General features: G+C 66.5%; 38 protein-coding genes and 1 pseudogene. 10 read left to right on the plus strand and 29 right to left on the minus strand.

The genetic code is table 11. The features are described 5' to 3' along the window. Positions 1–174: 174 nt before the first annotated feature. Complete coding sequence (rodA, locus tag AB4Y98_RS19660; protein ID WP_312787094.1) at positions 175–1251, minus strand: rod shape-determining protein RodA; 1077 nt, start codon at positions 1249–1251, stop codon at positions 175–177. Between the two features lie 424 nt (positions 1252–1675). Here rodA (AB4Y98_RS19660) and AB4Y98_RS19665 point away from each other — a divergent pair, with 424 nt between their 5' ends. Next, a complete protein-coding gene (locus tag AB4Y98_RS19665; RefSeq protein WP_442244991.1) occupies positions 1676–2086 on the plus strand; it encodes a hypothetical protein in 411 nt (136 codons plus the stop codon). A gap of 310 nt (positions 2087–2396) precedes the next feature. Here the strand turns inward: AB4Y98_RS19665 and rodA (AB4Y98_RS19670) are convergent, their stop codons facing one another. The 5 genes from rodA (AB4Y98_RS19670) to AB4Y98_RS19690 form a co-directional block, all read right to left on the minus strand. Then, positions 2397–3509, minus strand: coding sequence for a rod shape-determining protein RodA (gene rodA, locus AB4Y98_RS19670; RefSeq protein ID WP_312109885.1), 1113 nt, complete (start codon positions 3507–3509; stop codon positions 2397–2399). Beyond that, on the minus strand, positions 3506–5584 hold the full coding sequence (mrdA, locus tag AB4Y98_RS19675) for a penicillin-binding protein 2 (protein ID WP_312109883.1): 2079 nt from the start codon (positions 5582–5584) through the stop codon (positions 3506–3508). Before mrdA ends, rodA (AB4Y98_RS19670) begins: the two co-directional genes overlap by 4 nt. A gap of 3 nt (positions 5585–5587) precedes the next feature. Next, the gene (gene mreD, locus AB4Y98_RS19680) at positions 5588–6073 is read right to left on the minus strand and encodes a rod shape-determining protein MreD (RefSeq protein ID WP_089236951.1); all 486 of its coding nucleotides are present in this window, start codon (positions 6071–6073) and stop codon (positions 5588–5590) included. Next, positions 6070–7230 (minus strand): rod shape-determining protein MreC, encoded by a 1161-nt coding sequence (gene mreC / locus AB4Y98_RS19685; RefSeq protein WP_442244992.1) that lies wholly within the window; start codon positions 7228–7230, stop codon positions 6070–6072. Before mreC ends, mreD begins: the two co-directional genes overlap by 4 nt. Before the next feature lie 121 nt (positions 7231–7351). After that, complete coding sequence (locus AB4Y98_RS19690) at positions 7352–8398, minus strand: rod shape-determining protein (protein WP_025877255.1); 1047 nt, start codon at positions 8396–8398, stop codon at positions 7352–7354. Positions 8399–8680: 282 nt separating this feature from the next. On the opposite strand from AB4Y98_RS19690, the gene AB4Y98_RS19695 reads away from it, so the two are divergent. Then, positions 8681–9619 carry a carbohydrate kinase family protein gene (locus AB4Y98_RS19695; RefSeq protein ID WP_442244993.1) on the plus strand — a complete coding sequence of 313 codons (939 nt, stop codon included), beginning with the start codon at positions 8681–8683 and terminating at the stop codon, positions 9617–9619. A gap of 184 nt (positions 9620–9803) precedes the next feature. On the opposite strand, the gene AB4Y98_RS19700 is transcribed toward AB4Y98_RS19695, so the two are convergent. From AB4Y98_RS19700 to ubiE, 5 genes are all read right to left on the minus strand, one after another. After that, entirely contained in the window at positions 9804–11777 is a 1974-nt protein-coding gene (locus tag AB4Y98_RS19700) for an LTA synthase family protein (protein WP_442244994.1), read from the minus strand. Between the two features lie 310 nt (positions 11778–12087). Further along, entirely contained in the window at positions 12088–12717 is a 630-nt protein-coding gene (locus tag AB4Y98_RS19705) for an HAD family hydrolase (protein ID WP_363731551.1), read from the minus strand. Further along, positions 12705–13436, minus strand: a complete 732-nt coding sequence (locus AB4Y98_RS19710) for a hypothetical protein (protein ID WP_223496608.1) — start codon at positions 13434–13436, stop codon at positions 12705–12707. The genes AB4Y98_RS19705 and AB4Y98_RS19710 overlap by 13 nt, the downstream gene beginning before the upstream one ends. A 127-nt stretch (positions 13437–13563) precedes the next feature. Further along, a complete protein-coding gene (locus AB4Y98_RS19715) occupies positions 13564–15492 on the minus strand; it encodes a M1 family metallopeptidase (RefSeq protein ID WP_049463858.1) in 1929 nt (642 codons plus the stop codon). Between the two features lie 315 nt (positions 15493–15807). After that, positions 15808–16569, minus strand: a complete 762-nt coding sequence (ubiE, locus tag AB4Y98_RS19720) for a bifunctional demethylmenaquinone methyltransferase/2-methoxy-6-polyprenyl-1,4-benzoquinol methylase UbiE (RefSeq protein WP_025877269.1) — start codon at positions 16567–16569, stop codon at positions 15808–15810. A gap of 80 nt (positions 16570–16649) precedes the next feature. Here ubiE and AB4Y98_RS19725 point away from each other — a divergent pair, with 80 nt between their 5' ends. The 4 genes from AB4Y98_RS19725 to AB4Y98_RS19740 all read left to right on the plus strand — a co-directional run bounded on the left by AB4Y98_RS19725 (position 16650) and on the right by AB4Y98_RS19740 (position 18461). After that, positions 16650–17102 carry a nucleoside deaminase gene (locus AB4Y98_RS19725; RefSeq protein WP_442244995.1) on the plus strand — a complete coding sequence of 151 codons (453 nt, stop codon included), beginning with the start codon at positions 16650–16652 and terminating at the stop codon, positions 17100–17102. A 200-nt stretch (positions 17103–17302) separates the two neighbouring features. Next, positions 17303–17563, plus strand: a complete 261-nt coding sequence (locus tag AB4Y98_RS19730; protein WP_025877271.1) for a hypothetical protein — start codon at positions 17303–17305, stop codon at positions 17561–17563. Between the two features lie 74 nt (positions 17564–17637). After that, positions 17638–17964, plus strand: coding sequence for a hypothetical protein (locus AB4Y98_RS19735; RefSeq protein WP_025877273.1), 327 nt, complete (start codon positions 17638–17640; stop codon positions 17962–17964). Positions 17965–18038: 74 nt separating this feature from the next. Beyond that, on the plus strand, positions 18039–18461 hold the full coding sequence (locus tag AB4Y98_RS19740) for a low affinity iron permease family protein (RefSeq protein ID WP_363731542.1): 423 nt from the start codon (positions 18039–18041) through the stop codon (positions 18459–18461). A gap of 103 nt (positions 18462–18564) precedes the next feature. Here the strand turns inward: AB4Y98_RS19740 and smeF are convergent, their stop codons facing one another. From smeF to smeD, 3 genes are all read right to left on the minus strand, one after another. Then, a complete protein-coding gene (gene smeF / locus AB4Y98_RS19745; RefSeq protein WP_442244996.1) occupies positions 18565–19965 on the minus strand; it encodes a multidrug efflux RND transporter outer membrane subunit SmeF in 1401 nt (466 codons plus the stop codon). 110 nt (positions 19966–20075) lie between these two features. Then, entirely contained in the window at positions 20076–23201 is a 3126-nt protein-coding gene (smeE, locus tag AB4Y98_RS19750) for a multidrug efflux RND transporter permease subunit SmeE (RefSeq protein WP_080149814.1), read from the minus strand. Positions 23202–23213: 12 nt separating this feature from the next. Further along, positions 23214–24395, minus strand: a complete 1182-nt coding sequence (gene smeD, locus AB4Y98_RS19755; RefSeq protein WP_089236968.1) for a multidrug efflux RND transporter periplasmic adaptor subunit SmeD — start codon at positions 24393–24395, stop codon at positions 23214–23216. A 226-nt stretch (positions 24396–24621) separates the two neighbouring features. On the opposite strand from smeD, the gene smeT reads away from it, so the two are divergent. After that, complete coding sequence (smeT, locus tag AB4Y98_RS19760; RefSeq protein WP_312108198.1) at positions 24622–25281, plus strand: efflux transporter SmeDEF transcriptional repressor SmeT; 660 nt, start codon at positions 24622–24624, stop codon at positions 25279–25281. Positions 25282–25412: 131 nt separating this feature from the next. Here the strand turns inward: smeT and hslU are convergent, their stop codons facing one another. From hslU to AB4Y98_RS19805, 9 genes are all read right to left on the minus strand, one after another. Then, positions 25413–26789, minus strand: coding sequence for an ATP-dependent protease ATPase subunit HslU (gene hslU, locus AB4Y98_RS19765; RefSeq protein WP_025877282.1), 1377 nt, complete (start codon positions 26787–26789; stop codon positions 25413–25415). A 103-nt stretch (positions 26790–26892) separates the two neighbouring features. Further along, the gene (gene hslV / locus AB4Y98_RS19770; protein ID WP_025877284.1) at positions 26893–27444 is read right to left on the minus strand and encodes an ATP-dependent protease subunit HslV; all 552 of its coding nucleotides are present in this window, start codon (positions 27442–27444) and stop codon (positions 26893–26895) included. A 74-nt stretch (positions 27445–27518) separates the two neighbouring features. Continuing rightward, complete coding sequence (locus AB4Y98_RS19775; protein WP_025877286.1) at positions 27519–27719, minus strand: DUF3079 domain-containing protein; 201 nt, start codon at positions 27717–27719, stop codon at positions 27519–27521. A 77-nt stretch (positions 27720–27796) separates the two neighbouring features. Continuing rightward, positions 27797–28690, minus strand: a complete 894-nt coding sequence (gene xerC, locus AB4Y98_RS19780; RefSeq protein WP_442244997.1) for a tyrosine recombinase XerC — start codon at positions 28688–28690, stop codon at positions 27797–27799. Between the two features lie 16 nt (positions 28691–28706). Continuing rightward, a complete protein-coding gene (locus AB4Y98_RS19785; RefSeq protein WP_100462415.1) occupies positions 28707–29381 on the minus strand; it encodes a DUF484 family protein in 675 nt (224 codons plus the stop codon). Further along, on the minus strand, positions 29378–30229 hold the full coding sequence (gene dapF / locus AB4Y98_RS19790) for a diaminopimelate epimerase (protein WP_223496618.1): 852 nt from the start codon (positions 30227–30229) through the stop codon (positions 29378–29380). The genes AB4Y98_RS19785 and dapF overlap by 4 nt, the downstream gene beginning before the upstream one ends. Beyond that, positions 30222–30461, minus strand: coding sequence for an LPS translocon maturation chaperone LptM (gene lptM, locus AB4Y98_RS19795; RefSeq protein WP_442244998.1), 240 nt, complete (start codon positions 30459–30461; stop codon positions 30222–30224). Before lptM ends, dapF begins: the two co-directional genes overlap by 8 nt. Before the next feature lie 129 nt (positions 30462–30590). Continuing rightward, positions 30591–31013 (minus strand): YbaN family protein, encoded by a 423-nt coding sequence (locus AB4Y98_RS19800; RefSeq protein WP_165378132.1) that lies wholly within the window; start codon positions 31011–31013, stop codon positions 30591–30593. A gap of 56 nt (positions 31014–31069) precedes the next feature. Continuing rightward, positions 31070–33202: a S9 family peptidase gene (locus tag AB4Y98_RS19805; protein WP_442244999.1), complete on the minus strand. Its 2133-nt coding sequence runs from the start codon at positions 33200–33202 to the stop codon at positions 31070–31072. A gap of 151 nt (positions 33203–33353) precedes the next feature. Here AB4Y98_RS19805 and AB4Y98_RS19810 point away from each other — a divergent pair. After that, a pseudogene (locus tag AB4Y98_RS19810) lies at positions 33354–34475 on the plus strand (pyridoxal phosphate-dependent aminotransferase); the annotation flags it as partial. A gap of 117 nt (positions 34476–34592) precedes the next feature. Here the strand turns inward: AB4Y98_RS19810 and AB4Y98_RS19815 are convergent. Then, positions 34593–36689, minus strand: coding sequence for a prolyl oligopeptidase family serine peptidase (locus AB4Y98_RS19815; protein WP_223496624.1), 2097 nt, complete (start codon positions 36687–36689; stop codon positions 34593–34595). 69 nt (positions 36690–36758) lie between these two features. Further along, positions 36759–37076 (minus strand): hypothetical protein, encoded by a 318-nt coding sequence (locus AB4Y98_RS19820; RefSeq protein WP_032976554.1) that lies wholly within the window; start codon positions 37074–37076, stop codon positions 36759–36761. Between the two features lie 126 nt (positions 37077–37202). Between AB4Y98_RS19820 and AB4Y98_RS19825 the strand changes: the two genes are divergently transcribed. Further along, positions 37203–37802 carry a lipocalin family protein gene (locus AB4Y98_RS19825; protein WP_025877305.1) on the plus strand — a complete coding sequence of 200 codons (600 nt, stop codon included), beginning with the start codon at positions 37203–37205 and terminating at the stop codon, positions 37800–37802. On the opposite strand, the gene AB4Y98_RS19830 is transcribed toward AB4Y98_RS19825, so the two are convergent. The 3 genes from AB4Y98_RS19830 to AB4Y98_RS19840 form a co-directional block, all read right to left on the minus strand. Further along, on the minus strand, positions 37735–38526 hold the full coding sequence (locus AB4Y98_RS19830) for a methionine ABC transporter permease (protein WP_442245000.1): 792 nt from the start codon (positions 38524–38526) through the stop codon (positions 37735–37737). The two genes, AB4Y98_RS19825 and AB4Y98_RS19830, sit on opposite strands and share 68 nt — an antisense overlap. Further along, on the minus strand, positions 38523–39530 hold the full coding sequence (locus AB4Y98_RS19835; protein WP_230112552.1) for a methionine ABC transporter ATP-binding protein: 1008 nt from the start codon (positions 39528–39530) through the stop codon (positions 38523–38525). Before AB4Y98_RS19835 ends, AB4Y98_RS19830 begins: the two co-directional genes overlap by 4 nt. Positions 39531–39709: 179 nt before the next feature. Beyond that, complete coding sequence (locus AB4Y98_RS19840) at positions 39710–40606, minus strand: DMT family transporter (RefSeq protein WP_025877311.1); 897 nt, start codon at positions 40604–40606, stop codon at positions 39710–39712. 83 nt (positions 40607–40689) lie between these two features. Here AB4Y98_RS19840 and AB4Y98_RS19845 point away from each other — a divergent pair, with 83 nt between their 5' ends. Further along, positions 40690–41172, plus strand: coding sequence for a YajQ family cyclic di-GMP-binding protein (locus AB4Y98_RS19845; RefSeq protein ID WP_025877313.1), 483 nt, complete (start codon positions 40690–40692; stop codon positions 41170–41172). 38 nt (positions 41173–41210) lie between these two features. On the opposite strand, the gene AB4Y98_RS19850 is transcribed toward AB4Y98_RS19845, so the two are convergent. Then, positions 41211–42305, minus strand: coding sequence for a helix-turn-helix domain-containing protein (locus AB4Y98_RS19850; RefSeq protein ID WP_442245001.1), 1095 nt, complete (start codon positions 42303–42305; stop codon positions 41211–41213). Positions 42306–42568: the final 263 nt, after the last annotated feature.

A 42568-nucleotide genomic window follows, 5' to 3' on the forward strand; every position in this document is an offset into this window, starting at 1 on the left:
GCGGGTGCGGGTGGGTAGTGCGGGGTGTCCGCGGCATGGATGCCGCGGCCAAGCCCCCAGGGATGGGTTCACGGCGTCCCCGCACTATCCACCCGCCCGGCCAGCCCTCAGCAATCCAGCTTTCCACGACCCACCCGCCCCCACCCACGAGGGGCTGCGCCGTTGGCTGGAAACCTACGCGTGTACCGGCCGATGACCGCGCACCGCCATCACCAGCCCGATCCCCGCCAGCAACGACACCGCCGAGGTGCCGCCATAACTGATCAACGGCATCGGAATGCCCACCACCGGCAGCAAGCCGGAAATCATTCCACCGTTGACCAGCACGTATACGAAGAACGCCAAGCCGAGGCTGCCGGCCAGCAACCGCGCGTGCGTGTCGCGCGCCTGCACCGCGATCGACAGGCAACGCCCGACCACGAACAGATACAGCGCGAACACCGTCACCACGCCGATCCAGCCGAATTCCTCGGCCAATACCGAGAACGCGAAATCGGTGGTGTACTCGGGCAGGAAATCCAACGTGGCCTGCGTGCCATGGCCCCAGCCGCGCCCCTGCATGCCACCCGAGCCGATGGCGATGCGCGACTGCAGGATGTTCCAGCCGGTGCCCAACGGATCGGCAGCCGGATCCAGGAAGGTCAGCACGCGATTCTTCTGGTATTGCCGCAGCAGCCCGAACCACGCCAGTGGCGCAGCCACCGATACCGCACTCAACCCGGCCACCACCCAGCGCCACTGCAGTCCAGCCAGCAGCAACGCAAACACGCCACTGGCCGTCACCAGCGTGGCGGTACCGAGGTTGGGCTGCATCAGGATCAGCAGCGCTGGCACCCCGATCAGTACTGCGGCGGTCAGCACCGTGCGCGGCGATGGCGGCAGCGGCTGACGGTGCAGATACCAGGCCATCATCAACGGCAGGCTGAGCTTGAGCAGTTCCGAGGGCTGCAGATAGAACACGCCCAGATTGAGCCAGCGTTGCCCGTATTTACCGGTGCCGATTACATACACCGCCATCAATGGCAGCATCGACAGCGCATAGATGGCAGGCGTCCACGCGCGCAGGCGCAGCAGCGAGACCCGCGACAACAGCCACATCGCTACCAGACCCATCGCAAAGCGCATCGCCTGCCCCGCCACCGGGCCGTTCACGCTGTGCAGCACCGCCAGGCCCGCGCCCATCAGGATAAACAACGCGACCAGTAACGGCAGATCGATCGTGCGCACCGCCTCGAGGCAGCCGCCAAACATTCGTTTCCATTTCACCCGTGGCACGGTAGCAACCGGCGCTTTCGTGAAGCTGTCAGCGCTGTTTGTCGCTATCGACACCTCGCGTGATGAGTGCCTTTGGCATCTGCATTCTCCGGGTTTCAAACAATTCTGATTGGAGCAGCGGGGGCTCCCATGCACATCATGTAGTGCCATCGACAACGGGTGGCACGGGACTCCAATCCCGTTGACCCAAGTGTTGTTTACGCTTGCCAGCCGGCGTCGCTTTCTCCTTGTTGAGCGGCGTCGGCTGGCAATCCGTCCGTGCGTCTTTGGCGGGCGGTGCGTGGAGGGCCTCGTGCCCGCCGGCGCTTTCACACTTGGTCACCGGTATTGGAGCCACGCATCGTCCGCCACCCTCGCATGCACGCGGGGTGGCCCTTGCCTACCGCACAAGGATGCCGCCATGTCCGCTTCCACCTACTCGTACCTGTTCGCCACGCTGGGCGAGGCTGCTCACGAGCTGCCGCATGACATCGCCCGCGCGCTGGAAACCACGCTCACTGCAACGCAGGCCGCCAACGCGCCCGGCGGCCCTACCCTGCTGGACTGCCTGCAGCGCATCCGCCAGGTGGAAGCGGCAGATGGCCAGCCGTGGCCGAGCAAAGGGCGAACGCAGGCGCAGTGCATGGCGATGGCGCGCATCGACCGCGCCAATGCCGGGCTGACCTTCCTGCTGGAACTGCTGCACGCCAGCGAACGCGTGCGCGTGGACGGCGACGACACGCAGCACCTGCCCGACGACGCCCGCGAAGGACTGCTGCTGGCCTGCCGAGGGCTGTCGGAATACGTGGATGTGCAGTTGCAGGCCGCGTAATGCGCACGTCGCTGTGCCCTCGCCTGCCTCTCGTACAGCGCATGCCGGCCCTGAGCCGAGCATGGCTCGGCACTACAAAGAGCGAAGCGACCCGCTTCTGCTCTGCTTTATTCTCTTTGCGTGGGTGGCCACCGCAGGAAACTGTCAGAGGCCGGGCGGGGTGGGTTCGCGGAGGTGTCCGCGGCATGGATGCCGCGGCCAAGCCCCCAGGGATGGGTTCACGGCGTCCCCCGCGAATCCACCCCGCCCCGCCAACCACGGCTGTTGCTTTAAGTGCCCACCCACGAGGGGCTGCGCCGATGGCTGGAAACTACCCGTAACCGCCATGCACCGGATTGTGACGACGCACCGCCATCACCAACCCGAACCCGGCCAGCAGCGACACCGCCGACGTACCGCCGTAACTGATCAACGGCATCGGCACACCCACCACCGGCAGCAGGCCGGAAATCATCCCGCCGTTCACCAGCACATAGACGAAGAACGCCAGACCCGTGGCACCGGCCAGCAGGCGCGAGTACGAATCGCGCGACTGGCTGGCAATCCACAGGCAGCGCCCGATCACCACCAGGTACAGCGTCAGCACCAGCGCCACGCCGATCCAGCCGAACTCCTCGCTCAGCACCGAGAAGGCGAAGTCCGTGGTCTGTTCGGGAATGAAATTCAGGTGCGACTGCGAGCCTTCGCCCCAGCCCTTGCCATCGAAACCACCGGAACCAATGGCGATCTTCGACTGGATGATGTTCCAGCCTGCGCCCAGCGCGTCCATTTCCGGGTCGAGGAACATCATGATGCGGTCCTTCTGGTACGGCCGCAGCAACCAGAACCAGGCGACGGGCGCCACCGCTGCCACACCGCCCACGCCCAGCCCCACCCACCACCACGGCAGGCCGGCCAGCAGCAGCACGAACACGCCACTGGCGGCGATCAGCACGCCGGTACCGAAGTCCGGCTGCAGCATCACCAGCCCGGTCGGCACGCCGATGATCACCATCGCCACCAGCACCGTGTTGAAGCGCGGCGGCAGCGGCATCTTGTGCAGGTACCAGGCCACCATCATCGGCAGGCTGACCTTCAGCAGTTCGGCCGGCTGCAGGTAGAAGAACTTAAGGTCCAGCCACTGCCGGCCGTACTTGCCCGTGCCCAGCGCGAACACCGCCAGCAGCGGAATCATCGAGATCGCGTAGATCAGTGGCGTGGCCGAGCGGATGCGCAGGATCGGCGCCCGAGAAATGCCCCACATCGCAGCCAGGCCCACGGCAAAGCGCACGCCCTGCGCCATCACCAGGCCATCGCCACCAGCACTCTTCAACGTCGCCAGGCCGATCACCATCAGCGCCCCCAGCGCCAGGCACAGCACCCAGTCCAGGCTGCTGAAGAACCGCTGCAGCATTTCGCCGGCCCAACGCAGGAACTCCTTCATCGCGCAGCCTCCGCTACGGGGGTCGGGCGCGTGCCGGCCGGCACGGTTGCCGCAGAAGGCGCACCTGGCGCAGGTACCGGCAGAGGCTCCGGCGCAGGAACACCGATCAGCACCGGATGCTCGACCAACTGTGCGGCAGCGATATCGCCGGCCTGGCGTGCGCCCACGTCTTCGTTGTCGAAGGCAGTGGCGCCGATCGCAGTGGTACCACGCTCGCTGTCCAGCGGCTGCATGCCTTCAGGCATCTTGCCCAACAACCAAGCATCGAAAATCTTGCGCGCGATCGGTGCAGCCGCCGCACCGCCGTAACCGCCGCCTTCCACGGCGATGGCCAGCGCAATCACCGGCTGCTCGGCCGGCGCGAAGCCGACGAACAGCGCACGGTGGCGCAGGTGCATCGGCAGGCTTCTGGGATTGACCGCGGCCGTGCCCTTGCGGCTGACGACCTGCGCCGTGCCGGTCTTGCCCGCCATCGTGTACGGCGCACCGGCTGCCATGCGTGCTGCGCTGCCGCCGGGAAGCATGGTCGCCATCATGCCTTCGCGCACAGCCTGCAGGTTGTTCGGGTTGGGACTGACCGGCTTGCTCTGGCCGGGCTCCGTCGCCACCCAGTCGCTGTCGAAACCAGCACGCTGCTGCATCACCAGATGCGGCGTGCGCAGCTGGCCATTGGCCAGGCCGCTGACACCACGGGCCAGCTGCAGCGGGGTGACCTTCCAGTCGCCTTGGCCGATGCTGATGTTCACCGTATCGCCGGGATACCAGGCTTCCTTGCGGCTCTTCCGCTTGTAGGCTGGCGACGGCAGGATGCCGGAGATCTCACCGGTCAGATCGATGCCGGTCGGCTGGCCGAAGCCGTAGTACTCCATGTAATGGTCGAACCGCTCGATGCCCAGGTCCAATGCCAGCCGGTAGTAATACGTATTGACCGACTGCGCGATGGACTTGCGCAGATCGGTCCAGCCGTGACCGCCACGGTGAGAGTCGCCCCAGCCACGCGAGGTGCCGGGCAGGTAGAACATGCCGGTCGACAGCACTTTGTCCTCGGGACGGCGAACGCCCGAATCGAGGCCGGCCAGGCCGATCAGCGGCTTCAGGGTCGAACCGGGGGCAACGCCGCCGAGTACCAGGCGATTGAACTGCGGGCGCGACGGGTTGTCGTTCAGCGCCTTGAAATCGGCATGCGAGATGCCGTTGACGAACAGGTTCGGGTCGTAGGACGGCAGGCTGACCATCGCCAGCACTTCACCGGTACGCGGGTCCATCGCCACGGCCGAACCTTCCTGATCACCGAAGGCAGCCACCATCGCCCGCTGCAGGTCGGCGTCGATCGACAGCCGCAGGTCGGCGCCGGATTGCGCAGCGACACGGCCGATGGTGCGGATCGCGCGGCCCTGCACGTTGGTCTCGACCTGCTCGTAGCCGACCTTGCCGCGCAGTTCCTGCTCGTAATAGCGCTCCAGGCCGGACTTGCCGATGTGGGTCAATGCGGCGTTGCCCTCGCCGAGGATCTCCAGATCCTTGTCGTCGACCCGGCCAACGTAGCCGATGATGTGCGCGAACAGGTCGCCATAGGGATAGCGACGGGTCAGGTACGGTTCCAGCTCGACGCCGGGAAAGCGCCAGCGGTCCACCGCGAAGCGCGCCATTTCCTCATCGCTCATGCGCAGCTTCAGCGTGACCGGCAGGAACTTGCGGCGCGCCTTGCGCGACTTGTTGAACGCTTCCAGTTCTTCCGGGCTGATCTGGATGATCTTCGCCAGCCCTTCCAGGGTGGCATCCATGTCCTTGACCTTGTCCGGGGTCACATCCAGGCGGAACGCCGGCACGTTCTCGGCCAGCAACCGACCATTGCGGTCATAGATCATGCCCCGCCCGGGCACCACCGGCCGCGGCTTGATGCGGTTTGCTTCGGATCGGGTGGCGTAGATGTCGTGGTCCAGCACCTGCAGCTTGAAGTACCAGCCGCCCAGGCCCAGCAGGCAGACCAGCACCCCGAAGAAGCCCAGCGCCGCGCGACGCCGGAACTGTTCGGCTTCGGCGTGCGGATTCTTGACCTGGCGACGCGGCAACATGGCTCAGCGCCCGCGCTTGCCGAAGCGCACTGCGTCCAGCAGCACGAACACCAGCGGCCACAGGCCCATGCCGAGCAGGGGTGCCCACCAGTACGACCACGGCAGGGTCGGCTCGCCCACCAGGATATGGACCAGCGCGCTGACGATGCGATCGTTGAACAGCAGGCCGCCGATGGCCAGCATCTGCTGCGACATCGGGAAGAAGCGGATGCGCGCGCGGAAGCGCTGCAGGATGAAGGCCAGCATCACCAAGCGCAGCGCCTGTTCGCCCAGCACCCCGCCGTACAGCAGGTCGGCGACGACGCCGCTGGCGAAGGCGATGCCGAGGCCGACGCGCTCCGGCGCTTCGATCACCCAGTAGGCCAGAACCAGTGCCAGCCAATATGGACGCAGCGGCTGCAGCAGCGCCGGCAACGGCAGCAGGCCCAGCAACAGGGCCACCACAACGCTGGCGGGAAGCACCCAGCGGTTGTCGCGAAGGCGGCTCATCGCTGCGCCTCCGGCTGCGGTTGGGTCGGCTGCGGTTGAGTTTGCTGCGGTTGCCGGCCAGCGGCCGGCACTACCGGGGAGCTGGCTGGGGRAGAGCCCCCCTCTTGTTGAGGGGGGCGCGCCGAAGGCGCGGGGGTAAGGGAGGATGCGCGGGCAGCCGGGTTCGTCGCAGACGAGGACGGCTGCCGGCCAGYGGCCGGCACTACCGGGGTAGCCTGCGTTGCTGCAGGCGCGGTGCCGGTCGGCAGCGCTGTGGCATCGGCCGGGCCACCGGGAGCGGCCTGTTCCATCTGCAGGCGCAGGTTCGGCGGAATGCGGATCGCAGCGCCAGGGCGCAGCAGCAGCACGTCGCGGCCACGATCGAGCTGCGCGGCCGGTTTCAGTTCGCCCACCAGGAAGGCATGGGTATCGTCCGGGCGCAGCCCGGTGATGGTGCCCACCGGGAATCCGGCCGGGAAGCGGCCACCGAGACCGGAGGTGACGATCTCATCGCCCACTTCCACGCCGGCACTGAGCGGGATGTCGCGCAGTTCCAGCTTGTCGCCGCGGCCGTAGACGATCAGGCGCACGCCATTGCGGGCCACGGTCACCGGCACCGCGTGGTCGGGATCGGTCAGCAACAGCACCGTGGAGCTGCCCGTGGTCACGCTGATCACCTGGCCCATCAGGCCGCCGGAATCGATCACCGCCTGGCCGACGTGCACGCCTTCGCGGCTGCCGGCGTCCAGTACCAGGCGCTGTTTGACCGGGTCCAGGTCGATGTCCAGGATCGGCGCCAGCTGTACGTCCAGGCCACTGCGCTCGGCCACGTTCAGCAGTTCGCGCAGCTGGGCGTTGTCCAGCGCGGCCGTCTGCAGACGGGTCAGGCGGGCGTTGGCCAGCAGCAGCTGGTTGCGCAGCTCGCGGTTCTCGGTCACCAGCTGGCCGTGGCTGGCGGCGGTATCCCGCACCTGCCCGCTGAGCTTGCCGGGCAGGCCGGCCAGGGCCCACACCGGCTGCACCAAGCTGTTGGCCTGCTCGCGCAGACGCGCCAGCCAGCCAGCCTGGTCGTCGAGGACGATCAGGGTGATTGCCAGTGCGAGATAGGCCAGCAGCCGCAGCGGGCTGGCGGCATCACCGGATCGGGAAGCGACGGGAGGTCCGGCGTAGGGCGGCACGGCAGCGATTCAACTGGCAGAAGGCGGAAGGGAAACACGCGGGCGCCCCGCCGGTGCCGACCTGCCGATGTGGCGGGCCGCACCCCGGAGGGGCGCTGCGGGCGCAGGCAGCCGGGACGGCTTATTCCGGCGCAAAGAACTCGTTGCCGTGCATGTCGACCAGTTCCAGCGCACGACCGCCACCGCGGGCCACGCAGGTCAGCGGGTCGTCAGCCACCTGCACGTGCAGACCGGTCTCCTCGGAAATCAGGCGGTCCATGTCGCGCAGCAGGGCGCCACCACCGGTCAGCACGATGCCGCGCTCGGCGACGTCGGCGCACAGTTCCGGCGGGGTCTGTTCCAGTGCCAGCTTGACCGCACTGACAATGCCCGACAGCGGCTCGTGCAGCGCTTCAAGCACTTCGTTGGAGCTGATCTTGATCATCTTCGGCACGCCCTCGGCGAGGTTGCGGCCGGAGATTTCCATCTCGATCGCCTCCGCCTGCGGGTAGGCACAGCCCAGCTCGACCTTGATGCGCTCGGCGGTGGCTTCACCGATCAGCATGCCGTGGTTGCGGCGCACGTAGTTGGTGATCGATTCGTCGAAGCGGTCGCCGCCGATGCGCACCGAGGCGGAATAGACGATGCCGTTGAGCGAGATCACCGCCACTTCAGTGGTGCCGCCGCCGATATCGATGACCATCGAGCCACGGGCCTCGGTGACCGGCATGCCGGCACCGATCGCGGCCGCCATCGGCTCTTCGATCAGGAACACGTCACGGGCACCGGCCTCCTCGGCCGATTCCTTGATGGCGCGGCGCTCGACCTGGGTCGAGCCGGCCGGCACGCAGACCAGCACGCGCGGGCTCGGGCGCAGGAAGCGCGACTTGTGCACCTTCTTGATGAAGTGCTTGAGCATCGCCTCGGTGTAGGTGAAGTCGGCGATGACGCCGTCCTTCATCGGGCGGATGGTGGTGATGTGGCCCGGGGTACGGCCGAGCATCTGCTTGGCCTCGGCGCCAACGGCTGCCACCGACCGGGTACCACCAATGGCGCGATCCTGGCGCACCGCGACCACGGACGGCTCGTTCAGCACGATTCCCTGCCCACGCACATAGATGAGGGTGTTGGCCGTGCCCAGGTCGATGGACAGGTCATTGGAGAACATGCCGCGCAGTTTCTTGAACATCTGGGAGTTGATCCTGAGGGGTGTCGCGCCCAACGCGGGATGGCGAAAAAATGGGCAGAAATCGAGGTCGACAAGCCTAGCAACCTGCCTGCCGCCGAGCAAGGAGAAAACTAGCTGAACCCGCGCCTTCACAGGCTTTCGGCCTGATCGGGCATCACCCGGTTCTGGCCCTGAGCGGCACCAGCGGGTAACCTTTGCGCCGTCGGGCGCCCAAGGGCGCCGTTTGCTTGCCTGCCGAAGTGGGCCGGCCCACCCCAAAATTCACCGCATAGGCTTACATCGATGTCCGCTCTGATCTGTGGTTCTCTTGCCTTCGACACCATCATGGTGTTCCCGGACCAGTTCAAGAATCACATCCTGCCGGACAAGGTGCACATCCTGAACGTGTCGTTCCTGGTGCCGCGCATGCGCCGCGAGTTCGGCGGCTGCGCCGGCAACATCGCCTACAACCTGCACCTGCTGGGTGGCGATCCGATCCCGATGGGCACGGTGGGTTCGGACTTCGGCCCGTACCGCGAGCACTTCGATGCCCTGGGCATCGACCTCACCCGCGTGCGCGTGATCGATGAGCTGTTCACCCCGCAGGCGTTCATCACCACCGACCACGACAACAACCAGATCACCGCCTTCCACCCGGGCGCGATGATGCGTTCCTACGAGAACCACGTGCGCGACGTGCCGGGCGTAAGCCTGGGCCTGGTCGGCCCGGACGGCCGCGAAGGCATGATCCAGAACGCGCTGGAATTCCATGAAGACGGCGTGCCATTCATCTTCGACCCGGGCCAGGCGATGCCGCTGTTCAACGGCCCGGAACTGCGCGAGTTCATCGAGCAGGCCGATTACGTGGTGGTCAACGACTATGAGTCGAACCTGCTGCAGGAACGCACCGGCTGGAACGAAAAAGAGATCGTCAGCCGGGTCAAGGCCTACATCACCACCCGCGGCCCGAAGGGCGCGGTGATCCACACCCCGGAAAAGACCTACGACATCCCGCCGGCGCACGAGCGCCGCGTGGTCGACCCGACCGGCTGTGGCGACGCCTTCCGCGCCGGCCTGATCTACGGCATCCAGAAGGGCTTCGACTGGCTGACCATCGGCCGCATGGGCAACCTGATGGGCGCGCTGAAGGTCGAGCACCCGGGCACCCAGAACCAGCGCTTCACCTTCGATGAGTTCAACGAGCAGTTCAAGCAGCAGTTTGGTTACGCGTTGAACGCGTAAACGAACTGCCCGCGCATTTCTCCTTATCCCCGCGCCTTCGGCGCGCCCCCTTGAACAACAAGGGGGCTGTCCACCCGAGGCGCTATCGGGAATGCTTCTGGCGGGAATGCCGCTGGTAGGTGTCGACCTTGGTCGACACTGCCGGCCAATGGCCGGCACCGCATCGCCGCCCCGCCCTTCCGGCTCAGGGCTTGGCCTTCTCCGGCAAGCGGTACAGCTCTTTTTCATAGGCCAGCGTGCCCCACATCGCGTAGGCATGTGCGCGCCGTGCCAGTTCCGGCCGCAGCGGCTGCGGCTGCAACTGGTCGCTGGCCGGGTCGTAGCGGAAGCCCTGCGCGGGCTTGTCCGGCTGCAGGATGGCCACATCGTTGCCCTCCATCCACGCCAGATTGCGGTCGTACTGCATCAGCGCGCGTCCCGGCTGCAGCCGCTGCAGGTCGGTCAGGTCCTGTCCCACCGTCGGGGTCGGATCGGCAATGCCCAGCAGCGACAGCAGGGTCGGCGGCAGATCGATCTGACTGACGATGCGGGTATCGCGGCGCGCTTCGATGCCACCGCCGAGGATCAACCCGGGAATATGGAAGTTGCCGATCGGCACCATGTTCTTGCCGAACACCCGCGAATCATGGTCGGCCACCACCAGGAACACGGTGTCCTCCCAGTACGGTGAGGCCATCGCCTTGCGGAAGAACTCGCCCAGCGCGTAGTCCGCGTACTTGGCGGCGTTGTCGCGGGTCTGCTTCGGTTGCTCGTACAGGTCGATTCGGCCGTCGGGGAACTCGAAGGGATCGTGGTTGCTGGAGGTGAACACCAGGCCGAAGAACGGCGTGCCCTGCGCTTTCAGCTGCCGGAACTGCTGGTCGGCGCGAGCGAACAGATCCTCGTCCGACGCGCCCCAGGAGCCGACGAAGGCCGGCTTGCGGTAATCCTTGCGGTCCACGATGCGGTTGAAGCCGTTGGCGAGGAAGAACTCGCGCATGTTGTCGAAGTGGCTTTCGCCGCCGTAATAGAAGCCGGTGTCGTAGCCATGCCGCCCCAGCACATCGGCCAGGGTGAAAAAGCGCTGGCGGCTGGCGGGCAGCTTGACCACCGATTCGGCCGGCGTCGGCGGGAACCCGGTCAGTACCGCCTCGATGCCGCGTACCGAACGCGTGCCGGTCGCATACAGACGCTCGAACGCCCAGCCCTGTCTGCTCAGCCGGTCGTAGTTGGGCGACAACGGCCGCCCGCCGAGACTGCCGATGAACTGCGCGCCCAGGCTTTCTTCCAGCACGATCACCAGATTGCGCGGCTTGCCCAGGTACTGCGGCGGACGCAGCGCCAGGCTCGGCAACGCGTCGGAGACATACGCCGATGCCGGCAGGCCGCTGCTGGCGCGCAGCTCGCTGACCACCTCGGCCAGCGGCAGGTCGCCATAGACGCGCGAGGTTTCGCTGCGGGTCGCCAGCTGCCGCGCGGCATAGCCGACGGTGTACAGCGAGTTCAACGGCAAGGCGTTGATGGTCGGGTCGGTGGAGAACGCCACCAGTGCCGGGTTCAAGGGACGATGACCCAGGCTTGAACGCACGCCCAGCGCCGCCAGCAGCAGCACCAGGAACGCCAACGGCAGCCGCCACAGCCATCCGGCTTCGACTGCGACCGTTGGGCTGCTCCCGACCCAGCGCCGCGACCCACGCAGCAGCGCCCAGAACAGCACGATCACCGCGGTGACTTCAATCACCACGGCCAGCAGATGGCCGCGCAGCAGCGTCATCCCGACTTCTTCGGGATAGATCAGATATTCGAGGAACAGGCGATTGGGGCGCAGGCCGTACTCGGCCATGAAGCTTGGTGTGGCCAGCTCCATGAACACCAGCAGCACGCTGGCCAGGATCAGCCACCACCTCAGCAGATGGCGCCACGCGCGGCCCACGCGTCCTTCCAGCGGCAACAGCAGCGCCAGCACCGCCGGGATGCCGTACAGCAGGCACAGGGTCGACACATCCACCCGCAGCCCCTGCAGGAACACCGTGGCCCAGCCCTCAGCGGCACTGACGCGCGCGGCATGCCACAGCGCCAACCCCAGTCGCGACAACGACAGGGCTACCAGGCCAAACAGGAAGAAGGCGGCAATCGGACACAGACGCCGGTACAGCGACACCCACACAGCTCGGAGCATGAAAGGAATCCAGAAATGGAGCCAAGGACACCCATGCCCCATCCTTGGCAGCGGGCCACACCGGACAACGTGTTACCCGACACAACCACCAGCGCAGCGAAACCACCCGCCGGCACCTTCAACGCCCACCGCGGCTTCGATCAGGCCGCGGCCTTGAGCGGCGACGGTTCCCCAACCGCCCCCGCTTCAGCCCCCGCCGGGCATTCGAAGAACGCCCAGCCGGCCCCGCACAATACACTGTGATGACAGTCGAGAGTTGACCGCCGGCGCTGCCCTCAGGTTCCCGCCACAGCGCGTACAGCGGGCCACGCTAGCCTCGCCAGCGCCCCAGTACCGCCGCGCAATCGGCCAGATGCCAACAGGCCATGTCCGGCCACGGGTTGTCCGGGGCATTGACCAGAAGCGTACGGCTGCCCGCCGCCCGGCCGCATTCCAGATCGAAGCGGTAGTCGCCCACCATCACCACCTGCGAAGGTTCCACCTGCCAACGCCGCAGGAAGTACTGCAGCCCGGCCGGTGAGGGTTTCGGCTCGGCCTCGTCGCGGCCGATGATGTCGTCTTCGGCAAAGACGTCGCCCAGCCCGATCGCCTGCAGGGTGACCTGCGCCAGGCTGCGCACGTTGCGGGTCAGGATGCCCAGCCGGCAGCCGGCGCCCTGCAGCGCGCGTACCAGCGCCACCGCTCCCGTTGCCGGCTGGGAAGCAGCGGCCAGCGCACGCTCGTGCGCCAGCAGCCAAGCGTGCTTGGCGCTGGCCTCTACGGCCGGCAACCCGGCCAGGTGGGTGAGGATGTCATCCTCCTGCGGAATCGCCAGTTCGCGCTTGATCCGCGCGAAATCATGCACCGCCACGGTCAGCGTGCCATCCATGTCGAACACCCAGTGGCGGATCGTCGACAGCGACGACGCAGCCGCCGGTGCCTGCACGGTCAATGCCACCACGCCGGCATGCGGCTGGCATCCACGCCACCGGTCTCGAACACTGCCGTGCGCGTGCCACCGGCCTTGACCGGGAACTCGATGCTGATCGACTTGCCTTTGGCTGCCAGCTTCCACAACGCCTTCTGGTCGGTGATGAACATGGCGATCGCCTCGTCGGTCTTCGGCCGCCAGGCCGCCATGGAGATCGGCTTGCCACCGTCCACCGTGACCTTCACCGTGCACTGCGGGCAGCGGAAATCGCCGGCCTGCAGCACCAGGTAGGCATGACGCTTCCATTCGGGGTGGTCGCGGAACACCAGCTGCACCGGCTTGGCGCCGCTGCCATCCACATCCACCCGCTCCTTGCTGAAGATCTGTGCCGACACCTGGTTGCCCTTGCTGCCGACCGGAATCTGGTTGTACTGCCACAGCGCCTGCATGCGGCGCAGGTCGCGCGCGGCATCGCCCTTGGCCTTGACCTCGTCGAAGCCGGCGGCGATGCGCTCGGCGGCGGCAGTGTCCTTGTACTGGTCCAGCAGCGAGGCACCATGCAGGCGCGCGCGTTCCCAGTCCTGCGCGGCCACGGCCATGTCGTACTGTTTGGCAACGTCTTCGGCCTTGGCTTCCTTCTGCGCCTGCACGGCGGCAGCGGCGGCCTCCTGCGCCTTGCGTTCTTCCTCGGGGTTGCTGCAGGCGGCCAGGGCCAGGGTGCAGGCGGTGAGCAGGATCAGTCGTTTCATGGCGGAGTCCTTTACGGGTGCATCCCGATTCTATCGGCAGCGAAAAGCGGATACAGCAACGGCGGGTTTCCCCGCCGTTGCTGGTGAAGCAGTGTCTGGGTTGCCGGCCAGCGGCCGGCACTCCCGTTTACTTGGCTTCAGCCTTGGCCAGCATGTCCTGCACCGAGGCGGTGGTGATCGGGTGGTAGCCCGGCTTGGCCTTCTCGAACGCCTGCTTGGCCAGCTCCAGCCCCTTCGGGGTCTTCACCAGTTCGGCGTAGATCGGCAGGATCAGCTTGCGACGACCGACACGCTCGATGAACGCAGCGGCCGCTTCATTGGCCTGCTCGTAGCCGCTGCGGATGGTCAGCGGGTACCAGCGCATGGCGATCTCGCCATTCGGGGTGCCGGTGAAGTGGAACGCCTTGTCCAGCGTGGCCAGCTTGTCCAGCGGCTGGGTGGCGCCCAGGCCGTCGATGAAGCGGACCCATTCCTGGGTGCTCCACTCGGCAATCACCTGGCTGCTCGGCACGGTGCCGGCGCTGGCGAAGGCGATGCGCGCGGTATCGACGCTGCTGAAATTGCGCGACTGCGCCTTGGCTGCGAACGCCGGAATGCCCGGCTCGTCCAGCCACGCCTTCAGTTCGGCCTCGGTCACCGCCGACGGATTCTTCGGCAGCAGGTTCTTCTTCAGGTACTCGACGAACTGGTCGGTGTTGGCGCTCTGGAAGGCGTGGTCATCGAACCAGCCGCGCAGGAACGGGTCGAAGGTTTCGCGGCCGAAGCGCTGTTCCAGGAATTCCAGGAACCACGAACCCTTGACGTAGGCCACCTGGCTCAGGGCTTCGTCCGGGTCACGTTCGTTCAGCGGCGGCAGCGCCAACGCCTGGTCGGCCGGGCTCATGTCCTTCACTTCGGCCAGCAGATCGGTCTGGTCGATCTGCTTTTCCATTTCGGCCATCTCCTTGCCATACAGGGCTTCGGTGATGCGGCCCTGGACGTAGGTGGTGAAGCCTTCGTTGAGCCAGATGTCCTTCCAGCTGGCGTTGGTCACCAGGTTGCCCGACCAGCTGTGCGCCAGTTCATGGGCGACCAGCGAGACCAGCGACTTGTCGCCGACGATCACGGTCGGCGTGGCGAAGGTCAGGCGCGGGTTTTCCATGCCACCGAACGGGAACGACGGCGGCAGCACCAGCATGTCGTAGCGGCCCCAGCGGTATTCGCCGTACAGCTTCTCGGCGGCACCGATCATCTTCTCGGTGTCTTCGAATTCCTTGGCGGCCTTGTTGACCATGGTCGGCTCGGCCCAGACGCCGGAGCGGCCGGAGATCGGCTCGAACACCAGGTCGCCGGCTGCGATGGCCAGCAGGTAGGACGGAATCGGCTGCGGCATCTTGAAGGTGTAATCACCGTCACGCGCGGCCTTGGGATCGTTGTCGGCGCTCATCAGCACCATTACGTCCGGACGCGAGACCACGTGCGCGCTGTAGGTGAAGCGCACGCTCGGGGTGTCCTGCAGCGGCACCCAGGAACGGGCATGGATCGCCTGCGACTGGCTGAACATGAAGGGCAGCTTCTTGCCTTCGGTCATCGACGGCGCCAGCCACTGCAGGCCCGACGCGGTCGGTGCGGTGTGGTAGGTCACTTCCACCTTGGCCGGCTGTTCCGGGGTTTCGATGGTCAGCTTGCTGCCGAACACCTTGTCCACCGGGGCCAGCACGAACTGCAGCGGGCTGCGCGCGCCGTCGGCGGCGATCGCTTCAACCTTGGCGATGCTCAGCTCGCGGGTGTCCAGCACCAGCTGCTTGGCATCCTTCTGCTTCCATTCCAGGGTGTAGGTGGCGGTGCCGCCGATCTGCTTCTGGTCGAAGTCCAGCTTCAGATCCAGGGCGATGTCCTTGACGACGACCTTGTCCGGCTCGGCGTACGAGCTTTCGTCGTGGCTGCGGTTTTCGGCGTTCACGGGGGCAGCGGGAGCCTTCTGGGCAGTCGGAGCGGCGGCGGGTGCGGCCGCCTCCTGGGAGCAGCCGGCGGCCAGGGCCACGGCCAGCGGAAGGAGCATCAGCGGATTGCGCATGAATCGGGACCGTTACGGGGAGCAAACCCCAATGGTACCTCTCCCCCGGCCGGGAAGCGTTGCGCGGTGCGGGGTAATGTCCGCCTGGCGCCACGGGGGCGCCACCCTTTGGTAGATGCCAACCTTGGTTGGCACGGATCCATCATCGCTCGCGGCGGGCCCTGTGCCGACCTTGCTGCTTCTGGCAGGTGCCAACCTTGGTTGGCACGGACATGTCAGCGCTCGCGGACGGGCGTGTGCCAACCAAGGCTGGCACCTACCAGGACCGTGCCGTGCAGATGCCGGCCAGCGGCCGGCACTACCTGGGAACCCGACTTACAGCTTGTAGCCGGAGTGGATCGAGACGATGCCGCCGGTCAGGTTCTTGTAGTGGCAGCGCTCGAAGCCGGCCTGCCCCATCATCGCCTTCAGCTCTTCCTGCGGCGGATGCTTGCGGATGCTCTCGGCCAGGTACTGGTAGCTGTCCGAATCGTTGGCGAACAGCTTGCCCAGCTTCGGCAGGATCTTGAACGAGTGGAAGTCGTAGATCGGCTTGAACCAGTCCGCGGTGACTTCGGAGAACTCCAGCACGCGGGCCTGGCCGCCCACCTTCAGCACGCGGAACATCTCGCGCAGGCCAGCGTCCTTGTCGGTCACGTTGCGCAGACCAAAGGCGATGGTCACCAGGTCGAAGCTGTTGTCCGGGAACGGCAGGGCCTCGGCGTTGCACTGCACATAGTCCAGGCCCAGCACCAGGCCGCGGTTGGTCAGGCGGTCACGGCCGACCGACAGCATGCCGGCGTTGATGTCGCCCAGCACCACCGAGCCCTCGGCACCGACGCGCTCCTTCAGCAGCGCGGCGATATCGCCGGTGCCACCAGCCAGGTCGAGCACGCGGTCGCCCGGCTTCACCTGCGCGGTGGCGACGTAGTAGCGCTTCCATGCCCGGTGCACGCCCATGCTCATCAGGTCGTTCATCAGGTCGTAGTTGCGCGCGACCGACGTGAACACCTGGCCGACCAGCTTCTGCTTGTCCTTGGCGTCAACGTCGCGGAACCCGAAATGGGTGGTACCGGATTTGTAAGGGGATTCGCTCATGCCCCCGATTATCGCACCGCCGGGCCGCTGCGGGGAACGCTGGCCGTATCATGGCGCCCCACGACCTACCGGAGCCCCGCATGATCACCACGCCCGACTACCAGGCCCTGCTGCAGACCGCCATTGCCGAAGCCCGCCAGGGGCTGGCAGAAGGCGGCGTGCCGATCGGCGCGGCGCTGTACCACAACGACGGCCGCCTGCTTGGCTGCGGCCACAACCGCCGCGTGCAGGAAGGCGATCCGTCCGTGCATGGCGAGACCGATGCCTTCCGCAAGGCCGGCCGCCAGCGCCGCTACCAGGACACCATCATGGTCACGACCCTGGCTCCCTGCTGGTACTGCTCGGGCCTGGTGCGGCAGTTCAACATCGGCACGGTGGTGGTCGGCGAATCGCGCACCTTCCAAGGCGGCATCGACTGGCTGCGCGAAAACGGCGTCAGCGTGATCGACCTGGACAGCCAGGAATGCGTCGACCTGCTAGGCGGTTTCATTGCGCAACATCCGGAAATCTGGAACGAAGACATCGGCGAATGAGCATCCGCCACTGCTGATGAGTCCGCCTTGATGAACGCTTCAGTGCCGGCACAGCCTTGTGCCGGCAGCGTCTTCCCGCTTCAACGTGAACTGCTGCGCAGTCAGCTGCGTGCGGTCAACACACGCCACTAACATCCTGCTGCGCAGCCACGTCTAGGGTGGAACGCAACCGGGCCCCCTGCCCCGGGTTGGAGCCGATCATGCAAGCGCATGCCGTACGTCCTCGCAGTGACCCGGCCCTGGCCGCGATCTGGAGCCGACTGCAGCAGCAATACGCACTGCACCAGCGCAGTGCCCCGTTCTGGAGCGCCTACCAGGACATGCAGCAGGATCTGCTGCACGACCATCCCCGCGACCTGGTGCGCCTGTGCAATGCGATGGCCGCCATGGCCGAACGCCTGGGTGCGGTTGAACACGCACAGCTGCTGCGCCATCGCCACGCTGGCTGCACATCACGCTGACGCGGCATGCACCGCCGCCCGGGCCACACTGTAATGGGCCCCCACTCCCTTCACCTCCAACCGATTGGATCGTCATGCACGCTGAAGTTCCCGCCATTCCCCCTGTCATCAATGTCGATGCGGAGCTGGATTACTGGCGCCGCCAGCACGCCGATGGCGCACTCGCGCACACCTCGTTCGGCACCTATGTCCCGTGGATCAAGTTCGCCTGTGATTCGCTGATCACCCAACCACGCGCCAGCAACGCCCAGCGCGATGAGCTGTTCCAGACCCAGTACGCCCTGCAGATCATGCCGCGCCTGAGTGAAGCGCAGGCCCGCGAATTCGTCGAACGCTGCTGGCAGCACGTTTACCTGGCCAGCCCGGTGCGCAGCCAGGAAGCACCGCGCCTGCGCGCCTGAGCCACGCGTTCGACTGCACGGCACCTGCACGGCCATGTGTCGATGATCGTCGCCATTCCCGTGGAACGATGACGATGAGCGCAAGGAACCTGTTCAATACGATCGCCAAGAAGGCCGCGGCCGCCACCGGCTCGCCGTGGACCTTCCTGGCCGCGGTGGTGATCGTCGTGCTGTGGGGCATCAGTGGCCCGATATTCAAGTTCAACGACACCTGGCAGCTGGTGATCAACACCGGCACCACCATCATCACCTTCCTGATGGTGTTCCTGATCCAGCACACGCAGAACTCGGACACCGCGGCGATGCAGATCAAGCTGGACGAGCTGATCCGCGCCACCGCCGAGGCCAACAACGAGCTGCTGGACCTGGAAGAACTGGACGAAGAGCGCCTGGAAGAGATCCGCGCCGAGTACGAAAGAATGGCGCGCGAAGCGGGCGACGCGCTGACGCGGGTACGCGCCTGCCGCACCGAGCGGCGCGACGACGAAGCGGTGTAGCCCTGCTCATTGACCGGTAGTGCCGGGCGCTGGCCGGCAACTGCACGATCCCTGTTGATCCCGCGCGCTGCCGGCCAGCGGCCGSCACTACCGGTCTGCGCGCTTACCCGCGCTCGTGCCAGCCGCCGCCCAGCACCTTGTACAGCGTGATGCGGTTGGCCTGCTGCGCCAGCTGTGTCTGCAGCTGGCTCTGCTGCGCGTTGTAGGCAGTACGACGTGCATCCAGCAGGGTGACGAAGCTGTCCAGGCCCGCGTCATAGCGCGCCTGCGACAGGCGGTTGGCCTGCTCGGCCGCTTCCACCAGGCGCTGCTGCGAGGCCGCCTGTTCATCCAGGCTGACATTCAATGCCAGCGCATCGGCGGTTTCGCGGAAACCACTCTGGATCGACTTTTCGTACTGCGCCAGCGCGATATCGCGGTCGGCGTTGGCCACGGCCAGGTTCGCGCGCAGCTTGCCACCCTGGAAGATCGGCAAGGTGATCTTCGGCAGGAAGCTCCACATCCGCGTACCGCTGTCGAACAGGCCGGACAATTCACCAGAGCCACTGCCGATGCTGCCGGTCAGCGAGATGCTGGGGAAGAACGCAGCGCGTGCGGCACCGATGTTGGCATTGGCGGCCAGCAGCTGATGCTCCGCCGCCATGATGTCCGGGCGCTGCAGCAGCACGTCGCTGGGCAGGCCGGCCGGCGGTGGCGCCAGCGCAAGCACCTGCGGCGCGATGCTGTCCGGCAGCAGCGCAGGATCCAGCTGGCCACCGGCCAGCAGCGCCAGCGCGTTGCGGTCCTGCGCCAGCTGCCCACGCAAACGCGCGGCATCGGTGCGCGCGGTTTCCACCAGGGTGCGGGTCTGAGTCAGTTCCAACCCCGAACTGCCACCGCGCTCATGGCGTGCTTCGGCCAGGCGCAGCGAATCCTCATAGGTTTTCACCGTTGCCTCGGCGATCGCCAGACGCTGCTGGTCGGCGCCGTAGGTCAACCAGGCGGTGGCGGTCTCGGCCACCAAGCTCAGCTGCGCGTTGCGGCGGTTGGCGGCTACAGCGAAGTACTGCTGCAGCGCGGCTTCGCTCAGGTTGCGCACGCGGCCGAACAGGTCCAGTTCGAACTCGGCCACGCCGACACCCGCACTGAACTGCTCGGTCACCGGCACGTCGCCACCGCGGCGGTCCATCTGCCCGGTCACGGCCACGCCCGGTACGCGGTCTGCGCGCTGCACGCGATACTGGCCACGCGCCTTTTCGACGTTGAGCACGGCCACGCGCAGGTCGCGGTTGTTGTCCAGCGCCTGGCCGATCACCTGCTGCAGGCGCTCGTCGGTGAAGAAGTCGCGCCAGCCGACCGCGGCTGCATCGGCCACTTCGCCCTGCGCGGCTTCAGCCGGCCACTGCGACGGAATGGCCGGGGCCACTGCGGTGTTCTTCGGCGCCAGGGTGCCGCAGCCGGCAAGCGCCAGTGCCGCAGCGATGGAGAGGAACAGAGATGCACTTTTCATTGGAATGACTTCCATCGGTACTGCCGGATGGCAGGAGGTAGTGCCGGCCGCTGGCCGGCAACCTCATTGGATTCACATCAAGCGAGCAGCAGCTGCCGGCCAGCGGCCGGCACTACCGTTTCGAATCAGCTGGTGGCGTTGCGCTTCTTGAACACGCGCTGCACCACGACGAAGAACAGCGGCACGAAGAACACGCCGAGTACAGTGCCGACCACCATTCCACCGAGCACGCCGGTGCCGATCGCCTGCTTGGCGCCGGAGCCGGCACCGCTGGAGATCGCCAGCGGCAGCACGCCCATGCCGAAGGCCAGCGAGGTCATGATGATCGGGCGCAGACGGTCGCGGACCGCGTGCATCGTCGCTTCGATCAGCCCCGCGCCCTTCTCCAGATGCTCCTTGGCGAACTCGACGATCAGGATCGCGTTCTTGCTGGTCAGGCCTACCGTGGTCAGCATCGCCACCTGGAAATAGATGTCGCGCTCCATGCCACGGAAGGTGTTGGCCAGCACCGCACCGAGAATGCCCAGCGGCGCCACCAGCAGCACCGAGGTCGGCACGCTCCAGCTTTCGTACAAGGCGGCAAGGCACAGGAACACGATCATCAGCGACAGCGTGTACAGCAGCGGCGTCTGCGAGCCCGCCTGGCGTTCCTGATAGGACATCGCCGTCCACTCGACACCGAAGCCCGCCGGCAACTGCTTGGCCAGCTGTTCGATCTCGGCCATGGCATCACCGGATGCCACGCCCGGGGCCGGTTCACCCTGGATTTCGGTGGCCGACACGCCGTTGTAGCGTTCCAAGCGCGGCGAGCCGTAGTCCCAGTGCTTGCTGGCGAAGGCGCTGAACGGAACCATCTCGCCCTTGTCGTTCTTCACCGACCAGAGATCGAAGTCCTCCGGCACCATGCGGAACGGTTGGTCAGCCTGCACGAACACGCGCTTGACGCGACCGCGATCGATGAAGTCATCGATGTACGAGCTGCCCCACGCGGTGGCCAGGGTGGTGTTGACCTGGTCGATCGACAGGCCCAGCGAGCTGGCCTTGGCCACATCGATATCGATGCGGAACTGCGGGGTGTCTTCCTGGCCGTTCGGTCGCACGTTGGCCAGCTTCTTGCTGCCGGCCGCCAGGCCCAGCAGCTGGTTGCGCGCCGCCAACAATGCCTCGTGGCCCTGGCCGCTGTTGTCCTTCAGGAAGAAGGTATAGCCGGAAGCCGTACCCAGTTCCGGAATGGCCGGCGGCGGGAAGGCAAAGATGAAGGCATCCTTGATCTGCCCCAGTGCGGCCATCGCACGTCCGGTGATCGGCATCACGCCGTTGTCGGCGTCACGATCCTTCCAGTCCTTCAGCTTGACGAAGGCCATGCCCGCGTTCTGGCCCATGCCGGCGAAGCTGAAGCCCTGCACCGAGAACACCGATTCGACGGCACCTTTCTCGTTTTCCATGAAGTGCTTTTCGAGCGCAGCGATCGATTCCAGCGTGCGCTCCTGGGTCGCGCCCACCGGTGCCTGCACCAGCGCCATCAGCACGCCCTGGTCTTCGTTGGGCAGGAACGAGCTGGGCAGGCGCACGAACAGCACGCCCATCAGCAGGAACAGCGCAGCCACGATGCCCATGAACCGCCACGGGCGATGCAGGATGCCGCGCACGCCGCGCTGGTAGCTCTCGCTGGTGCGGTCGAAGCCACGGTTGAAGCCGTTGAAGAAGCGACCGGCGAAACCGCGGTGGGCGACATGGTGCTCACCCTTCTTCAGCGGCTTGAGCATGGTCGCGCACAGCGCCGGCGTCAGTACGATCGCGACCAGCACCGACAATGCCATCGCCGACACGATCGTCGCCGAGAACTGCCGGTAGATCACACCGGTGGAGCCGCTCATGAAGGCCATCGGCACGAACACCGCCGACAGCACCAGGCCGATACCCACCAGCGCGCCGGTGATCTGGCTCATCGACTTGCGGGTGGCTTCCAGCGGCGACAGGCCCTCTTCGGACATGATGCGCTCGACGTTCTCCACCACCACGATGGCATCGTCCACCAGCAGGCCGATGGCCAGCACCATCGCGAACATGGTCAGCATGTTCACCGAGAAGCCCAGCACCGACAGCACGCCGAAGGTACCCAGCAGCACCACCGGTACGGCGATGGTCGGGATCAGCGTGGCACGGAAGTTCTGCAGGAACAGGTACATCACCACGAACACCAGCACGATTGCTTCGAGCAGGGTCTGCACCACGCCCTTGATCGACACGCGCACGAACGGGGTGGTGTCGTACGGGATCTCGGCCTTCAGGCCGGCCGGGAAGAAGCCTTCCAGTTCCTTCAGGGTTTCATCGACACCGGCAGCGGTATCCAGCGCGTTGGCGCCGGTGGCCAGGGTGACCGCCAGGCCGCTGGCCGGCTGACCGTTGTAGCGGGTGACGAAGTCGTACGACTCGGCACCAAGTTCGACGCGGGCAACGTCGCCCAGGCGCAGTTCTGCACCGTCCTGCGCGCCGCGCACGATGATGTTGCGGAACTGTTCCGGGGTCTGCAGGCGCGACTGCGCGTTGATGGTGGCGTTGAGCTGCTGGCCCTTCACCGACGGCGCACCACCCAGCTGGCCGATGGCCACCTGCGCGTTCTGTGCCTTCACCGCAGCAACCACTTCCGGCACCGACATGCCGTAGGTGTGCAGCTTGTTCGGGTCCAGCCAGATGCGCATGGCGTACTTGCCACCGAACACCTGGATGTTGCCCACGCCCGGGACGCGGCTGAGACGGTCCACGACATTGGAACCGACGTAGTCGGCGATGTCGTTGGCATCCATGCTGCCATCTTCGGACACGAACGCGATGACGTTCAGGAAGCCCGAGCTGGACTTGGCCACGTTGATGCCCTGCCGCTGCACTTCCTGCGGCAGCAGTGGCATCGCCAGCTGCAGCTTGTTCTGCACCTGCACCTGGGCGATGTCGGGGTTGGTCCCGCTCTCGAAGGTCAGGGTGATGGTGGCCTGGCCGTTGGACGAGCTGTTGGAGGAGAAGTAGATCAGGCCATCAAGGCCCTTCATGTTCTGCTCGATGATCTGCGTCACCGAGTCTTCGACCACCTTGGCCGAAGCACCCGGGTAGCTGGCGCTGATTTCCACCGCCGGCGGTGCGACGTTGGGGTACATCGAGATCGGCAGCTTGAACAGGGCCAGGCCGCCGGCGAGCATGATGATGATCGCGATGACCCACGCGAAGATGGGTCGATCGATGAAGAAACGTGCCATGGGGTTCTCCGCTTACTTCGCGCCTGCGGCCGCAGCTGCAGGTTGGGCGGCGGCCGGCTTGGCCGGGGCGACGCCCTGTTCGGTGGCGTTCACGGGCATGCCCGGGCCGATTTTCTGCAGGCCTTCGACGATGACCTTGTCACCGGCCTTCAGGCCGTCCTCGACCAGCCACTTGTCGCCGACGGTGCGGCTGACCTTGACCGGGCGCACTTCGACCTTGTTGTCCTTGCCGACCACCATCGCGCTGGTATCGCCCTTCGGATCGCGGGCGATGCCCTGCATCGGCACCAGCACCGCATCGCTGCGCACACCGCCGCCGATCACCGCGCGCACGTACATGCCCGGCATCAGCAGGCCGTCGGGGTTGTCGACCTTGACCCGCAGCGCGAAGCTGCCGGTGGCCGGATCGACGCTGACTTCGGAGAACTCCAGCGTGCCCTTGTGTTCGAAGGTGCTGCCGTCTTCCATCAGGATGCTGACCGGTGTCTGCTGGTTGTCCTGCAGGCGGCCGGCGGCCAGTTCGCGGCGCAGCTGCAGCAGCTCGGCCGAGGACTGGGTGAGGTCGACGTAGATCGGGTCCAGCTGCTGCACGGTCGCCAGCGCAGTTGCCTGGCCGGCGCTGACCAGCGCGCCCTGGGTGACGCTGGACTTGCCGATGCGGCCGCTGATCGGCGCGGTGATGCGCGCATAACCGAGGGTCACGTTGGCGGCATCCAGTGATGCCTTGGCGGCGCCGACATCGGCCTCGGCCTGCTTCTGCGCGGCCACGGCGTTTTCCAGATCCTGCTGGCTGACCGCGTCGACCTTGGCCAGCTCGGTGATGCGCTTGGCACTCAGCCGCGCCGCATTGGCGGTGGCTTCGGCGCGGGCCAGCTGTGCACGCGCACTGTTGGCCTGGGCGCGGTAGCTGGCGTCCTCGATCTGGTACAGCGGCTCGCCGGCCTTGACCATCCCACCCTCGGTGAACAGGCGCTTGGCGACGATGCCATTGACCTGCGGGCGCACTTCGGCCACCAGGAAGGCATTGGTGCGGCCCGGCAGCTCACGGGTCAGCCCGACGGTCTCGGACTTCAGCGTGACCACGCTGACCTGGCCCGGTCCCTGTTCGGGCGCCTGGGGTTGGCCGCCGCAGGCAGCGACGGTGGCAGCGATCGCCAGCGACAACGCGAAGGGTCGGATTCGGCTCAGCAACATGATGGGAATGGCTCTTGAAGGGAGGGATCTCAGCAGGGGCTGACAAGGCGCCCCCTCTCCTTGCTGGAGGGAAGGCCGCTCGGACAGCGCCCACCCGGGTGGAGTGGGAGCCAGGACGGCCTGCCACGCACACGACGGGAATGATGGGAGGGAAATATACATACATGCGTGTTTGTTTGTAAACCGGTACAATTCAGCCACGTTTCACCTGCACTCGTACCCGCTCATGGCCCGCAAGACCAAAGAGGACACCCAGGCAACCCGTGAAGGCATCCTGGATGCCGCCGAAGCCTGTTTCCACGAACACGGTGTGGCCCGGACCACGCTGGAGATGATCGGTGCCCGCGCCGGCTACACCCGCGGCGCTGTGTACTGGCATTTCAAGAACAAGGGCGAGGTGCTGACCGCGATCGTCGAGCGGGTGCACCTGCCCTTCATGCAGGAGCTGGAGCGCACCTCCACCGACCAGCGCGACACGCCGATACATGACCTGCGCGCGGTGATGATCCACTCGTTCATCGAGCTGTCCGAGGACGAGCGCCTGCGCAAGACCATGGAAATCATGCTGCGCAGCGATGCCTCGGCCGACACCAGGGTGCTGACCGAACTGCAGCAGAGCGGCTTCCGCGATGCCCTGGACCGCATGGAACGCGCCCTGCGCCGTGCCCAGGACCTGGGCCAGCTGCGTGACGGCGCCGACCCGAAGATCGCCGCGCGCATGCTGCACGCCACCGTGCTCGGCGTGCTGCACGGGGCGATGGTCGAACCGGACCTGATGGACCTCAAGCGCGACGGCATGCTGGCGCTGGACATGACCCTGGCCGCCTACGTGAAGGAAGGCGTGTTCGTACCGGGTTCGGTGCCGGAGCCGCTGCCGGACCGGTAGGCGCCGACCCTGGTCGGCGGGCCGACCATGGCGCGACGGGCGCGTCCGCGTGCCGACCAAGGTCGGCACCTACCGGAGGCGATCGCCGCAACGAAAAAGGCCGCCTTTCGGCGGCCTTTTCGCATTCCCGGTTACAGGATGTAACGGCTCAGGTCCGGGTCCTGCACCAGTTCACCCAGGTGCGCATCGACATAGGCACTGTCGATGGCCAGGGTTTCACCATCGCGGTCCGGTGCTTCATAGCTGAGCGAATCCAGCAGGCGCTCCAGCACGGTATGCAGGCGGCGCGCACCGATGTTCTCCTGGCGCTCGTTCACCTGGAAGGCGATCTCGGCCAAACGGTCGATGGCATCGGTAGTGAAGCTGACCTTGACGCCTTCGGTAGCCAGCAGCGCTTCGTACTGCTTGGTCAGCGCGGCCTTGGGTTCGGTCAGGATGCGCACGAAATCAGCCTTGCTCAGCGCACCCAGCTCCACGCGGATCGGGAAGCGGCCCTGCAGCTCAGGGATCAGGTCGCTTGGCTTGGCCAGGTGGAACGCGCCCGATGCGATGAACAGGATGTGGTCGGTCTTGATCGTGCCGTACTTGGTGGACACGTTGGAACCTTCCACCAGCGGCAGCAGATCTCGCTGCACGCCTTCGCGCGAGACATCACCGCCACCCACGTTGTCACCTCGCTTGGCGACCTTGTCGATCTCGTCGATGAACACGATGCCGTGCTGCTCGCAGGCTTCGATCGCGGCAGTGCGGATATCGTCCTCGTTGACCAGCTTGCCGGCTTCTTCTTCCTGCAGCAGCGGGCGCGCAGCCTTGATGGTCAGCGTGCGCTTGTGCGCCTTGGCGCCACCACCGAGGTTGGCGAACATCGACTTCAGCTGCTGGCCCATTTCCTCCATGCCCGGGGGGGTCATGATGTCCATGCTGACGTTGGCGGTCAGGTCGAGCTCGATTTCGCGATCGTCCAGTTCGCCGTTGCGCAGCATCTTGCGGAACTTGATGCGGGTCTCGTTGTCCTGCGCCGACGGTTCGTTGCGTGCCGCTTCCGGGTCGAAGCCGATACCACCGCTGCGGCGTGGCAGCAGCGCGTCGAGGATGCGGTCTTCGGCGCGTTCTTCGGCCTGCGTGCGCACGCGCACCTTGGCCTGCTCGCGGTACAGCTTGACGGCGGTATCGGCCAGGTCACGGATGATCTGCTCGACATCCTTGCCGACATAGCCGACTTCGGTGAAGCGGGTCGCTTCGACCTTCACGAACGGCGCGTTGGCCAGCGTGGCCAGGCGGCGCGCGATCTCGGTCTTGCCGACGCCGGTCGGGCCGATCATCAGGATGTTCTTGGGCATGACCTCGTTGCGCAGCTCGGGCTGCAGCTGCATGCGGCGCCAGCGGTTGCGCAGGGCGATGGCGACCGCGCGCTTGGCGTCATGCTGGCCGACGATGTGCCGGTCCAGCTCCTGCACGATCTCGCGCGGGGTCATGGTGGCGGAGGAAACTTCGATCTTGTGCGGCATGGGTGTGCTCACGGATTCAATGTTGGTAGTGCCGGCCGCTGGCCGGCAACCAGGCACGCGTGTCTGGGCTGATCGGGTTGCTGGCCAGCGGCCGGCACTACCCTCACAGCTCTTCGACCACCACGTTGCGGTTGGTGTAGATGCAGATGTCACCGGCGATGTTGATCGCTTCGCTGGCGATGGTGCGTGCGTCCAGTTCGGTGTGCGCCATCAGCGCGCGTGCAGCGGACAGCGCATACGAACCACCGGAACCGATGGCGATGATGCCGTCCTCCGGCTCGATCACGTCGCCGGTGCCGCTGATGATCAGCGAGGTTTCCTTGTCGGCCACCGCCAGCAGGGCTTCGAGCTTGCCGAGGCGGCGCTCGGTGCGCCAATCCTTGGCCAGTTCCACCGCGGCACGCTGCAGCTGGCCATGCTTCTCCAGCTTGGCTTCGAACAGCTCGAACAGGGTGAAGGCATCGGCGGCGGCACCGGCAAAGCCGGCCAGCACCTGGCCATCGCGGCCAAGGCGGCGGACCTTGCGTGCGTTGCCCTTCATCACCGTGTGGCCGAGGGTGACCTGGCCGTCGCCGGCAATGGCCACGTGCTCGCCGCGACGAACGCAGACGATGGTGGTGGCGTGGAAAACGGTGGGATTCTGACTGGGGTCCATGCGGCCTCCGATAGCTGTTCACGGGACATGGGGACAGCCGCCGAAGCGATCAAGCCCGTACCGATAGCTGCCGTTCAGCGCTTGGCATGCGATGGCCGGTCCGGATTGGGCTCGATGCCCCACGCCACGTACCAGTCCTCACCTTGCGTCTCGATCGGGTGCTGGGTGCGGCCCGAGCCGTTGCCACAGGCCAGTGCGTCGGCGGCGCAGTAACGGTCGCAGCCCCAGCAGATGCGCTCGGGGTGCTTGGGACGCAGCGGAATGGGCTTTGCCATGGTCGGCATCTCTTCGTGGCCTGCGGCCACGATGCACCGGTCGCAGCTATGCTGCCCTGACTGAAATCAAGACGGCGCTATTCAGGCTTTCCGCTCTTGTCGCTGCGGCGTTTCGCGCGCGGATGCGCCGCATCGTAGACCTTGGCCAGGTGCTGGAAATCCAGGTGGGTGTAGATCTGCGTGGTGGCGATGTCGGCATGGCCGAGCAGTTCCTGCACACCGCGCAGGTCACCGGAGGATTCCAGGATGTGGCTGGCGAAACTGTGCCGCAGCATGTGCGGGTGCACGTGCTTGAACAGGCCTTGGCGCTGGGCCAGCTGACGGATGCGGATCTGTACCGCGCGCTGGCTGATCGGCCCGTTGCGACCAGGAAAAACCGGTGTGGCGGCACCACCGCCGCTTTCGCTGCGCCAGGTCAGAAGCGCTTCGCGTGCCGGCTTTCCGAACGGGACGCGACGTTGCCGGTTGCCCTTGCCCATCACGTTGACCAGGCCACTGGCGAAATCCAGATCGCGCCAGGTCAGCGCGCAGACTTCGCTCAAGCGCAGGCCGGAGGAATAGAACAGTTCCAGCAGCGCGCGGTCACGACGACCCAGCTCGCCTTCCGGTTCCAGTTCAACCAGCTGCACGGCCTCGTCGGCATCGAGTACCTGTGGCAGCCGTCGTGGCGCACGGGGTGCCTTCAGCGTCGCCGCCGGGCTGGCCTCGATACGGCCATGCTTGAGCAGCCAGGCATAGAAGCTGCGGCAGGCCGACAGCCTGCGCTGCAGGCTCTTGGCCGACAGGCCGCGGCGGTGTTCATCGGCAACGAACTGGCGCAACGCGTCGGCATTCAGTGCCTCCACGGCCACCCCGCGGGGTTCGGCCCACACCGACAACGCGTCCAGGTCGCGGCGATAGGCATCGAGCGTATGCGCCGACATCCGCCGCTCCACCTGCAGGTGCTGCAGGAACGCCTGCACCGCGCTCATCGTCGTCGTTTCCCGCTCAATCCGCGAAGCGCTTGAGCCCGGTCACCAGGGCCTCGCCCATCATCCGCAGGAACAGCGTGCCCATGCCGGGATAGAAGCGGTTCGGATCATGGCTGCCCACCGCGATCAGGCCGACGCCCGGCAACGGCAGCAGCGCGGTGGTCTGCACTTCCTCGCTGCGCGCGCCGTACAGCACGGCGTTCTTGTCGCTCTGCAGGCGGCCACAGATCGGCTCACCATCCTTCAGGCAGTCGCGGAACGGGCCCAGCTGCGCATCATCGGCAGCCAGCACCTGCAGCCATTCGGCCTGCTCCAGTCCGGCCACCGGCGCATGCACGACCAGCCGCACCAGATCGCCTGCGAAGTCTTCCTGCAGCGACGCCGCCATCGCGCGCAGCGTATCGGCGGCGTTGTCCTGCTTCATCAGGGCCAGGGTGAGCTGATGCGTGCGCACCGCCAGCCGCTCGTTGACCTGCGCGGTCGCGCCCAGGTCGGCCAACCGTCGCGCCAGCTCGCGGTTCTTCTCGCGCAGCACTTCCAGCTGGTAGCTCGCCAGCGATGCGGTCGGGCCGTCATCGCGTGGCACCACCAGGGTCAGCGCCAGGTCCGGGAACTGCTTGAGGAAGCCCGGATGGCGCCGCAACCAGGCCGCGACTTCATGGGCACCGAGCTTGTCGACGGTCTCAGTCATGCAATCCACTCCCCTTCGAAGACGAATGCGGTGGGGCCCGCCATCACCACCGGCTGGCCATCGCCCGGCCACTGGATGCGCAGGTCGCCACCAGGCAGGCTGATGCGAGCATCGCGCTGCAGTCGGCCGCGCTGCATCAGGGTCACGGCGGCAGCGCAGGCGCCACTGCCGCAGGCCAGGGTTTCACCCACGCCGCGCTCGAACACGCGCAGGCGCGCATGTTCCGGGCCCATCACCTGGGCAAAGCCCACGTTCACTGACTTCGGGAACGAGGCATGCTGCTGCAGCAGTCCACCCACGCGCTCAACCGGTGCAGCGTCGACCAGGCCGACTTCGATCACCGCGTGCGGATTGCCCATCGACACCGCCGCGAAGCGCACGGTCTCACCCTGCAGTGGCAGCAGGTATTCCTCGCGCGGGTGGGCGAAGCCGATCAGCGGCACCTGCGCCGGATCGAACAGCGGCACGCCCATCGCCACCGCGTACTGGCCATCGCCGAGGACATCCACGGCGTGGCTGGCCAGCGGGCTGTCGATCACGAAGCGATCGCCCTGCGCACTACCCTCGCGCACCAGCCAGGCAGCGATGCAGCGCGCGCCGTTGCCACACTGCTCTGAATTGGAACCATCGGCGTTCCAGATGCGGTACGAGGCAACGGAGCCTTCGGCGCGCGGTGGCTCGACGGTCAGGATCTGGTCGCAGCCGACGCCGGTATGGCGATCGGCCAGGCGCGCGGCCAGTTCCGGGGTGGGCGGCGGGGTGCCGTCGCGCAGGTCGATCACTACGAAATCGTTGCCCGCGCCGTGCATCTTGCTGAAGCGCAGGCCGTTGGAAACCGCCTTACTCATTCCCGTCGTCCAGCTTCTTGACAGGGTCCGGGGTCACCGACGGACTACCGTCGCGGGGATCCTGGGTGGCAGCGGGCGTGGTGTCGGCATCGGTGGCCGGTTCGACGGTTTCTTCCACCGGCACCGGCTTCTGCGGCAGCACCAGCGGGCCCTTGTTGCCGCATGCGGCGAGGAACAGCAGCGAGGCCGCTGCCAGCGGAATCAGGATGACATTGCGATGGGGGATGTTCATGCCCCGAGTATAGCCATTGGCGGCTGAGCGGTTGGTGCAGGATGCGGGGCCACGCATCCGCCAGGCATGACCCGGCGCTACCGCAACCCGGCACCCTTGGCAGCGCTGGGCCGTGCCCGGCGGGAGAGATCAATCTGCCGGCGGCAGCGGCCGGGTCCACAGCCAGATCGCGACCACGGTCATGCTGCCGATGGAGAACCACTTCACCCAGGCCACCGGCACGCACCACAGCATGATGCCGGCGCACACTGCCATGGTGATCGTGGCCATCCATTTGCCGTAGCGGCTGACCGCACCATGTGCCTGCCAGTTGGCAATGGCCGGGCCGAAGCGCGGGTGCTGCAGCAGCCAGCCGTGCAGCCGCTCGGAGCCGCGCGAGGCGGCCCAGGCCGAGATCAGGATGAATACGGTGGTGGGCAGCCCCGGCACGAAAATGCCGACGATGCCGGTGCCCAGGCTGGCATAGGCCAGCAGCCACCACGCCCAACGGAACCGCACCGGCCGGGTGGGCGCTGGCAGGTCCTTGGTGGCGGGCGGTTCGGGCAGGCTCATCGCGCAAGGATACCGAGCGCAGGTGGCGGCGGCGATATCACCGCCGCCACGTTGCGTCATTCCGTCGCAGCGCCGGCAGCGGGCGCTTCGATGCCCAGCTGCTGCAGCACGAACGCATACGACTCGGACAGTTCGCGGTAACGCTGGAAGCGGCCGGACTTGCCGCCGTGGCCGGCTTCCATGTTGGTGCGGAACAGGATCGGGAAGTGGCCCGTGTTGTCGTCACGCAGCTTGGCCACCCACTTGGCCGGCTCCCAGTACTGCACCTGCGAATCCCACAGGCCGGTGCCCACGAACAGCGACGGATAGCCCTGCTTTTTCACGTTGTCGTAGGGCGAGTAGGACAGCATGTACTCGTAGTACGGCTTCTGCTCGGGGTTGCCCCACTCGTCGTACTCGTTGGTGGTCAGCGGGATGGTCGGGTCGAGCATGGTGGTGACCACGTCCACGAACGGCACCTGCGCCACCAGCACGCGGTAGTCCTGCGGCGCCTGGTTGGCAATGGCGCCCATCAGCAGGCCACCGGCGCTGCCACCGGACGCGGCAACACGGTCCTTCGCCGCCCAGCCCTGTGCCACCAGGCCACGGGTGACGTCGATGAAGTCGTTGAAGGTGTTCTGCTTGTGCAGCAGCTTGCCGTTCTCGTACCAGTCGCGGCCCATTTCCTGGCCACCGCGGATGTGGGCGATGGCGTACACCACGCCACGGTCGAGCAGGCTCACCGCGGTCTGGTTGAAGTAGGGGTCCATCGACATGCCGTAGCTGCCGTAGGCGTACTGGAACAGCGCGCCGGTGCCATCCCTCTTGTAGCCCTTGCGATAGACCAGCGACACCGGCACCTTCACCCCGTCGCGCGCGGTGATCCACACCCGGTCGGTCTCGTACTTCGAGGCGTCATAGCCGATCACCGGCTGCTGCTTCAGCTGGCGACGCTCACCGGTGGCGGTGTTCAGTTCGTACACTGTGGTCGGCGTGGTCATCGAGGTGTACACGTAGCGCAGCCACGTGGTGTCAGCCTCGGTGTTGTCGCCCAGGCCCATCGAATAGGCCGGTTCGTCGGCCTTTACGTAGTCGTTGCGGCCGTCCTTGAACAGCAGCCGGATGCGCTCCAGGCCTTCGGAACGTTCGGCGATGGCGGTGTAGGTATCGAACAGTTCGAAGCCTTCGATGAACACTGCATCGTCATGGGCGATCCAGTCCTTCCACTGTGYGCGCGAGGTGGCGTCGGTCGGTGCGGTCACCAGCTTGAAGTTCTTCGCACCATCATTGGTGCGGATCACCCAGCGGCCGTCGTAGTGGTCGGCGTCGTACTCCACGTCGCGCTGGCGCGGGGCGAGCACGGTGAACGTGGTCGGGTCGCTGGCCGGCGCGTAGCGCTCTTCGGAGGACACGGTGCTGTGCACGCCGATGGTGATGAATCGATCGTCGCGGGTGCGGCCGATGCCCATGTAGAAGCTGTCGTCCTTCTCTTCGTAGACGACGGTGTCGGCGCTGGCCGGGGTGCCCAGCACGTGCTTCTTCACCCGCACGGTCAGCAGGGTTTCCGGATCGTTCTCGACATACAGCACGGTGCGGTTGTCGTCGGCCCAGACCAGGTCACCGGAGGTGCCGGTGATCGTGTCCGGCAGCACCGCGCCGGTACGCAGGTCCTTGAAGCGGATGACGTACTGGCGGCGACCCACGTCATCGTCGGCCCAGGCCAGCAGCTGGTTGTCCTGGCTGACCTCCATCGAGCCGACGCTGAAATAGCCCTTGCCGGCAGCCATCGTGTTGACGTTGAGCAGGACCTCTTCCGGCGCGTCCATGCTGGCCTTGCGGCGCGCATGGATGGGATAGTCCTGGCCGGTCTCGTAGCGGCTGTAGTACCAGTAGCCGCGCTCGCGCGCCGGAACGCTGGCATCGTCCTGCTTGATGCGGCCGACGATCTCGCCGTACAGCGCATCCTCCAGCGGCTTCAGCGGTGCCAGCAGCTGGTCGGCGTAGGCGTTCTCGGCCTGCAGGTAGGCCAGCATGGCCTTGTCCTCACGCTTGTCGTCGCGCAGCCAGTAATAGTCATCGTTGCGGGTCGCGCCGAACGGCGCCTTGACCACGTGCGGACGCTTCTCAACATCCGGCGGAACGGGCGGGGTGGCGGCGGTAGCGGTGCTGGTCATCAGGCTCGCAAGCAACAGGCAGAGAGTGGATTTCATGAAATAAGGCTCCTTGATCGGCAATGCAATGGCGTCCTTGCGCCTGAGTCTGGGTGGCAGGAGGGCTGCGGGCAACCCTGCGGATCGTCATGGACGCGCGGGGTAGTGCCGGCCGCTGGCCGGCAACCGCAACAGACTGTTCATTCCGAGGATGTCCCTGCTGGCCCGCGCGCAGGCGCTGGAACAGGCCGGTCACGATGTGATCCATCTGGAGATCGGCGAGCCGGACTTCACCACCGCCGAGCCGGTCGTGCGGGCCGGCCAGGCGGCGCTGGCCGCCGGCCACACCCGCTACACCGCCGCACGCGGCCTACCGGCCCTGCGCCAGGCGATCAGCGGTTTCTATCGCAGCCACTACGGCCTGGATATCGACCCCGAACGCATCCTGGTCACGCCCGGCGGCTCCGGCGCGCTGCTGCTGGCCAGCAGCCTGCTGGTCGACCCCGGCCGCCACTGGCTGCTGGCCGATCCCGGGTATCCGTGCAACCGCCACTTCCTGCGGCTGGTGGAAGGCGGCGCGCAGCTCGTTCCGGTGGGACCCGAAACGGCCTACCAGCTGACCCCTTCGCTGGTGCAGCAGCACTGGAACGCCGACAGCGTTGGTGCACTGGTGGCATCGCCGGCCAATCCCACCGGCACCGTGCTGTCAGCCGATGAACTGGCGACCCTCTCGGCTTCGCTGCATGCGCGCGGCGGCCACCTGGTGGTCGACGAGATCTATCACGGCCTGACCTACGGCCTGGATGCTGCGAGCGTGCTGCAGGTGGATGACAGCGCGTTCGTGCTGAACAGCTTCTCCAAGTACTTCGGCATGACCGGCTGGCGACTGGGTTGGCTGGTGGCGCCGCCAGCGGCGGTACCCGACCTGGAGAAGCTGGCGCAGAACCTGTACATCAGCGCTTCGAGCATCGCCCAGCACGCGGCCCTTGCCTGTTTCAGCGAGGAGGCGATGGCGATCTTCGAGCAGCGCCGCCAGGCCTTCCAGCAGCGCCGCGACTTCCTGCTGCCGGCCCTGCGCGAACTGGGCTTCCGCATCGAAGTGGAACCGCAGGGTGCGTTCTACCTGTACGCCGACGTCAGCGCGTTCACCGACGACGCGCAGGCGTTCTGCGCGCACTTCCTGGAAACCGAACATGTGGCGTTCACCCCGGGCCTGGATTTCGGCTTCCATCGATCGAACCAGCACGTACGCCTGGCCTACACCCAGGAAGTACCACGGTTGCAGGAGGCGGTGGAGCGTATCGCGCGCGGGTTGAAAAGCTGGGGCGGGTGACCCGGTAACGTCCAAGGCATCCACGCATGGCGTGGATCTGCTGGCCCAGCGCACGCCGTGCGTGGATTCGCACACCCCAACGAAAAACGCCGCCCGAGGGCGGCGTTTTTCATTTCATCATTTACCGCCCAACCGCTCCCACAGGAAGCTGTAGGCCAGTGCGGACATGTGCGCGGCCTGCGCGTTGTTGGCTGCACCGCCATGACCGCCTTCGATGTTCTCGTAGTAGGTCACGTCCTTGCCGGCCTCGATCATCTTCGCGGCCATCTTGCGGGCGTGGCCCGGATGCACGCGGTCATCGCGGGTGGAGGTGGTGAACAGCACCGGCGGGTAGCTCTTCTTCGCGTCGAACAGGTGGTACGGCGAGAAGGTCTTGATGAACTCCCAGTCGCTGGTATCCGGGTTGCCGTACTCGGCCATCCACGACGCGCCGGCCAGCAGGTGGCTGTAACGCTTCATGTCCAGCAGCGGAACCTGCACCACCACCGCACCGAACAGCTCCGGGTACTGGGTCAGCATGTTGCCGGTGAGCAGGCCACCGTTGCTGCCGCCCTGCACGCCCAGGTGCTTGGCAGAAGTGATCTTGCGGGTAACAAGGTCCTGGGCAACCGCAGCCATGTCTTCATAGGCCTTGTGACGGTTCTGCTTCAGCGCCGCCTGGTGCCAGCGCGGGCCGTACTCGCCACCACCACGGATGTTGGCAACCACGTACACGCCGCCCTTTTCCAGCCAGGCGCGGCCCATGCCACCCGAGTACGACGGGGTCAGCGAAATCTCGAACCCACCGTAGCCGTACAGCAGGGTCGGATTGGAACCGTCGAGCTTCATCGCCTTGTCGTGCACCACGAAGTACGGCACGCGGGTACCGTCCTTGCTGGTAGCGAAGTGCTGCTCGATCACCTTGCCGTCGGCATCGAAGAACGCCGGCATGGTCTTGAGCACTTCCGGTGCCTTGCCGATGTCGGCAATGGCCAGGGTGGTCGGGGTCAGGTAATCGGTGGCGGTCAGCCACACCGCATCGCTGTCATTGCTGTCGACCGCACTGACGCCCAGGGTGCCGAAGGCTGGTGCGCCGACGAAATCGCTCTTCTGCCAGCCCTTGGCAGTCGGGGTCAGCACCGACAGGCGGTTCTTGACGTCGTCCAGCACGTTCAGCACCAGGTGGTTCTTGGTCCACGAGGCACTGGCCAGCGAGGTGGTCGCGGTCGGGGTGAACAGCACCTCGAAGTCACGCTTGCCGGCCAGGAAATCATCCAGCTTGGTCACCAGCAGTGCGCCGGAGGCGTAGGTCTTGCCACCCACGGTCCACGGATCGCGCAGTTCCAGGGTCAGCCACTGCTTGTGCAGGCCCTTCTCGGCCGAGTTCGGCGCATCGATCCTGGTCAGCTTGCCATCGTCGCCGCGCAGGTAGATCTCGTTGTTGTAGAAGGCCAGCGTACGGCTGACCAGGTTGCGCTCGAAGCCCGGGGTGTCATCGTGCATCGCCGCGATGTACATGTCTTCCGGCTTGCCTTCGTAGACCAGGCTGGCGGCGGACATCGGCGTGCCACGCTTCCACAGCTTGGCCACGCGCGGGTAACCGGAGGTGGTCATCGAGCCGCTGCCGAAATCGGTGTAGACGAACACGGTGTCGCGGTCGATCCAGCTCAGGCCGCCCTTCGATTCGGGACGGAAAAAGCCGTCCTTGATCCAGCTCTTGCTGGCCAGGTCGAACTCGCGGGTGACATCGGCGTCGGCACCGCCGCGCGACAGCGCGATCAGGCAGCGGCTGTAATCCGGACGCAGGCAGTCAGCGCCGTGCCAGACCCAGTTCTCGTTTTCGGCCTTGTTCAGCGCATCCAGGTCGAGCACGGTTTCCCAGGTCGGCGAGGCCTTGCGGTACTCGGCCAGGGTGGTGCGACGCCACAGGCCACGCTCGTGCTGCTTGTCCTTCCAGAAGTTGTAGTAGTAATCGCCGATCTTCTGCACGCCGGGAATCTTGGCGTCCGAGTCGAGCACCTCGCGGATGCTGCTCTCCATCTGCTTGAAGGCCGGGGTCTGCGCCAGGCGCGCCTCGGACTTGGCGTTCTGTTCCTTGACCCAGGACAACGGCTTGTCGCCGGTGACGTCCTCCAGCCAGGCGTAACGGTCGGTGTCTTCAGCGGCCACGGCGGTACCCACCGAGGCAGCGGTCATCATGCCGGCCAGCAGGCAGGCGGAAGCGAATCGTGACATTGCAGCTCCAGGCAGTCATTAGCCGTGGAACGCTAGCATGGATCACCGGGGCCGCCCCCGTGTCGAAGGTCAGGCCGTGGCGGTGTGCGCCTTGCGCGTACGTGTGGGGGAGCGCCGCCGGGCCTGCCCATGGTCGCGTCGCAGCGAGCGGAGCGCGGCCAGCGTTGGCAACGGGCAGCGCAGCAGTGCCCACCAGGCCGCCAACGGCATGCCGACCAGCCACAGCGGCAGCCAGCCCAGCCAGGCACTGCTGCCGCGCGCGGCCGGCCACACCAGCACCACGGCCAGGCCAGCAAGGGCGAGCTGCGGCACCACCCGCAACAGGCGCGGATCGGCGCGTTCGCTGACGCGTTCAGTTGGCGGGCGGTGGCGGGGACGTGTGCGCATGCGGATTCTCCGGTGGTCGATGGCGGTCAGCTTGGCTGCGGGGCTTCTCACCGGCTGCGACACCATTGACGGATGGCGTGCACACAGTGACCATGCGCGGGCAAGCCCACTGGAGCCCGCTCCCGCATGACCTCGATCCGCCCGCTCTGCGCTGTGTTGCTGGCCCTGTCCCTGGGCGGTCCGGCAGTGGCTGCCAATTCCCCACCGTCGTCCCGCAACAGCGCCGCGGAAGCCTCTGCAGATGGGGTGATCGACCTGCAGCGCTTCATGGGGACCTGGTACGTGATCGGCCGCGTGCCGAACTTCATCGAGCGCGGCCACGTCGCCAGCGTCAACCAGTACGAGCTGCGCGAGGACCACAAGGTCGCCATCACCTATCGCTACCGCGATGGTTTCGGTGAACCGCTGCAGGAAATCCGTGCGCGCGCCAGCGTCGATCCCGACAGTGGCAACCACGGCTGGCGCACCTGGTTCTACCGGGTCGTGCCGACCCATTCGCGGGTGCTGGAAGTGGCGCCGGACTATTCCTGGGCGCTGATCGGCTACCCGGGCCGCGAGATGGCCTGGATCTTCGCCCGCACGCCTGACATGGACAAGGCGCTGTACAAGGACCTGGCCGAACGCCTGCGCGACGAGTACGGGGTGAACACCGATAAGCTCAAGCGCGTGCCGCAGCACGCCGAGCAGGTGGGCAAGCTGGGCTACGAAGTACCGAACGTGCGTTGACCGCACACGGTGGTAGGGCCGGCCGCTGGCCGGCAACTGCACGATGTTTCCCGCGTCCATGAGGCTCGCCGAGCATCTGCAGCAGCTGCACCAGCACCAGCAGCAGGACCACCGTGACCAGCGCCACGTCGGTGTGCGAGCGCTGGTAGCCGTCGCGGAAGGCCAGGTCGCCCAGGCCACCGGAACCGATCGCACCGCCCATCGCAGTGAAGCCGATCAGGGCCACGGTGGTCACCGTCGCACCGGCAATCAGGCCCGGCCGTGCTTCGGGCAGCAGCACGCGGGTGACCAGCTGCCAGGTGGTGGCGCCCATGGCCTGGGTCGCCTCGATCACCCCGCGGTCCACTTCACGCAGGGCGGTTTCCACCAGCCGCGCATAGAACGGTGCAGCGCCGATGACCAGCGGCACGATCGCGCCACGCACGCCCAGCGAGGTGCCCATCATGAACAGGGTCACCGGGATCAGCACGATCATGAGAATGATGAAGGGCACCGAGCGCAGCAGGTTCACCACCAGCGCAAGCACGCCGTAGGCAACCGGCCGGCGTTTCAGCTGTGGCGCACCGAACAGGTACAGCAGCACGCCCAGCGGCAGGCCGATGGCCAGGGTCAGCGGCAGCGAACCGGCCAGCATCAGCAGGGTGTCGATGGTGGCTTGGCCGATGTCGGCCCACTTGCCTGCATCCAGGTGACGGAAAAAGCCGCCAGCGGTGGCGATGATCATCGGCGCAGTTCCTCAACGTGAACGCCGGCGGCCACGAACGCGGCCTGCGCAGCGGACTGATCACCGCCCACCAGGGCGACGATCAGCTGTCCATACGGGGTGTCCTTGATCCGGTCGATACGGCCGGACAGGATGTTGTAGTCGACCCCGGTCTGCCGCGCGACGCTGCCAAGCAGGGGTTCGTAGGTGTCGGCGCCGAGGAAGGTCAGGCGCACGACACGGCCACCGACCGCGTCGAAATCGCGGTGCAGCGTCCCCTCGTCCACCTGCTCCGATTCGCTGACGAAACGGCGGGTGGTCGGGTGCTGCGGGTGCAGGAACACCTTCGTTACCGGGCCGGTCTCGACCAGCTGCCCGGCATCGAGCACGGCCACGCGATCGCAGACACGACGGATCACATCCATCTCGTGGGTGATCAGCACGATGGTCAGGCCCAGTTCGCGGTTGATCTTCGACAGCAGCGCCAGCACCGAGGCGGTGGTCTGCGGGTCCAGCGCGCTGGTGGCCTCATCGCACAGCAGGATCTGCGGACGGGTGGCCAGCGCCCGGGCAATACCCACACGTTGCTTCTGGCCGCCCGACAGCTGCGCGGGATACTTGTCCGCATGCGCCTGCAGGCCCACGGTCTGCAGGAGTTCGGCCACGCGTGCATCGATCTCGGCCTTCGGCGTTCCGGCCAGTTCCAGCGGGAAGGCGACGTTGCCCGTCACCGTGCGCGAGGACAGCAGGTTGAAGTGCTGGAAGATCATGCCGATCCGGCGGCGCAGCGCGCGCAGGCCTTCCGGATCCAACGCGGTGACATCTTCGCCGGCGATCAACAGGCGGCCACCACTGGGCTCCTCCAGGCGGTTGATCATGCGGATCAGCGTCGATTTGCCCGCACCGGAATGGCCGATGATGCCGAACACCTCGCCGGCCTCGATGGTCAGGTCCAGCGGCTGCAGCGCGCTGACTGCGCGGCCGGCAACGGCATAGGATTTGTGCAGGCGCTGGAACTCGATCACGGGATCAGCTCACCGGGAGGGCGATGGAAGGGGGCGTGCAGCCTACCAGCGCCGGCGCTCGCGCGCCCGCGCCATGGGCCAGAATGTTATTCCTTTTGGTTCTAAGTCGCCCGCACCGGCGCATTGGCCGGGGTCGGATCCCCGCAGGGGCTCTGACCCCATTCCCCGGCCAAACCGGTTCAGGGATGGTCCAACGGTTTCGGCGGCTCCTGCCGGTTCACCCGTTCGCGGTGCAGCAGGTACAGGCCCGAGGCGACGATGATCGCCGCGCCCGCCCAGGTGTAGCCATCAGGCAGCTGCCCCCAGAACGCCAGGTCCCAGCCGATCACCCAGACCAGGCCGCTGTACTCCAGCGGCGCGATCATCGAGGCCTCACCCAGCTGGAAGGCCTTGGTCAGTGCGATCTGGCCCAGTGCGCCGGCCAGGCCCATGCCGGCGATCAACGGCGCATGCGCCATCTGCAGCGGCACCCAGCCGGGGATCGCCAGCAGCCCTGCGCCGATGGCCATGATGACCAGGAACCAGACCACCATCGACTGCGAGGTATCGGTGCGGGTCAGCAGGCTGACGGTGATCGCGGCGATGGCATAGGCGGTGGCGGCGGCCAGCACCATCAGGCCCGGCACCGAGATGAAACCGCCCACGCCCGGCCGCAGCACCACCAGCACGCCGACCAGGCCGATGCCGATGGCGACCCAGCGCCGCGGCCCGACCCGCTCGCCCAGCAGCGGCACCGACAGTGCGGCAATCAGCAGCGGCGCGACGAAATAAATGGTGTAGGCGGTGGACAGCGGCAGGTCGCGCAGGGCGAACACGAAGCAGCCGATCATCGCCATGCCCAGCCCGCCGCGCAGCAGGTGCAGCCCCCAGCGGCGCGGGATCAGCGAGCGTGGCCCGGCACTGGCCAGCACCCAGACCAGCACGAAGGGCAGCGACGCCGCGCCACGCAGGAAGGTGACCTGCAGCGAGGGATAGCCGGCCGAGAGCTGCTTCATGCCGGCGTCCATCAGCGAGAAACAGGCGACAGCAGCGACCATCCAGGCCACGGCGCGCGAAGGGGAGCGTTGCACATTCATGGCCCATTATCGCCGACCACGGGCGTTGCCGCCGCGACCGGCGCGATAGAATGGCCGCCACTGATTTCTGCGGAGTAACGCCCATGCCTTCCTTCGACGTTGTGTCCGAAGTCGACACCCACGAACTGACCAATGCGCTCGACCAGGCCAACCGCGAGCTTGCCACCCGTTTCGACTTCAAGGGCGTGGACGCCAAGTTCGAACGAGACGGCGAAGTGATCACCCAGTCCGCGCCGAGCGAGTTCCAGCTCAAGCAGATGAACGACATCCTGCGCGCTCGCCTGGCCGCCCGCAGCATCGACGTGCTCAGCCTGGAATATGGCGACGTGGAAACCAACCTTGCGCAGGCCCGGCAGAAGATCACCGTCAAGCAGGGCATCGAGCAGAAGATCGCCAAGAAGATCGCTGCGGCGCTGAAGGAAGCCAAGCTGAAGGTGGAAACCCAGATCAACGGCGACAAGCTGCGGGTGATGGGCAAGAAGCGCGACGACCTGCAGGACGCCATCGCCGTGCTGAAGGCCGGCAAGTTCGAACTGCCGCTGCAGTTCAACAACTTCCGCGATTGATCGACACCGCGATGTAGCGCCGGCGTCGGTGGCCGGCCTCACTCGCGCAGCAGTTTGTACAGCGTTGTCCGCGAGATGCCGAGCTGGCGTGCGGCGAGGCTGAGGTTGCCTTCGGCGGTATGGGCGGCGCGGCGCGCTGCATCGCGCTGCTGGTCACGCAGTGGCGCCGCCTGCACAGGCGCTGCGGCCGATGCGGACGCTCGGGCCCTTGCAGCGCGCGGCGCCTGCAGATGCTGCAGATGAACTGCACTGCCCTCGCCCAGCCGCACCCGATGCGCGGGACCGGGCTGCAGCAGGCGACGTCGCTGTGCAGCGCTGGCGCCGGCAAACAACGTATCCAGCGAAAGCAACGGCAGCGGCCCGCGCCGTGGCAGACCGAGCAGACGCCGGGCGACGCGGTTGGCGGCAAGCAACTGGCCGTCTTCCTGCACCGCCAACAGGCCCTGCAGCGGTGATGCCAGCCAGCGCGGATCATGCTGCACCGCCAGCAGGTGCACATCGCTGAGCGTGTGCATCAAACGGTTCTCGATGGCCAGCGCCGCCTGCCGGAAATAGCCCTGCAGCAATACCGGATCGCGTTCCCCCAAGCCAGTGATGTCGATCGCACCGCAGACCTGCCCCTGCAGGTCATGCAGCGGCTCACTCAAGCAGAACACGGGGGCAAACCGCTGCAGATAGTGTTCGTTGCCGCGTACCAAGGCGGGCAGGTCGTCGGCCAAGCTGACCGCAGGCGCGGTGGTGCCGATCTCGGCCTCGCCCAACCGCCGTCCCACCTGGATCGGCCGCAGCAGCGGCGCATCTTCCAGGCCATGGGCGCGATGCACGATCACCATGCCCTCGCGGTTGGCGCAGAACATCGTCCATCCCCGCGCACCGAACGCGGCCCACAACTGCTCCAGCTCGGGCTGTACACAACGCGCCAGGCGGCGGTCGTCGCGGGATTCCAAGTGGTGGCCGTTGCCCTGCAACGGCGGGTAGTACGGCTCCTGGTCGGGGCGTACACCGGCCGCATGCGAGCGCTGCCAGGACTGCTGCAACGGCAAAGGAAGCACCGCCAGCGACTGCACATCGCCCTCGGCAAAAGCGGCACGCGCCGCCACCAACTGCTGTTGCCCGACTGTCGTGGCCATCATGCGCGCAGAGTACACCCGTGCACGCCACGCCCGCGTTACGTCCCGACAACGGAGCGTTTCCGTTTCCGTCAGGCATTCATCCACGCATGACATGGATCCATGTGTCGACCAAGGTCGACACCTACCAAGGACAGGCCATGCCATTCCAACAGATTACGGAGATCTGTCGAAGGCGGGGTGGGTCCGGTTGCGGGGGTGTCCGCGGCATGGATGCCGCGGCCAAGCCCCCAAGGACGGGTTTACGGCGTCCCCCGCAACCGGAC

This window comes from Stenotrophomonas sp. 2YAF26, from assembly GCF_052114625.1.
Taxonomy (GTDB): Bacteria; Pseudomonadota; Gammaproteobacteria; order Xanthomonadales; family Xanthomonadaceae; genus Stenotrophomonas; species Stenotrophomonas indicatrix.

Bases quoted from the DNA above. Each gene is read 5' to 3' on its own strand.
- xerC (WP_442244997.1), bottom strand. From the start codon at position 28,690: ATGAGCGCGGTGCAGGCGTTCCTGCAGCACCTGCAGGTGGAGCGGCGG.
- AB4Y98_RS19740 (WP_363731542.1), top strand. From the start codon at position 18,039: ATGAGCGCAAGGAACCTGTTCAATACGATCGCCAAGAAGGCCGCGGCC.
- AB4Y98_RS19825 (WP_025877305.1), top strand. From the start codon at position 37,203: ATGACCTCGATCCGCCCGCTCTGCGCTGTGTTGCTGGCCCTGTCCCTG.
- hslV (WP_025877284.1), bottom strand. From the start codon at position 27,444: ATGGACCCCAGTCAGAATCCCACCGTTTTCCACGCCACCACCATCGTC.
- rodA (WP_312787094.1), bottom strand. From the start codon at position 1,251: ATGTTTGGCGGCTGCCTCGAGGCGGTGCGCACGATCGATCTGCCGTTA.
- mreD (WP_089236951.1), bottom strand. From the start codon at position 6,073: ATGAGCCGCCTTCGCGACAACCGCTGGGTGCTTCCCGCCAGCGTTGTG.
- AB4Y98_RS19850 (WP_442245001.1), bottom strand. From the start codon at position 42,305: ATGATGGCCACGACAGTCGGGCAACAGCAGTTGGTGGCGGCGCGTGCC.
- AB4Y98_RS19710 (WP_223496608.1), bottom strand. From the start codon at position 13,436: ATGAAACGACTGATCCTGCTCACCGCCTGCACCCTGGCCCTGGCCGCC.
- AB4Y98_RS19690 (WP_025877255.1), bottom strand. From the start codon at position 8,398: ATGTTCAAGAAACTGCGCGGCATGTTCTCCAATGACCTGTCCATCGAC.
- AB4Y98_RS19735 (WP_025877273.1), top strand. From the start codon at position 17,638: ATGCACGCTGAAGTTCCCGCCATTCCCCCTGTCATCAATGTCGATGCG.
- AB4Y98_RS19775 (WP_025877286.1), bottom strand. From the start codon at position 27,719: ATGGCAAAGCCCATTCCGCTGCGTCCCAAGCACCCCGAGCGCATCTGC.
- rodA (WP_312109885.1), bottom strand. From the start codon at position 3,509: ATGAAGGAGTTCCTGCGTTGGGCCGGCGAAATGCTGCAGCGGTTCTTC.
- AB4Y98_RS19845 (WP_025877313.1), top strand. From the start codon at position 40,690: ATGCCTTCCTTCGACGTTGTGTCCGAAGTCGACACCCACGAACTGACC.
- AB4Y98_RS19820 (WP_032976554.1), bottom strand. From the start codon at position 37,076: ATGCGCACACGTCCCCGCCACCGCCCGCCAACTGAACGCGTCAGCGAA.
- AB4Y98_RS19785 (WP_100462415.1), bottom strand. From the start codon at position 29,381: ATGACTGAGACCGTCGACAAGCTCGGTGCCCATGAAGTCGCGGCCTGG.
- lptM (WP_442244998.1), bottom strand. From the start codon at position 30,461: ATGAACATCCCCCATCGCAATGTCATCCTGATTCCGCTGGCAGCGGCC.
- AB4Y98_RS19840 (WP_025877311.1), bottom strand. From the start codon at position 40,606: ATGAATGTGCAACGCTCCCCTTCGCGCGCCGTGGCCTGGATGGTCGCT.
- AB4Y98_RS19665 (WP_442244991.1), top strand. From the start codon at position 1,676: ATGTCCGCTTCCACCTACTCGTACCTGTTCGCCACGCTGGGCGAGGCT.
- mrdA (WP_312109883.1), bottom strand. From the start codon at position 5,584: ATGTTGCCGCGTCGCCAGGTCAAGAATCCGCACGCCGAAGCCGAACAG.
- AB4Y98_RS19730 (WP_025877271.1), top strand. From the start codon at position 17,303: ATGCAAGCGCATGCCGTACGTCCTCGCAGTGACCCGGCCCTGGCCGCG.
- smeE (WP_080149814.1), bottom strand. From the start codon at position 23,201: ATGGCACGTTTCTTCATCGATCGACCCATCTTCGCGTGGGTCATCGCG.
- AB4Y98_RS19800 (WP_165378132.1), bottom strand. From the start codon at position 31,013: ATGAGCCTGCCCGAACCGCCCGCCACCAAGGACCTGCCAGCGCCCACC.
- dapF (WP_223496618.1), bottom strand. From the start codon at position 30,229: ATGAGTAAGGCGGTTTCCAACGGCCTGCGCTTCAGCAAGATGCACGGC.
- smeT (WP_312108198.1), top strand. From the start codon at position 24,622: ATGGCCCGCAAGACCAAAGAGGACACCCAGGCAACCCGTGAAGGCATC.
- hslU (WP_025877282.1), bottom strand. From the start codon at position 26,789: ATGCCGCACAAGATCGAAGTTTCCTCCGCCACCATGACCCCGCGCGAG.
- AB4Y98_RS19695 (WP_442244993.1), top strand. From the start codon at position 8,681: ATGTCCGCTCTGATCTGTGGTTCTCTTGCCTTCGACACCATCATGGTG.
- AB4Y98_RS19700 (WP_442244994.1), bottom strand. From the start codon at position 11,777: ATGCTCCGAGCTGTGTGGGTGTCGCTGTACCGGCGTCTGTGTCCGATT.
- AB4Y98_RS19715 (WP_049463858.1), bottom strand. From the start codon at position 15,492: ATGCGCAATCCGCTGATGCTCCTTCCGCTGGCCGTGGCCCTGGCCGCC.
- smeD (WP_089236968.1), bottom strand. From the start codon at position 24,395: ATGTTGCTGAGCCGAATCCGACCCTTCGCGTTGTCGCTGGCGATCGCT.
- AB4Y98_RS19725 (WP_442244995.1), top strand. From the start codon at position 16,650: ATGATCACCACGCCCGACTACCAGGCCCTGCTGCAGACCGCCATTGCC.
- AB4Y98_RS19815 (WP_223496624.1), bottom strand. From the start codon at position 36,689: ATGTCACGATTCGCTTCCGCCTGCCTGCTGGCCGGCATGATGACCGCT.
- AB4Y98_RS19830 (WP_442245000.1), bottom strand. From the start codon at position 38,526: ATGATCATCGCCACCGCTGGCGGCTTTTTCCGTCACCTGGATGCAGGC.
- ubiE (WP_025877269.1), bottom strand. From the start codon at position 16,569: ATGAGCGAATCCCCTTACAAATCCGGTACCACCCATTTCGGGTTCCGC.
- smeF (WP_442244996.1), bottom strand. From the start codon at position 19,965: ATGGAAGTCATTCCAATGAAAAGTGCATCTCTGTTCCTCTCCATCGCT.